The 57,671-nt window shown below is 35.2% G+C and carries 52 protein-coding genes (1 of these 52 running past the window's edge); 46 read left to right on the top strand and 6 right to left on the bottom strand.

Annotated features, from left to right (window positions below):
* The 3 genes from AB8B65_RS02265 to AB8B65_RS02255 all read left to right on the top strand — a co-directional run.
* Positions 1–1,394 carry the 3' portion of a LysM peptidoglycan-binding domain-containing protein gene (locus AB8B65_RS02265; RefSeq protein WP_405299182.1) on the top strand. It extends 250 nt beyond the left edge of the window, so only the last 1,394 of its 1,644 coding nucleotides appear in the window; its start codon lies off the left edge, out of view; its stop codon occupies positions 1,392–1,394.
* Positions 1,395–1,420: 26 nt separating this feature from the next.
* On the top strand, positions 1,421–2,407 hold the full coding sequence (locus AB8B65_RS02260) for a DUF4837 family protein (protein ID WP_405299180.1): 987 nt from the start codon (positions 1,421–1,423) through the stop codon (positions 2,405–2,407).
* A gap of 1,507 nt (positions 2,408–3,914) precedes the next feature.
* On the top strand, positions 3,915–6,041 hold the full coding sequence (locus AB8B65_RS02255) for a Tex family protein (RefSeq protein WP_405299179.1): 2,127 nt from the start codon (positions 3,915–3,917) through the stop codon (positions 6,039–6,041).
* On the opposite strand, the gene AB8B65_RS02250 is transcribed toward AB8B65_RS02255, so the two are convergent.
* The 4 genes from AB8B65_RS02250 to tatA form a co-directional block, all read right to left on the bottom strand.
* Positions 6,038–6,238 carry a hypothetical protein gene (locus AB8B65_RS02250; RefSeq protein ID WP_405299178.1) on the bottom strand — a complete coding sequence of 67 codons (201 nt, stop codon included), beginning with the start codon at positions 6,236–6,238 and terminating at the stop codon, positions 6,038–6,040. The two genes, AB8B65_RS02255 and AB8B65_RS02250, sit on opposite strands and share 4 nt — an antisense overlap.
* A gap of 4 nt (positions 6,239–6,242) precedes the next feature.
* Positions 6,243–6,875 carry a hypothetical protein gene (locus tag AB8B65_RS02245; protein WP_405299177.1) on the bottom strand — a complete coding sequence of 211 codons (633 nt, stop codon included), beginning with the start codon at positions 6,873–6,875 and terminating at the stop codon, positions 6,243–6,245.
* A 124-nt stretch (positions 6,876–6,999) separates the two neighbouring features.
* Positions 7,000–7,653, bottom strand: coding sequence for a hypothetical protein (locus tag AB8B65_RS02240; protein WP_405299176.1), 654 nt, complete (start codon positions 7,651–7,653; stop codon positions 7,000–7,002).
* Between the two features lie 96 nt (positions 7,654–7,749).
* Positions 7,750–7,938, bottom strand: a complete 189-nt coding sequence (gene tatA, locus AB8B65_RS02235) for a twin-arginine translocase TatA/TatE family subunit (RefSeq protein WP_405299175.1) — start codon at positions 7,936–7,938, stop codon at positions 7,750–7,752.
* A gap of 129 nt (positions 7,939–8,067) precedes the next feature.
* On the opposite strand from tatA, the gene AB8B65_RS02230 reads away from it, so the two are divergent.
* The 13 genes from AB8B65_RS02230 (at position 8,068) to wecC (ending at position 22,198) form a co-directional block, all read left to right on the top strand.
* Positions 8,068–8,940 (top strand): M23 family metallopeptidase, encoded by an 873-nt coding sequence (locus tag AB8B65_RS02230; RefSeq protein ID WP_405299174.1) that lies wholly within the window; start codon positions 8,068–8,070, stop codon positions 8,938–8,940.
* Positions 8,941–8,971: 31 nt separating this feature from the next.
* Complete coding sequence (locus AB8B65_RS02225; RefSeq protein WP_405299173.1) at positions 8,972–10,471, top strand: GH3 auxin-responsive promoter family protein; 1,500 nt, start codon at positions 8,972–8,974, stop codon at positions 10,469–10,471.
* A gap of 42 nt (positions 10,472–10,513) precedes the next feature.
* On the top strand, positions 10,514–12,208 hold the full coding sequence (locus tag AB8B65_RS02220) for a DUF6909 family protein (RefSeq protein WP_405299172.1): 1,695 nt from the start codon (positions 10,514–10,516) through the stop codon (positions 12,206–12,208).
* A gap of 10 nt (positions 12,209–12,218) precedes the next feature.
* Complete coding sequence (locus tag AB8B65_RS02215) at positions 12,219–13,307, top strand: hypothetical protein (RefSeq protein ID WP_405299171.1); 1,089 nt, start codon at positions 12,219–12,221, stop codon at positions 13,305–13,307.
* On the top strand, positions 13,300–14,319 hold the full coding sequence (rfbB, locus tag AB8B65_RS02210; protein WP_405299170.1) for a dTDP-glucose 4,6-dehydratase: 1,020 nt from the start codon (positions 13,300–13,302) through the stop codon (positions 14,317–14,319). The genes AB8B65_RS02215 and rfbB overlap by 8 nt, the downstream gene beginning before the upstream one ends.
* Positions 14,320–14,420: 101 nt before the next feature.
* Positions 14,421–15,278 (top strand): glucose-1-phosphate thymidylyltransferase RfbA, encoded by an 858-nt coding sequence (gene rfbA, locus AB8B65_RS02205; RefSeq protein ID WP_405299169.1) that lies wholly within the window; start codon positions 14,421–14,423, stop codon positions 15,276–15,278.
* A gap of 10 nt (positions 15,279–15,288) precedes the next feature.
* On the top strand, positions 15,289–15,822 hold the full coding sequence (gene rfbC / locus AB8B65_RS02200; protein WP_405299168.1) for a dTDP-4-dehydrorhamnose 3,5-epimerase: 534 nt from the start codon (positions 15,289–15,291) through the stop codon (positions 15,820–15,822).
* Positions 15,819–16,673, top strand: coding sequence for a dTDP-4-dehydrorhamnose reductase (rfbD, locus tag AB8B65_RS02195; RefSeq protein ID WP_405299167.1), 855 nt, complete (start codon positions 15,819–15,821; stop codon positions 16,671–16,673). The genes rfbC and rfbD overlap by 4 nt, the downstream gene beginning before the upstream one ends.
* 4 nt (positions 16,674–16,677) lie before the next feature.
* The gene (gene cysQ, locus AB8B65_RS02190; protein ID WP_405299166.1) at positions 16,678–17,475 is read left to right on the top strand and encodes a 3'(2'),5'-bisphosphate nucleotidase CysQ; all 798 of its coding nucleotides are present in this window, start codon (positions 16,678–16,680) and stop codon (positions 17,473–17,475) included.
* 105 nt (positions 17,476–17,580) lie between these two features.
* Positions 17,581–18,576 carry an SDR family oxidoreductase gene (locus AB8B65_RS02185; protein ID WP_405299165.1) on the top strand — a complete coding sequence of 332 codons (996 nt, stop codon included), beginning with the start codon at positions 17,581–17,583 and terminating at the stop codon, positions 18,574–18,576.
* Positions 18,566–19,825, top strand: coding sequence for a nucleotide sugar dehydrogenase (locus AB8B65_RS02180; RefSeq protein ID WP_405299164.1), 1,260 nt, complete (start codon positions 18,566–18,568; stop codon positions 19,823–19,825). The genes AB8B65_RS02185 and AB8B65_RS02180 overlap by 11 nt, the downstream gene beginning before the upstream one ends.
* A 36-nt stretch (positions 19,826–19,861) precedes the next feature.
* A complete protein-coding gene (wecB, locus tag AB8B65_RS02175; RefSeq protein WP_405299163.1) occupies positions 19,862–20,986 on the top strand; it encodes a non-hydrolyzing UDP-N-acetylglucosamine 2-epimerase in 1,125 nt (374 codons plus the stop codon).
* Between the two features lie 9 nt (positions 20,987–20,995).
* The gene (gene wecC / locus AB8B65_RS02170; protein ID WP_405299161.1) at positions 20,996–22,198 is read left to right on the top strand and encodes a UDP-N-acetyl-D-mannosamine dehydrogenase; all 1,203 of its coding nucleotides are present in this window, start codon (positions 20,996–20,998) and stop codon (positions 22,196–22,198) included.
* A 182-nt stretch (positions 22,199–22,380) separates the two neighbouring features.
* Here wecC and AB8B65_RS02165 read toward each other — a convergent pair whose 3' ends face one another.
* On the bottom strand, positions 22,381–24,417 hold the full coding sequence (locus AB8B65_RS02165) for a NosD domain-containing protein (protein WP_405299160.1): 2,037 nt from the start codon (positions 24,415–24,417) through the stop codon (positions 22,381–22,383).
* A 337-nt stretch (positions 24,418–24,754) separates the two neighbouring features.
* Here AB8B65_RS02165 and AB8B65_RS02160 point away from each other — a divergent pair, with 337 nt between their 5' ends.
* The 28 genes from AB8B65_RS02160 (at position 24,755) to purD (ending at position 54,434) form a co-directional block, all read left to right on the top strand.
* On the top strand, positions 24,755–25,315 hold the full coding sequence (locus AB8B65_RS02160; protein ID WP_405299159.1) for a hypothetical protein: 561 nt from the start codon (positions 24,755–24,757) through the stop codon (positions 25,313–25,315).
* A gap of 169 nt (positions 25,316–25,484) precedes the next feature.
* The gene (locus AB8B65_RS02155) at positions 25,485–26,564 is read left to right on the top strand and encodes a hypothetical protein (protein ID WP_405299158.1); all 1,080 of its coding nucleotides are present in this window, start codon (positions 25,485–25,487) and stop codon (positions 26,562–26,564) included.
* Between the two features lie 74 nt (positions 26,565–26,638).
* Complete coding sequence (locus AB8B65_RS02150) at positions 26,639–27,889, top strand: O-antigen ligase family protein (protein WP_405299156.1); 1,251 nt, start codon at positions 26,639–26,641, stop codon at positions 27,887–27,889.
* Between the two features lie 18 nt (positions 27,890–27,907).
* Complete coding sequence (locus AB8B65_RS02145; RefSeq protein WP_405299155.1) at positions 27,908–28,453, top strand: acyltransferase; 546 nt, start codon at positions 27,908–27,910, stop codon at positions 28,451–28,453.
* A complete protein-coding gene (locus AB8B65_RS02140) occupies positions 28,446–29,642 on the top strand; it encodes a hypothetical protein (protein ID WP_405299154.1) in 1,197 nt (398 codons plus the stop codon). The genes AB8B65_RS02145 and AB8B65_RS02140 overlap by 8 nt, the downstream gene beginning before the upstream one ends.
* Positions 29,629–30,762: a hypothetical protein gene (locus tag AB8B65_RS02135; protein WP_405299153.1), complete on the top strand. Its 1,134-nt coding sequence runs from the start codon at positions 29,629–29,631 to the stop codon at positions 30,760–30,762. Before AB8B65_RS02140 ends, AB8B65_RS02135 begins: the two co-directional genes overlap by 14 nt.
* Positions 30,740–31,276 carry an acyltransferase gene (locus tag AB8B65_RS02130; RefSeq protein WP_405299152.1) on the top strand — a complete coding sequence of 179 codons (537 nt, stop codon included), beginning with the start codon at positions 30,740–30,742 and terminating at the stop codon, positions 31,274–31,276. Before AB8B65_RS02135 ends, AB8B65_RS02130 begins: the two co-directional genes overlap by 23 nt.
* 9 nt (positions 31,277–31,285) lie before the next feature.
* Positions 31,286–32,635: an O-antigen polymerase gene (locus AB8B65_RS02125; RefSeq protein ID WP_405299151.1), complete on the top strand. Its 1,350-nt coding sequence runs from the start codon at positions 31,286–31,288 to the stop codon at positions 32,633–32,635.
* Entirely contained in the window at positions 32,632–34,758 is a 2,127-nt protein-coding gene (locus AB8B65_RS02120) for a bi-domain-containing oxidoreductase (RefSeq protein WP_405299150.1), read from the top strand. The genes AB8B65_RS02125 and AB8B65_RS02120 overlap by 4 nt, the downstream gene beginning before the upstream one ends.
* A gap of 3 nt (positions 34,759–34,761) precedes the next feature.
* On the top strand, positions 34,762–35,793 hold the full coding sequence (locus tag AB8B65_RS02115) for a hypothetical protein (RefSeq protein ID WP_405299149.1): 1,032 nt from the start codon (positions 34,762–34,764) through the stop codon (positions 35,791–35,793).
* Entirely contained in the window at positions 35,786–36,313 is a 528-nt protein-coding gene (locus AB8B65_RS02110) for a hypothetical protein (protein WP_405299148.1), read from the top strand. The genes AB8B65_RS02115 and AB8B65_RS02110 overlap by 8 nt, the downstream gene beginning before the upstream one ends.
* A gap of 10 nt (positions 36,314–36,323) precedes the next feature.
* Entirely contained in the window at positions 36,324–37,127 is an 804-nt protein-coding gene (locus AB8B65_RS02105) for a formyltransferase family protein (protein WP_405299147.1), read from the top strand.
* Positions 37,128–37,154: 27 nt separating this feature from the next.
* A complete protein-coding gene (locus AB8B65_RS02100; protein WP_405299146.1) occupies positions 37,155–39,035 on the top strand; it encodes an alginate lyase family protein in 1,881 nt (626 codons plus the stop codon).
* Between the two features lie 9 nt (positions 39,036–39,044).
* Positions 39,045–40,292 carry a glycosyltransferase family 4 protein gene (locus AB8B65_RS02095; protein WP_405299145.1) on the top strand — a complete coding sequence of 416 codons (1,248 nt, stop codon included), beginning with the start codon at positions 39,045–39,047 and terminating at the stop codon, positions 40,290–40,292.
* Positions 40,293–40,868: a sugar transferase gene (locus AB8B65_RS02090; protein ID WP_405299144.1), complete on the top strand. Its 576-nt coding sequence runs from the start codon at positions 40,293–40,295 to the stop codon at positions 40,866–40,868.
* A gap of 5 nt (positions 40,869–40,873) precedes the next feature.
* Positions 40,874–41,854 (top strand): methionyl-tRNA formyltransferase, encoded by a 981-nt coding sequence (locus AB8B65_RS02085; protein ID WP_405299143.1) that lies wholly within the window; start codon positions 40,874–40,876, stop codon positions 41,852–41,854.
* A complete protein-coding gene (locus AB8B65_RS02080; RefSeq protein WP_405299142.1) occupies positions 41,851–42,513 on the top strand; it encodes a PIG-L deacetylase family protein in 663 nt (220 codons plus the stop codon). The genes AB8B65_RS02085 and AB8B65_RS02080 overlap by 4 nt, the downstream gene beginning before the upstream one ends.
* An 11-nt stretch (positions 42,514–42,524) precedes the next feature.
* Entirely contained in the window at positions 42,525–43,301 is a 777-nt protein-coding gene (locus AB8B65_RS02075; protein WP_405299141.1) for a TauD/TfdA family dioxygenase, read from the top strand.
* On the top strand, positions 43,289–44,038 hold the full coding sequence (locus tag AB8B65_RS02070) for an aldo/keto reductase (RefSeq protein WP_405299140.1): 750 nt from the start codon (positions 43,289–43,291) through the stop codon (positions 44,036–44,038). Before AB8B65_RS02075 ends, AB8B65_RS02070 begins: the two co-directional genes overlap by 13 nt.
* A 96-nt stretch (positions 44,039–44,134) precedes the next feature.
* Positions 44,135–44,695, top strand: coding sequence for a sugar transferase (locus tag AB8B65_RS02065; protein ID WP_405299139.1), 561 nt, complete (start codon positions 44,135–44,137; stop codon positions 44,693–44,695).
* Between the two features lie 47 nt (positions 44,696–44,742).
* Positions 44,743–45,354, top strand: coding sequence for an acetyltransferase (locus AB8B65_RS02060; RefSeq protein ID WP_405299138.1), 612 nt, complete (start codon positions 44,743–44,745; stop codon positions 45,352–45,354).
* A 2-nt stretch (positions 45,355–45,356) separates the two neighbouring features.
* Positions 45,357–46,490, top strand: a complete 1,134-nt coding sequence (locus AB8B65_RS02055) for a DegT/DnrJ/EryC1/StrS family aminotransferase (protein WP_405299137.1) — start codon at positions 45,357–45,359, stop codon at positions 46,488–46,490.
* A 58-nt stretch (positions 46,491–46,548) separates the two neighbouring features.
* The gene (locus tag AB8B65_RS02050; RefSeq protein ID WP_405299136.1) at positions 46,549–48,582 is read left to right on the top strand and encodes a polysaccharide biosynthesis protein; all 2,034 of its coding nucleotides are present in this window, start codon (positions 46,549–46,551) and stop codon (positions 48,580–48,582) included.
* An 82-nt stretch (positions 48,583–48,664) separates the two neighbouring features.
* Positions 48,665–49,975: a UDP-glucose dehydrogenase family protein gene (locus AB8B65_RS02045; RefSeq protein WP_405299135.1), complete on the top strand. Its 1,311-nt coding sequence runs from the start codon at positions 48,665–48,667 to the stop codon at positions 49,973–49,975.
* Positions 49,976–49,996: 21 nt separating this feature from the next.
* The gene (locus AB8B65_RS02040; protein ID WP_405299134.1) at positions 49,997–50,983 is read left to right on the top strand and encodes a UDP-glucuronic acid decarboxylase family protein; all 987 of its coding nucleotides are present in this window, start codon (positions 49,997–49,999) and stop codon (positions 50,981–50,983) included.
* Positions 50,984–50,986: 3 nt separating this feature from the next.
* Entirely contained in the window at positions 50,987–52,393 is a 1,407-nt protein-coding gene (locus AB8B65_RS02035) for an exopolysaccharide biosynthesis polyprenyl glycosylphosphotransferase (protein ID WP_405299133.1), read from the top strand.
* Positions 52,394–52,395: 2 nt separating this feature from the next.
* The gene (locus AB8B65_RS02030; protein WP_405299132.1) at positions 52,396–53,166 is read left to right on the top strand and encodes a glycosyltransferase family 2 protein; all 771 of its coding nucleotides are present in this window, start codon (positions 52,396–52,398) and stop codon (positions 53,164–53,166) included.
* Complete coding sequence (purD, locus tag AB8B65_RS02025) at positions 53,163–54,434, top strand: phosphoribosylamine--glycine ligase (RefSeq protein WP_405299131.1); 1,272 nt, start codon at positions 53,163–53,165, stop codon at positions 54,432–54,434. The genes AB8B65_RS02030 and purD overlap by 4 nt, the downstream gene beginning before the upstream one ends.
* Here the strand turns inward: purD and AB8B65_RS02020 are convergent.
* On the bottom strand, positions 54,429–54,656 hold the full coding sequence (locus tag AB8B65_RS02020) for a DUF6341 family protein (protein WP_405299130.1): 228 nt from the start codon (positions 54,654–54,656) through the stop codon (positions 54,429–54,431). The genes purD and AB8B65_RS02020 overlap by 6 nt on opposite strands.
* Positions 54,657–54,702: 46 nt before the next feature.
* On the opposite strand from AB8B65_RS02020, the gene AB8B65_RS02015 reads away from it, so the two are divergent.
* Both AB8B65_RS02015 and AB8B65_RS02010 read left to right on the top strand, forming a co-directional pair.
* Entirely contained in the window at positions 54,703–55,623 is a 921-nt protein-coding gene (locus AB8B65_RS02015; protein WP_405299129.1) for a hypothetical protein, read from the top strand.
* Positions 55,624–55,866: 243 nt separating this feature from the next.
* A partial coding sequence (locus tag AB8B65_RS02010) for an SdrD B-like domain-containing protein (RefSeq protein WP_405299128.1) occupies positions 55,867–57,671 on the top strand: 1,805 nt, incomplete at its 3' end.

Raw genomic sequence — 57,671 nt, 5'->3', positions numbered from 1 at the left:
TAAACAAAATAAACGAAAGTTATGAGTTGCTAGACAATAAAAAAGCAGCCGAAATAGACAGTTTGTGGCTTCGTGAACTTGGCGGAGTCGAATTGTTTGATACCATTCACAAAGAAATCTCAGCGTTAAAATATGAGCCAGTTGTTTTTCAAGACTTGCCAACCGATACCTTAAAAGCGCGTTTGGAACGATTAAACGCAAAAACACCGTTTAACATTGAGTACAATCCATCACTAGAAAGTGTCATTAGAAGATTCTTAAAAAGACACAAAAAATCGATGGAACGCTTAATGAAAAAAAGTCAATACTACTTTCCAATGTTTGAGCAAGAATTGGACAATTACAACATTCCACTAGAAGTAAAATACTTAGCAATTGTAGAATCTGCCTTAAATCCAAAAGCACGTTCACGCGTTGGCGCTACAGGTTTATGGCAATTTATGTATCAAACAGGAAAACAATACGATCTTAACGTGAGTTCGTATGTTGATGAACGTAGCGATCCTGAAAAATCAACCAAAGCAGCCTGTCAATACTTAGCAAGCTTATACAAAATATTTGGCGATTGGGATTTAGCCTTAGCCGCTTACAACTCAGGTCCAGGAAACGTTTCAAAAGCCATTAGACGTTCTGGCGGATATGAAAATTACTGGAATATTCGTAAAAACTTACCACGAGAAACGGCCGGATATTTACCCGCATTCTTGGCAACAATGTACATTTTTGAATATGCAGATGAACACGGTTTTCAAGTCGAAAAAATAGAAATTCCACACTTTGCAACGGATACTATTCAAGTAAAGCAATTGTTGACTTTCGATCAAATTTCGGAAGTATTAAACGTAAAAGTAGAAGACTTACAATTTTTCAATCCGTCGTATAAACTAGACATCATTCCTCACATAAAAGGAAGAAACTATACCTTACGATTGCCTGTAAAAGAAGTGGGGAAATTTGTAAACAACGAAGAAGCTATTTACGCATTGGCGAAAAAGGAATTAGCCAAACGCGAAAAACCATTACCACAACTTTTTGAAATGGAAAAACGTACGCGTTACCGTGTACGACAAGGAGATTATTTAGGAAAAATAGCCCGAAAATTTGGTGTGCGTGTAAGTGACTTAAAACGATGGAATGGACTTCGATCTAACCGATTGCGAATAGGACAACGCTTAACCGTATATCCAAGAAAACCTGGTTTTGCCAATAAAAAAGCATCCAAGCAGAAAAAAAACATAAAAAATGCAAAAACCTACGTTGTCAAGTCTGGCGACTCTTTGTGGAGCATTGCGCAAAAATTCCCTGGAATTTCTGTGAAGAATATTAAAAAATGGAACGATATTAGTGGCAACAAACTAAAACCTGGAATGACGTTGCGGGTTTCTAAAAAATAATAAACACTTATAAAAACCGATTACACGTGAAAAAACTATACGCATTCTTATTCGTCCTTGCATTATTTTCTGCATGTGAAGACCCAAAAGATAAAGATGTGGCACAACGATACTTGCCATTATCTTCTGGAAAAATGAACATGATCGTGGTTGTCATAGATAGCGACCAATGGAAAGGAAAAGTTGGTGATAGTATTCGTAGTATTTACGGAGTGCCAACTGATGGTTTGCCAATGGAAGAACCAATCTTCTCATTAAAACAAGTCAGTCCACAAGTATTTAAAAAACAAATCAGAACCTACAGAAGTGTTTTAGTAGTACAACCATCTGACAAAAAACAATTCCAAGTGCGTGAAAACGTATACTCCAAACCGCAAAAAATGGTGTATGTTACTGGAACGGATGATGAAATTATAACACAACTCAAAGAAAACTCAGAAAACTCTATTAGTGATTTCAAACAAAATGAGTTAATTGCCAAGCAACAATATATTCGAGGTTCCATGAATCAAGAAAAAGCGCTGCAAGAAACTTTCGGAATAGCACTCAACATTCCGTCCGTATACAAAATGGTGAAAAATGAAAAAAACTTTGTTTGGTTTGAGCGTAAAGTCAAAACAGGAACCATGAATATCATCGCGTACACATTGCCGTTTGGAAGTATTCCGAAAGACAGTACAACGATTGATGCCATCATAAAAATGCGCGATTCTATCGGAGAAGTATACGTGCCAGGAAGAGATCCTGAAACCATGTATATGATTACAGAAAAAGCATATACGCCCTATTTATACAATGCTACGATTGACAAAAAACCTGCGTTTGAAACCAAAGGAATGTGGGAAGTATATAACTTTCAAATGGCAGGACCATTCCTCAACTATGTTGTCGAAGACAAAGCAAACGATCGTTTGGTGGTTATTGAAGGATTTACCTTTGCGCCATCGGAAGACAAAAGGGATTTTATGTTTGAAATAGAAGCCATCCTAAAATCCTTAAAAATTGAGGAATAAATAACACAAGTATATAAAATACTGAAAGCGCATTGGTTTTTTACTGATGCGTTTTTTTGTACCTAAATTTTTTTCGCTTCCGCGAGAACGTACGCTAGTACGGTTGCTGTTTTTTAAGTTGCCAATTCGTTAATTCGTTAATTTGAAGCTTCTACGCTAGCGCAAGTTTGTAACTGATGCCTACAAACCAGCTAAAAAAAGTATTGAGTATTTAGCTGTTAGTATTCAGATTTTCAAATGAAATTTCAGATATCAAAACACCAACAGGCAAAGCTGATACGAATAGCTAAAATCTTTTTTGTCACGAATGCACGAATTGTTTGTTTGTAGTTCATGTTTGTGCATACTAATTTGTCACGAATTTTGCTTACGGTTATGTGAATTTGCTGATTGTTTTGAAACGTCCTTGCAGGTCGGTTGTGAGTTGGCTAGGTGATTCGTGAAAAACAAGATGGTTGTCGTATAAGCAAAAAGATTCACTTCGTTCGTTATGATGTTTCAAAGCATTTCAATATGCAATACGAATAGCTGAAAAATTTTTTGTCACGAATGCACGAATTGTTTGTTTGTAGTTCATGTTTGTAAATACTGATTTATTACGAATTTTGCTTACGGTTATGTGAATTTGCTGATTGCTTTGAAACGTCCTTGCGAGGAATTTATGACGTGGCAATCTGTTTCTGTAAAAACAACATCGTTATATTATATGCAGATAGCTTCACTTCGTTCGTTATGATGTTTCAAAGCATTTCAATATGCAATACGAATAGCTAAAATCTTTTTTGTCACGAATGCACGAATTGTTTGTTTGTAGTTCATGTTTGTGCATACTGATTTGTCACGAATTTTGCTTATGGTTATGTGGATTTGCTGATTGTTTTGAAACGTCCTTGCGAGGAATTTATGACGTGGCAATCTGTTTCTGTAAAAACAACATCGTTATATTATATGCAGATAGCTTCACTTCGTTCGCAAAGACGTTTCAAACAATTTGACGAATCAAAAAAATAAACACACCAACACACTAAAAATTCGTGTATTCGTGGTAAAAAAATCAAACAACAACCCATTTTTATAGCAACAGATTGCTTCACTTCGTTCGCAAAGACGTTTCAAACAATTTGACGAATCAAACAAATAAACACACCAACAAACTAAAAATTAGTGTATTCGTGGTAAAAAAATCAAACAACAATCTATTTTTATAGCAACAGATTGCTTCACTTTGTTCGCAAAGACGTTTCAAATAATTTGACGAATCAAACAAATAAACACACCAACACACTAAAAATTCGTGTATTCGTGGTAAAAAAAATCAAACAACAATCTATTTTTATAGTAACAGATTGCTTCACTTCGTTCGCAAAGACGTTTCAAATAATTTGACGAATCAAAAAAATAAACACACCAACAAACTAAACGAAGTCTCCAAAAAAAATATTCCTGAATCTGTGGTAAAAAAAGAATTTTAAAGTACTTTTCAATCTTCCAAGAAAAAACGACTTCCATGACCGAACTTCAGTACATACAATCGCACGTTTCAATACCAGAAAAAAGCATTCTCAAAACTATTGAATTACTGAATGAAGATTGTACAATTCCTTTCATATCACGTTATCGAAAAGAAATGACAGGAAACTTAGATGAAGTACAAATTGGTCAAATCGTAAAATTAAAAACGGCTTTTGCAGAACTCGAAAAACGTCGAGAAACCATCTTAAAAGCCATTACGGAACAAGATGCGTTAACGCCACAATTACAGGAAAAAATCGCGCAAGCAAAAACACTCACCGCGCTAGAAGATATCTATTTACCTTACAAGAAAAAACGCAAAACCAAAGCTTCGGTTGCCAAAGAAAACGGATTGGAACCATTGGCAAAAATCATCATGAAACAACAACATGAAGATATAAACCATGCTGCACAACGTTTTGTAAAAGGAGAAGTTGCTTCGGTAGAAAAAGCTATTGAAGGTGCGCGACATATTATGGCAGAGTGGATTAATGAAAACGAATACGTTAGAAACAAAATAAGACGTCTGTATCAGCGAAAAGCTACGATTACAACCAAAGTAGTCAAAGCAAAAATAGCCGACGATACAGCGCAGAAATACAAGCAATATTTTGATTGGAGCGAATCACTTCAAAGAACACCTTCACACAGATTGCTAGCCATGTTACGTGCCGAGAATGAAGGCTTCATCAAACTAAAAGTTGCTGTTGACAAAGAAGAAGCCATCGATTTAATGGACAGAATTATCATTAAAACAGATAAAACATCCTGTACCGATCAAATTTTTACGGCTATCGAAGACGCATACAAACGCTTATTAGCGCCTGCAATTGTCAATGAAGTCTTGAACGATGTAAAAGCAAAAGCAGATGGAACGGCAATTTCGGTATTTGCAGAAAACTTAAAACAATTATTACTTGGCGCACCATTGGGACAAAAACGTGTGTTGGCACTCGATCCAGGTTTTAAATCGGGTTGTAAAGTAGTGTGTTTAGACGAAAAAGGCGATTTATTGCATAATGAAAATATATATCCGCATCCGCCGCAGCGAAAAAATGTAGAAGCAGGAAAAAAAATACGTTCCTTGGTAAATGCCTATAAAATTCAGGCAATTGCAATTGGAAACGGAACAGCTTCGCGTGAAACGGAATTCTTCATCAAAAAAATTCAATTTGATCGCGATTTACAAGTCTTTATTGTCAATGAAGCAGGCGCATCTGTGTATTCTGCATCTAAAATTGCACGTGCCGAATTTCCAAATTACGATGTAACGGTTCGTGGTGCAGTTTCCATCGGAAGACGTTTGAAAGATCCATTGGCTGAATTGGTAAAAATTGATCCGAAAGCCATTGGAGTTGGACAGTATCAGCACGATGTTGATCAAACAAAACTAAAAGATGAACTCGATACAGTTGTCATGAGCTGCGTAAATGCCGTTGGTGTCAACGTAAATACGGCCAGTAGCGCGTTGCTGAGTTATGTATCTGGAATTGGTGCAAATTTGGCGGAAAATGTGGTGAAATTCAGAACTGAAAACGGAAAAATTGATTCACGAAGTAGCTTAAAAAAAGTACCGCGATTGGGTCCAAAAGCGTTTCAGCAAGCCGCAGCATTCTTGCGAATTACAGACGCCAAACATCCGTTAGATAATTCTACAGTACATCCAGAAAGTTATCACATCGTAGAAAAAATGGCAAAAGACGCTAAAATTTCTGTAGATGAGTTAATTGGAAACAAAGCGATTTTAAGCAACATAAAATTGGAGAATTATTGCACAGAAACCATCGGTTTACCAACATTAAACGACATTGTAAAAGAATTGGAAAAACCAGGCGTTGATCCGCGAAAAGCAGCAAAACTCTTTGAATTTGATAAGAATGTAAAGAAAATTTCCGACGTAAAAGTGGGCATGTCTTTGCCAGGAATTGTCAATAATATTACCAATTTTGGTTGTTTTGTCGATATCGGAATCAAAGAAAGTGGCTTGGTACACATTTCAAAATTGGCAAACGAATTTATCAGCGATGTCAATTCGGTTGTAAAACTACACCAACATGTAACCGTTACCGTTGTTGAGGTTGATGAAGCGCGCAAACGAATTCAATTGTCCATGATAGACTAAATACAGTTTGTCATTCCTGTTTTTACATCCTTAAAAATATAATGTGTATTTTCTCTAAAAGGCAAAATAGCATAATCAGACGTTGGTAAAGAAAATGTTTCTATTTTCTCTTTGACTTTAGTTTCAGTTGCTACATTTTTATCTTTACAAGACAAAAAAAACAGAATTGAAATCAAGAATAGGAAATACTTTTTCATCGGTTTACTTTTTAATTTTTTCAGCAATATCCTTATAAATTCCCATCATATAATGCCCGCCAGAAATCATAATATACATTCGGTTTTCTTCTAAAAAAAAATCGTGTGGCGCTTTGCTAATATACATCCACAAACTACCGTGTTTTTGCGATTTTTTCAACATATTAAACGTAGTTTTAGCAATTTCGGGTGTTTTAAAAATGTACTCTTCAATTGTAACTCTCGGATATAAATTTCCGTTTGGTTGCATTGGTTTAGCACCTTTTAAAAATGCAGTTGAAACCTCATGAAGTCCATTTTTAAACATGTCAAGATCAATATCTTTATACACTGTATCTCTCAATCTTATCATACGTTGCAAACCTCCAAAAAGAATGGTTTTTGCGGGAGATACTTTCTCGAAATTCTTAATTTGATACTTATGTTCTAATTTCGATAATCGTTGTACTTTTTCTTCTAACCTAGAAGTGAAATCTATTTCTTTTTTAATTTCACTTTCGTGAGCATTGACTTTTGGCGAAACCGTATCTTTTGAAACTTCTTGTTGCGGTACTTTCTCAGTATTTTTCGATGCTTGCTCCCTACAAGAAACAAAACAGATTAAAACGGTTACAAACAGGATAAAACGTGTTTTCATAGGATGAAGTTATGAAATAAGCGCCACATTTGATCACTTCTTTACAGGAAACCTATGTTTTAAAAAATTAAATACCAACTCAAAATGTTCAAATATGTTTTCGGTAGTTTCGATATAAGATTTTTTATATTTTTTTCTTTCTAAAAAGTAAAATAATATCTGTAATAAAATACGCAGAAACGACTATCATCGTAAATATTGCATATCCGTATTTTTGATTTGGGAAAAAGTGAAAAATACTAGCATACAATGCAAACAAACCAATAGGATAAGTGAAAAGTCTACTAAAAACACCAAAAAATGAACCTTCATTTATGAGTTGTTTGTCAGTCATTTCAATAGCTAATTTCTCAAAAATAGCGTTCCGCATCATACGTTTTTCACCTTCATACACAGCTTTACAAAACACAACATATAGTATCATAAAAATTCCAATAATAGATGCGTACAGCCAAAATCGTTCGTTTTGATACAAAGTGGAAAGTCTCCAAGAAAAAAAGGCAGATAATATGATAAATATTCCCAAGAAAAAGCTTTTTCCATACACATTGAGTTTTGCTTTAATGTCGGTCAAGTGGTTTTCACTATTAAATGTAAAGGTAAAAACAGCGTACAAACTTCCTGTCCAGCTATTATGTTGCCACAATCTAACTTCGTTGTTAGTACTACTTCCGTGTGTTTTTTTGTTTTTAAAAAGAAAACAGATAAAATGCGCTCGAAATGTGTCGGGCTTTTCTATTGTAATTAATTGTGTTACTTCTTTTTGGGTGATTTTCATAAAAAAATACGTCTATCATAATTCTCAAATGTTACTGGATACAAAAAAATCCATACCGTTACAGTATGGATTTTGTATGTTATATAAAATAGGAAACTACTCTTTCTCTACTTTCTTCGTTTCTTCTTCGCCTTTACTTGCTTCCTTAAATTCCTTAATTCCGCTACCTAATCCGCGCATTAATTCTGGAATCTTTCGTCCTCCAAACAAAAGTAATACAACTACTACAATTAAGATGATTGAGTATCCACCCGGAATGGCCAAAAACATATTTAATGACATCATAATGTTTATAATTTAAGTTACAAAGGTAAAAATAAATAGGTATCTAGCGTCAAAGAAGCACAAAAAAAACACTTCAATACAATTTATTCCTAATAATTTTCTTTTAAGTTTGTGATGAATAAAACAATCATGGCAAAAGAAAACCGAAAAAAACGACAACTCAAAAAGAAGCTTTTGCATAAGTATCGTTTGGTTATTCTTAATGAAGATACTTTTGAAGAGCGCATTTCATTTAAACTCACACGTTTAAATGTTTTTGTGTTGGTTGGATTTTCTGCAATTCTGCTCATCGTACTCACCACGTTTTTAATTGCGTTTACTTCCTTACGGGAATATATTCCAGGCTATTCGTCAACAGCATTAAAACAAAAAGCCATTGATTTGAATGAAAAAATTGATTCGTTAGAACAAATTTCACGTAGAGATTCTGTCTACCTTCATTCTATTCGTAATGTCCTTACGGGAGAAATAAAAAGCGAAAGCATCAATAAAGATTCACTATTTAAGTCTTTCGAAATCGATCTTGATGCAACAGATTTAGTGCCAAACAAAGAAGATTCGCTTTTGCGTGAAGAAGTAGCGCAAGAAGACAAATACAATTTGCTTGAAACGGCAACCTCCAAAGTGAAATTTAAACTCTTTCCGCCTGTAAAAGGACAAATTACTCAAAAATACAATCCGAAAGAAAAACACTTTGCAGTGGATGTCGCTGTACTAAAAGATACGCCTGTAAAAGCAACGGCAGACGGAACGGTTATTTTTTCCGAATGGACTGCCGAAACTGGCTATGTCATTATCATTGAACATTCAAACAATTTAATATCGGTGTACAAACACAACGCGTCTTTAACAAAACAACAAGGCGATTTGGTTACCGCAGGCGAAGTTATTGCAACCGCAGGAAATACAGGCGAACTCACCACAGGACCGCATTTACATTTTGAACTTTGGAGCGAAGGCTATTCCATCGATCCCGCATCATTTATTGATTTTAAATTATAGCTGATTTAATCAAGAACTCAAACGCATACAGATGAAATCACTCAAAGCCCTTTTAGCAAAACCATTTGCAAAACGCATTCAAAAAAAAGTGTCAAAATGGGCAAACAATCCAGTGCAAACGCAAGAAAAAGTATTTCAAAAACTTTTAAAAGAAGCGGCGTATACTGAATTTGGAAAAGATCATGATTTTGGAAATATTCAGTCGCATGCCGATTTTGTAAAACGCGTTCCCATTCGCGATTATGAAGCGTTACGATCGTATGTAGATAGAGTAGTAGCAGGCGAAAAAGACATTCTCTGGAAAGGAAAACCGGTATACTTTGCCAAAACTTCAGGAACAACTTCGGGCGCAAAATACATTCCCATCACCAAAGAATCCATGCCAACGCATGTAGAAGCCGCACGAAACGCCATCTTATTATACATTGCTGAAACAGGAAAAACCGATTTTGTAGATGGAAAAATGATCTTTTTGCAAGGAAGTCCAGTATTAAACGAAAAAAACGGTGTAAAACTTGGGCGACTTTCTGGAATTGTAGCACATTATGTACCTGGATATTTACAAAAAAACAGAATGCCAAGTTGGGAAACCAATTGTATTGAAGACTGGGAAACCAAAGTAGAAGCGATTGTTGATGAAACGCTGCACGAAAAAATGGCGATTATCAGCGGAATTCCATCGTGGGTACAAATGTATTTTGAACGAATAGAAGCGCGAACTGGTAAAAAAATAGGCGATGTTTTCCCCGATTTCAACCTGTTTATTTTTGGAGGTGTCAACTTTGAACCGTATCGCAATAAGTTTGAAAATTTAATTGGACGAAAAGTAGATAGTATTGAATTGTATCCGGCAAGTGAAGGATTTTTTGCCTTTCAAGACCAACAAAACGACAAAGGAATGCTGTTGCAGTTGAATTCGGGCATATTTTACGAATTCATCAAAGCGGACGAATTTTTTGACGAAAATCCAACCCGAATCACCATAAAAGATGTGCAACTTGGTGTAAATTACGTAATGATTATCTCTACAAACGCAGGACTTTGGGCATATAACATTGGCGATACAGTCGAATTTACTTCCGTAAAACCATACAAAGTCATTGTTTCGGGGCGTATCAAACACTTTATTTCGGCGTTTGGCGAACATGTCATTGGCAAAGAAGTAGAACAGGCATTAAACGATGCATTGCAACAATCTGGCGCAAGCATAAATGAATTTACGGTAGCGCCACAAATAAATCCAACAGACGATTTACCGTACCACGAATGGTTTATTGAGTTTGAAAAAGCGCCAAAAAACATAGAAACATTCGCAGAAACGATTGATGCTTCTTTACAGCAACAAAACAGTTATTATTTAGATTTGATTGATGGAAAAATTTTAAAACGTTTGCAAGTCACTCAAATTCAGAAAGATGGCTTTCAAAACTATATGAAATCGATCGGAAAATTGGGCGGACAAAATAAAATTCCTAGATTGTCCAATGATAGAAAAATAGCGGAAATGCTAACGAATTACAAAAAAGCTTAGAAATATCAAATTAACTTGTATTTTTGTGCGGAAAAATCATTTATGAGTAACATTAGAATACACGAAAGAACAAGAGCGCAAGAATCATCAGGAGCTATTGAACGTTTGTACATCACCATGAGGCATTTATTTAATCGTGGGTTTTACAAACCAATGGGAGTTTCTGGAGAAACACTGCGTCAATCTTTACTTGTGTTGCGCCCTGAAATATATGGTTCTATTGCTGATCAAAAAGCAGAAATCAATGGACTATTATATGTCATTGATCGTTTGCCAATAGGTATTGAAGAATGCCGTTTTATCAACTTAACTTCAGACGAAGGCTATAAAAATTCACACTTCAAAGCCATCATTCCTCCAAAAAGACGTAGAAACTGCTACCGAATTGATGAGGAACAAATGAACATTGAAATTACACGTGGTCGCTCTGAAATTTATGATATACTAACGCATTTAACGTTTTTATTTATAGAATCGCACAAAATTAGCGATCGTGTTTTAATTGGAGAAGATGGAGAAACAACGCGCGATTGGGAAAAACTAGAAAGCGCAGTTTGTAAAAAGAAAAAACTAACCTTAGCAGAACGTGAAGTTGCTATTACGCATGCTGCCAATATTTTAGGGAGAACTTTTGAAGAAATATTAAGCGCACACAAAACCTTTTCTACAAAAGAAAATCCAGAGCGTTTCTTAAATATTATTTATTGGTTAGGGAAATTAGCCATAAAAGAAGTAACCAAAAGCGAAAAAAGAACCATCACTTTTAGTCCTGTATTACGCGAACGCTTAGGACACCATATTCATGGAGAAATTTGGGCAAATAACATCAAAAAAGTATTAAAAGACAATAAACTATTACACAGACCAATTCATATCATTAGTGCCAATATGCACAGTGTAATGAACTCTATATTTGCACCAAAATTGTTGCAAAAACAACTCAATACGACCGACGAATTTGATGTTTTTGAAGCATTAAGTACTTCAGGAAACAATTCGCTTCGTAATAAAGTTGAAAAAGAAGCGTTGAAAAAAGGAATGATTTACATTGAAGATGAATCAGGTACAAACATCAACGTGCAAATTTTTGACACCGCCAAAATCGACTTTAGTAAAACCACATACACATGTTGTGCGCCAACTGATGACGAAAAGCCGGTGTTATTTGTAATGGATTATGCCTTTGGGGAACAAGCATACGAAACTATTGATGAGTTTTTAAAGCCGTACACAAGCGAAGACAAAACACAAAAAGAATACTTAAATGTGGCTTCAATTTCCATTATGGGAAAAGCAGGAATACTAGAAGGCGGAAAAGGAGACATTATGATTCCGTCGGCACATATTTTTGAAGGAACCGCAGATAATTATCCTGTTAAAAACGAATTGGAAAAAGAAGACTTAGAAGGTCATGGACTTGAAGTATTTGAAGGTTCAATGATTAGTGTTTTAGGAACGTCTTTACAAAACAAAGACATCTTAAAATTCTTCCACGATTCTACTTGGAATGTCATCGGACTCGAAATGGAAGGTGCGCATTACCAAAAAGCCATTCAATCAGCTTCAAAAATTAGAAGAAGTATCTCAGAAGATGTAAAAGTAAGATATGCTTACTATGCTTCAGATAACCCATTAGAAACTGGAAGCACATTAGCTTCTGGTGGATTGGGAACAACAGGTGTAAAACCTACATATTTAATAACAAGAAAAATATTAGAACAACTATTTAACAACTAATAAAAAAAAAATGAGCGATAATAACCAAAATGTGCTGCCTGAAAAACCACAATCTGGCAATGAAATAGACTTAAAAGAGCTGTTCAGAATGATTGGAAGTGCTTTTAGCAAGTTCTTTTTATTCATAAGAAACATACTTTTATTCCTACTAGATCTATTAATAAGAGCCTTAATTATTGTTAGGGTGCATATTGTTAAATTTGTAATTGTAGGGTTTTTAAGTGTTGTTATTGGATGGTTTATAGATTCAAGAAAAGAACCTATATACGGATCAAGCATGTATTTGCAAACAAACTACGGAAGTACACGTCAATTATACTCAAACATTAAATATTACAACGGACTTGTAGAAGAAGGTGATAGTACAAAGCTTGCAGGTATTTTTGATATTCCAAAAGATGTTGCAGGTAGTCTTCGAGCTTTTATAATTGAGCCAGATGTTACTGACAACGGAATGCTAAAAGCTTATAATGAATTTATGAAAACGGCGGATACTACTTTTGTCATGAATGAAATCGATTTTGATAAGTTCAAGCAAAACACCAGTCCGTTAGACTTTTCAGTTCATGAAATTTCTGTGTATTCTGCTGATAAAGAAATGATTCCTTTATTACAGAAGCCAATCATCACAAATAATATTGAAAACTTTCATATTAAGAGACAGAAAGAAATCAACATACAGAATCTTGAAAAACAGTCAAAAGCGCTAGAAAAGCAATTGGTAAAAATTGATACGTTAAGTGAAGTTTACAAAGACTTACTATTACAAGAGCCTAAAGAAAGTACCGGAAAGGCATCCAATACGTACATTCAATTAGCGTCTAATAACGAAAGAAAGACAAAAGAAATTGAGTTATTAGCTGTGAATGAAAAAATTGCCAATAGAATTCTTGAAATCAACAGGAAAAAAGAAATGGAAAGTGAAACAATCAATGTATTGAGTGATTTTTCTCCTGGAGCAAGAATTAGAAATTTTTACGATAGATATTTATACAGAATTCCAATGCTTACGATTTCATTGTTATTAATGTTTATCTTATTGAGAGAATTAAACAAGTACTTAAATACATACGCAGAAAACAAACGACTGAATGCCTAAAAACGCCGTACTTATTACTGGAGGAGCAGGATTTATAGGTGCAAACTATATTCCGTATTTCTTGGAACAACACCAAGACACAACGGTTGTAAATATTGACAAACTCACCTATGCTGGCGATTTGGCAAACTTGGCAGAAATAAGTAATCATCAAAATTATACGTTTGTAGAAGGCGATATTTGTGATAGAAATTTGATAGAAAAGTTGTTTGAAACGTATGACTTTAAAGCGGTAATTCACTTTGCAGCAGAATCACATGTAGACAACTCTATCAAAAATCCTGATGCGTTCATACAAACGAATATCTTTGGAACGTTTAATTTATTGGATGTAGCCAAAAAATCATGGATGCACGGACCAAATCAAGTGAAATCAGGTTATGAAAATTGCCGTTTTCATCACATTTCAACCGATGAGGTTTATGGAACGCTCGGAGAAACAGGTTTGTTTACAGAAGATACATCGTACGCACCAAACAGTCCGTACAGTGCGTCTAAAGCATCGTCCGATTTTATTGTACGCAGTTACTTTCATACCTACGGAATGAATGTAGTAACCACAAACTGTTCAAACAATTACGGGCCAAAACAACATGATGAAAAGTTAATTCCGACCATCATTCGTAAAGCAGTTACAGGAGAAAATATTCCCATCTATGGTGATGGAATGAATATCCGCGATTGGTTATACGTATTAGATCATTGCAAAGGAATTCACTTAGTATACCAAACAGGAAAAGCTGGTGAAACCTACAATATTGGTGGAAGAAACGAACGTACAAATGTGTACATTGCAAACACAATTTGTGAATTGTTAGACAAATTACGTCCAAAAGAAACTTCATACAAAGAACAAATTAGTTTTGTAAAAGACAGACCAGGACACGATTTTCGATATGCAATTGATGCAAATAAAATAGAAAATGAACTCGGTTGGAAAGCTGAAGAAAACTTTGAATCGGGCATTTTAAAAACGATTGAATGGTATTTGGAAAAGTACACAACAAAATAGTAACAAACAGATGGAATAAGTCTTAACGATGGTTGTTATATTAATTTAGTTGTTTACTGACAAATTCCATTTGACAGATTTAATAAAATAGAAATATACAAATGAAAGGAATAGTATTAGCCGGCGGATCAGGAACACGATTGCATCCACTTACGCTTGCAGTAAGTAAGCAATTAATGCCTGTATACGACAAACCGATGATATACTATCCTGTTTCCACTCTGATAAGCGCAGGAATTCGTGAAATACTCATCATTTCAACACCGCAAGATTTGCCATTATTCCAAAAACTATTGGGCGACGGCAAAAAATTTGGTTGCGAATTTCAGTACGAAGTACAAGAAAATCCAAACGGATTGGCAGAAGCGTTTATCATTGGCGAAAAATTCATTGGTGATGACAAAGTTGCCTTAATTTTGGGCGATAATATATTTTACGGTTCAGGTTTGGCAAATTTATTACAAGCAAACAACAATCCTGAAGGTGGAATTATTTATGCATATCACGTACACGATCCAGAACGTTACGGAGTCGTAGAATTTGATGACAATGGCAACGCAATTTCAATAGAAGAAAAACCAGCAAAGCCAAAATCAAATTACGCAGTTCCAGGGATTTATTTTTATGACAATGACGTCGTAGAAATTGCCAAAAACATCAAACCAAGCGGACGTGGCGAACTCGAAATTACCGATGTAAATCGTGTATATTTGGAAAAAGGAAAACTAAGTGTAAGCATTCTCGATAGAGGAACAGCTTGGTTAGACACAGGAACATTCAACTCATTAATGCAAGCTTCACAATTTGTACAAGTTATTGAAGAGCGTCAAGGACTCAAAATTGGAGCCATTGAAGAAGCGGCATATAGAATGGGATTCATTAGCAAAAAACAACTAGATGAATTGGCAAAACCACTCTTAAAAAGCGGTTATGGAAAACATCTATTAGAAATACAATAAAAACAACGTCTTGAACATAACACACACACCATTAGCGGGCTGTTTTGTCATAGAACCTCAAGTATTCGGAGATTCTAGAGGAAGCTTTATGGAAAGCTATAACGAACAAAAATTTCCAGCAAAGGTGCATTTTGTACAAGACAATCAATCCGTTTCGCAAAAAGGTGTGTTGCGCGGTTTGCACTTTCAAAAAGGCGAACATGCACAAGCAAAATTGGTACGTGTCATTCGTGGCGAAGTGCTAGATGTTGCGGTAGACATTCGTCCAGATTCTGAAACGTACGGACAGCATTTTTCCATCATTCTAAATGCCGAAAACAACAAACAACTTTTTGTGCCAAGAGGATTTGCACATGGTTTTGCAGTGTTGCAAGATGATACCATTTTCGCGTATAAATGTGATAATTTTTATAACAAAGAAGCAGAATCGGGAATTATTTACAATGATGCTGATATTGCAATAGATTGGATGTTGAACGAAGATGAAATTATGCTTTCTGATAAAGACAAATTGCTTCCCAACTTGAAATCAGTATCGTTATGAAAACGGTTTTAGTAACTGGCGCAAATGGTCAATTAGGACACTGTATTCAAAAGATACAACACCAACATTCTGACATTCACTTTCACTTTAAATCATCGAAAGAATTAGACATTACTGATACAACTTTGGTGAATGATTACTTTTTAAATCACGAAATTGATTATTGTGTAAATTGTGCTGCATATACGAATGTAGAATTAGCCGAAAGCGAAGAAGACAAAGCGTATTTGGTAAATGCCGAAGCAGCCAAAAATCTCGCGAAAGCATGCGCTGACAATAATGTGACCTTACTACATATTTCTACAGATTATGTATTTGATGGCACAAAAACATCACCATACATAGAAACGGATACAACAAACCCGATAAGTGTATATGGCGCGTCAAAACTTAAAGGCGAACAAAACATTCAAGAAGTATTCGATAATTATTTCATCATTCGTACTTCATGGTTATATGCTGAATTTGGGAATAATTTCTACAAACTCATCTTGCGAAAAGCAGCAGAAAAGGCAAATCTTACGATCACAACCGAACAAAAAGGAACGCCGACAAACGCGAACGATTTGGCTGAATTGATTGTAGAAATCATCAACACAGCAAACAAAAACTACGGAATTTATCACTTTAGCAATGATGGCGAAGCTACTTGGTACGATTTTACGAAAGAAATCATTCAAAATTTGAATCTCGCTGCGGCGGATCAACCTTCTTTAAAATCGGTAGCTACGTATAAAACCAAAGCGGCACGACCAGAAAATAGTGTGCTCGACAAAACGAAAGTTCGCAACATTATTAACACAATTACTTGGCAAGAAAGTTTGCGAAAGCTTATGCAAAATCATTTATAATTTGATGAAACAATATCTATACACTGCCGTAGAAGCTGCTGTAAATGCAGGCATGATCATTATGGATATCTACGAAAATCAAATCGTGGACGTAGAAAGAAAATCGGACGATTCACCTGTAACCATTGCAGATAAAAAAGCTGATATCTACATTCAAAAAGCTTTACAAAGCACAAAAATTCCCGTATTAAGCGAAGAAGGCGAACACGCTAGTTATGAAATTCGCCAAAATTGGCAACAATGCTGGATTGTAGATCCACTTGACGGAACCAAAGAATTCATCAAACGAAATGGCGAGTTTACCGTAAATATAGCGTTGGTAGAAAACGGAAAACCACTCTTAGGTGTCATATATATTCCTGCGGTAAAATCGTTATACTTTGCGATTCCTGCAGAAAAAAAAGCATTCAAAATTGAATTAGACTCACATGCTATTACGCCTGAACTTTTCCAAAACGCCAAAGAAATCTTTGCAGCAAACGAAAATGGCGTCATTACCTTAACTTCAAGTCATTCGTATACAAACCAAAAAGTAATAGACTTTATTGATACGCTTGAAACCGAAGGAAAAGAAGTCAACCTAATCAAAGCAGGAAGTTCGTTAAAGTTCTGTTTAATGGCGGAAGGACAAGCGTCGTATTATCCGCGTTACGCGCCCACAATGGAATGGGACACTGCGGCCGGACATGCTATTTGCAAGGCTGTCGGACTTGAAGTGTATTCGCTAGAAACCAACAAACCACTAAAATACAACAAAGAAAACTTACTAAATCCGTGGTTTCTTGTTAGAAAAATACGATAAAATAAAAGGGGATAAAACCTTTTCTATAAAGGGTATTTCCCCTTAAAACTCATTTATTTCCTAGTATTAAAATTTATAGCTAGTTTTGCAGCGAATAATAGCAACATGTATCAAGAAGCATATCACCACGAACACCTTAGTAATTACAGTTTTTTAATCACAGGTGGCGCAGGATTCATCGGGTCCAATTTAGTAGGATATTTACTAAAACACAACGCCAAAAAAGTACGTGTATTAGACAACTTAGCCACAGGTTTTAAACATAATATTGCCGAATTTGAATCGCATCCGAATTTCGAATTCGTCCTTGGTGATATTCGCGATTTAGAAACATGTACTACGGCTGTTGCCGGAATGGACTTTGTGTTGCACCAAGCAGCCTTAGGTTCTGTACCGCGCTCGTTTAACGATCCTATTTCATCAAATGAAGTAAATATTGCAGGTTTTTTAAACATGTTAGTAGCTTCACGCGATGCAGGCGTAAAACGAATGATCTATGCAGCTTCTTCTAGTACGTATGGCGATAGTAAAGCATTGCCAAAACAAGAAGAAATTATTGGGAAACCGTTATCTCCGTACGCAATTACAAAATATGTAAACGAATTATACGCAGATAATTTTTCTACAAACTTTGACTTTCATTCGGTAGGATTGCGTTATTTCAACGTTTTTGGACCAAAACAAAATGTAAAAGGAGCGTATGCGGCAGTAATTCCGCTATTTTTCAATGCAGGAATACATAACACAAAAGTAACAATCAACGGAGATGGAAATCAAACGAGAGATTTTACATTTGTCGAAAATGTAATTCAGGCAAATATAAAAGCAGTATTTTCAGAAATTACAAAACACGAAGTTTTCAATGTTGCTGTGGGCGATCGAATTAGTGTAAACGATTTGTGGAATAACATCAAAGAAATTACAAAAAGTACTGTTGAAGTTTCTCATGGAGAAAGCCGAATTGGTGACGTGCGCGATTCGTTAGCCGATATTACAAAAGCAAAAACACTATTAGGATACAATCCAAAATATACCGTGCGCGATGGTTTGGCCATTACGTACGACTTTTTTAAAAAGCAAGCGGAAGCAAATGACGAATAAGGTAATTTCCATAATAGGTTTAGGATATGTTGGATTGCCACTTGCGGTTGAATTCAGCAAAAAAGGATATCAAGTCATTGGATTTGATATCAACGAAGCGCGCATTCAAGAATTGCAACAAGGAAACGATCATACGCTTGAAGTTAGCGCAGCAGAATTGCAAGAAGCTTCCACCTTGCAGTATACAAACAAAGCTTCCGACATTGCAAAAGCAACTGTGTACATTGTAACCGTTCCGACACCAATTACCGATCATAAATTTCCAGACTTAAGACCTTTAGAAGCTGCTTCAAACTTGGTAGGTTCAGTTTTAAGGAAGGATGATATTGTCATTTATGAATCGACCGTTTTTCCAGGTTGCACCGAAGAAGTGTGTGTGCCAATTTTAGAAATGCAAAGTGGATTGGTATTTAATACAGATTTTTTCTGCGGATATTCTCCAGAAAGAATCAATCCGGGAGATAAAAAACACAGAGTTAACAACATTGTCAAAGTTACTTCGGGAAGTACGCCTGAAATTGCGGAAACGATTGACGAATTATATAAAAGTATTGTTACCGTAGGAACGTTTAAAGCGTCGTCTATAAAAGTAGCTGAGGCTGCCAAAGTAATTGAAAATTCGCAACGCGATATCAATATTGCGTTTGTAAACGAATTGGCATTGATTTTTGGCAAACTAGGAATTGACACACACGAAGTATTAGAAGCTGCTGGAACAAAGTGGAACTTTTTGCCGTTTACGCCAGGTTTGGTTGGCGGACATTGTATTGGTGTAGATCCGTATTATTTAACGCACAAGGCGAAAAGTGTAGGATACATTCCGCAAGTAATATTAGCAGGAAGAAAAATAAACGATAACATGGGCAAATACATCGCAGAACGCGTGGTAAAACTCATGATAAAACAAGGAAAGTTAATCAAAGGCGCCAAAGTGACTATTTTGGGAATCACATTTAAAGAAAACTGTCCCGATATACGAAACACACGCGTTATTGATATTGTGCATGAACTTTCGGAGTACGGTATTGAAGTTGAGGTATTTGACGACAATGTAAATGCTTCTGAAGTAAAAAAGGAATATAATATTGACTTAGTGTCTACCATTTCAAACGACACGAGGGCGATTATTTTGGCAGTTGCCCATAAAAGTTTCAATAAAATTGACGTAACTCCCTTTTTTAAAGCAGGATGTATTATTTTTGACGCGAAAAATTTCTTCCCTAAACCAATAGTTACAGAGAGATTATAGCCGTAAAAACAATAAATAAAGAACAAAAACAAACTGATGAAAAAAAACCTAATTGTATTTGGTACACGACCAGAAGCCATAAAAATGGCACCATTGGTAAAAGAATTTTTAAAACACCAAGACACTTTTGAAACAAAAGTTTGTATCACGGCACAGCACAGAGAAATGCTGGATCAGGTACTTTCATTTTTTGAAATAACTCCAGATTATGATTTAGACTTAATGAAGCCGAATCAGAATTTATATGGTTTAACTTCAGATATTATCATGAATTTAAAGCCTGTATTGGAAGAATTTCAGCCAGACTATGTATATGTTCATGGAGATACTACAACGACAATGGCAACAAGTATTGCAGCTTTTTATTCAGGAGCTAAAGTATGTCATGTAGAAGCTGGATTGCGTACGTTTAATATGAGATCGCCTTTCCCAGAAGAAATGAACAGATGTGTTACAGGAAGTATTTGTGACTATCATTTTTCTCCAACAGAAACATCAAAACAAAATCTGCTTAACGAAAATGTTGCAGATAAAAACATATTAATTACAGGAAATACTGTGATTGACGCGTTGCACTTTAGCGCAAACAAAGTAAAATCGACAGGATTTGAAGATCAAGAAATTGAAGACTTAAAAGGAGTTTTAGATACTTCTAAACGATTAATATTAGTTACAGGACACCGTAGAGAAAATCACGGACAAGGATTTATCAATATTTGCAGTGCGTTAAAACAAATTGCAACCGATCATCCTGATACACAAATTATTTATCCTGTACACTTAAACCCGAACGTACAAAAACCAGTATACGAATTATTGGCAGATATTGACAATGTGAATTTAATAAAACCATTGTCGTATCCTGCATTTGTATGGTTAATGGACAAATCGAACTTAATAATTACCGATAGTGGCGGCGTGCAAGAAGAAGCACCAAGTTTAGGAAAACCTGTATTGGTTATGCGTGATACTACAGAACGTCCAGAAGCTGTAGACGCAGGAACCGTATTATTGGTTGGAACAAATACCGAAAAAATTATCAGCGAAGCGAATAAATTACTAACAGACGAATCTGCTTATCAAAAAATGAGCAAGCTACACAATCCGTATGGAGATGGAACTGCTTGTGATAAGATCGTTACATACATGTCAAAATTATAATACAGAATCATGGCGAATAAACCGAGTGTTGTTATGGTAGGTCTAGGATATATTGGACTTCCTACCGCAGCGTTAATTGCAAGTAGAGAAATAAAAGTTACAGGAGTTGATATTCATCAACATGTTGTAGATACTATTAACAAAGGAGAAATCCATATTGTTGAACCAGATTTAGATGGTTTGGTACATAAAGTAGTAAAAGATGGTTTTTTAACCGCAAGTACATCACCAGTAGAAGCAGATGTGTATTTAATTGCTGTTCCAACACCATTTAAAGGCGATTACGAGCCAGATATTTCGTATGTAGAATCGGCTACAAGAGCATTATTGCCAACCTTAAAAGAAGGTGCATTAGTCATTGTAGAATCGACAAGTCCTGTAGGAACTACCGATAAAATGCAAGCCGTTATTGAAGCGGAACGTCCTGAATTGATTGGAAAAATATACATGGCATACTGTCCAGAACGTGTATTGCCAGGAAACGTAATTTACGAATTAGAGCATAACGATAGAGCTATTGGTGGAATCGATGCTGAATCTACTGAAAAAGCGGTTGAATTTTACAGACACTTTGTAAAAGGAGAATTGCACAGAACCAACTCTAAAACGGCAGAAATGTGTAAGTTGGTTGAAAACTCATCAAGAGACGTACAAATTGCGTTTGCAAACGAGCTTTCTATGATTTGTGATGAAGCAGGAATCAATGTATGGGAATTAATCAACTTAGCAAACAAACATCCGCGTGTAAATATTTTACAGCCAGGAACTGGTGTTGGTGGACATTGTATTGCGGTAGATCCATGGTTTATAGTTTCTGAATTTCCAGAAAAAGCAAAAATCATTCGTTCTGCAAGAGAAATTAACAATTACAAAACAGAATGGGCAATTGAAAAGGTGAAAAACACCGCTTTACAATTCAAAATTGACAATGGTAAAGATGCTAAAATTGCTTGTATGGGATTGGCTTTTAAACCAAATATTGACGATTTACGCGAATCGCCAGCATTATTAGTTGTAGATACGTTGGTAAATGATGGTTTCAATGTATTAGCGGTGGAGCCAAATATAAAATCGCACAAAAAATTTGATATACATACAGTTGATGCTGCATTAGCACAAGCAGATATTGTTGTATATTTAGTAGCACACAGAGAATTTTCTAGCTTAGAAAAAACAGCAAGTACGCTTGATTTTTGCGGTGTGTTTAAGTAAGATTATACTATAATAGATATAAAAAAGAGGTTGTCTGAAAAGTTTCAAAAGTCGTCATTCTGGACTTGATCCAGAATCTCATAAAGCTGATTTTCAACTCTTATGCGAAACCGAATCAAGTTCGGTTTGACGAAATTATGACTTTTTAGACAGCCTCTTTTGTTTTTATGATACTTTAAAAATTAAATTAAAGGTTCCCAACGTAAAGACACTACTCTTTTTACGATTTTGTTTTCACGTTCAATATCGATAACATCAGGTCTTTCATTTAATCGTATTGAAACATTATCAGGCAAATCATCTTGAAGCGTAATGGTGGCTGTATTTCCATCGACAGTTACAGCACTAATTTTTGTCCAATGTACACTGTAATCATCTAGCATAACACCGATAATGTCGTCTTGTTGTATAGAAGTCAAGTCATCATTAATAATATATTTATAATTACTATTAGTGAGATTTTCATCTAAAAATGATGTTTGATTCCCTGGAATACCAGTTCTAACAGCTACTTCTATAATATTGTTAGGATCATTAATAAGATTAACATCTTTCTTTACAAAAAGTTCTATTCTATGACTTACATACCATTCTTTGGTTGCCGATGTAGAAGCAAAAGTCAAATTATTTCTTAATCGTGCTCCTAATGGATAATCTGCTTTCAGTGGAAAGGTATGTGAACTGTACGTGTCTACAATCTGTGTGGCTTTCATTTTATTATAAACAGTTCCCCAAAAATGTGTACTGGTATGGTTATGTCCTACTTTTACATTGAATGGTGTTTTTTGATATGCACCTTCAATACCAGAAGTATTATCAGCAGATCCACTTTCTCCTGATTGTTGTACTACAACACCATATTGCTGAGTAGGAACTCCAGGTGAGTTATATGGCCTATTTTCATCAATTAGACTATTGACATTGACTAAGGACCTTTGCACACTTGAACTTGTAAAGAAAAAGTTTCCTTCTACCAATACATTAAAACTATCACCTTCTACACGAATACCACCATAAGGGTTAGTTGCGTACAATCCATCTCTTGTCAATTCATTATCACGACAAATATTTCCAATAACATTAACATTTGTAGAGTCAAAAATAGAAATTCCACAAGAGTTGTTTCTATCGGCAGTATTATTAGAAATGATAGCAAAATGGCAACGCTCAATAGCAAAGCCTAAATCTCCTGAATTACGAACTCTGTTGCCTGTACATGTTAACCGTTCCACATCTTTTAAACTATACAAATCTCCTGAACCTCCATCAAAAAAACCATAATCAGGTCCTTCTGCAATATTATTTTCAATGACTACATTTTCATGATGCAATTGTACAGTTTCAGATGCTTTACAGGTGATATTGATAGCGCCATTACCAATTGGTTTACTACCAACATCGTAGCCATTAAAGAAAGCTCTTCCATCTGCTAGTCTTGTAATGACTGAATTTTCAATTTCAGAAGCAGCTCTCCCGATTTCCATGTAGTTGCCTGTAATCCATAAATTTTCAGTACGTTCGCCATTGGCACTGCTTCCAGAAATTCTAATAGGATTGTTATCTAAAGTATTATTGAAAACATTGTCTCGTAGGTATACATTTTTGTTTGAACCACTTACAGATATGCCAAGAGATCCATTAGAAAATTCACAATTTTTAACGGTAAATTCATTCGTGTTTTTAGCTGTAATAAAGGCTGGAGATGATGTTACAGAAGCTTTAAAAGTAACATCTCTAAATTCACAGTTTTGAATAGTTATATTTTCACTAAAAATGCTACCATCTGAATTTTCTCTTATTGCAATTGCCACTTTTGTTCCAACATCTACTGGGTCATTCGGAGGATCAACAATAGTAGTTTCAGTTCCTTCAAATACTAGACCATCGACTGTAACATTTTTTACACCAAAGCATCTAAACATAGTGGAAGCCGTTTCTAAGTCTCTAATAACAGTATTTCCAGCAGATCTTATAGTTAAATTGTCCTTTAAGTCAATAAGACTGTTGATGCCAATAGTTACATTAGGAGGTAAAATTAACGTTCCTCCTCCCAATGTTTCTATTTCATCAAGGATGTCATCTAAACTTGAAGTATCATCTATAATGCCATCTGCAACAATAGTTCTAGTTAAACTAGTTCCATTTCCTGTTGGAACAGTATATTCATAACCAGTAATGACATTATTAGTATCATACTGTATTTCATAATCGAAAACCATAATTTGTTTTGTTTTAAAAAATTAATTAAAAAATGTAGCGTTTCTAGAATGGCTACTTGTAAGAATAGCTTGACCAAAACTATTTTAGAATACAAATTTAGGGAATAAAAACATTAAAAATAACTGATTATCAATGTGTTAACTGCAACTACGGGAGAAAAAAATAAGTAAAAAATGTATGTAATATTTCCAAAATTTAGAAGAATACAAGTATTTTTTTACTTAAAATTATCCGTAAAACCGTGATTACTATTAACTAAGAAAAAAAGAAATTTCCATAAACAAATAATCATTGTATATTTGGAGATTCAAATTCAAAAAATCGAAAATAAATAATATGAAGAAAATAATCTTACTTTTTGCTTTAATGGCTTTCGTTGCGTGTAAAGATGAAAAGAAAACAGGGAAAACAGATCCTGCGAAAGAAACACCAGTTGCAAAAGAAAAAGAAAAAGAGGTAGTTCCTGCGTATCCTGCAATTCAAAAGTTTGATCAGGAATTAAGATTTATCCATGATGAGTTACATGTTTTTGACGAAGAAATTAGTGTAGAAGAAGTTGCTGTTGTACCAGGAAAAGAAAAAGACACGTACAACTTTGTTTTTTACTTTAGTGATGAAACAAACTACGAAAAACTAGAAAACTATTATTTGGCATTAATGCTATATCCAGAAGACCCAAGTACTATTGAGAAAGAGAGCGATAGAAAAAGAGGTTTGACAACTAAAAGTGTAAAATGCGAATTAGTACAAGATGGAAAATCAGTAGCTTTAGTATTGCCAGACTTCAAAATTCTTGGAAAGAAAATGAAAAGCGGAAAAGCATACTTATACAAGCCAGGTGGTGGTATTTTAAACCCAGGAAGACCTAAGTTAATCATCAAAGAGTTTTCTCTTTAATATAGTTACCGCATCGTTACAATGTATGTATTGATGCTACAGATTATATAAAAATCAACGAATGAAAAGCAATACCGCGAAAATTATATCCTCGAATAGTATTTTAATTTTCGCGGTATTGCTTTTCTTTTTGAACTTTGTTTCAAAATTATGCAAAGAAGTATTCGCTATGGATGCTTCGTTTTATCCAAGTACCGTTTTAAAAATTGCAGCAGTTGTATTATTAGGAATCTACTTTGTATTGCATCTGCGGAATACCAAATTGGCAACATACATATACATTCTTGTCGGTATTTTTGTCATCGATTTCATCATCAAAGTATACAACCAAGAAGCTTTTGCAGTACTTACTAGCAGAAGCTATTATTTTTTAAAACTCATTTTCTTCTTTTTATTGTTATTAGCGCTGAAAGACTTTAAAAAAGAACACCTAGAAAAAACGATCAACGCACTTTTTCTCATTGCGCAAATCAATCTCATCTTTATTGTGATTGGTTTTTTATTCAAAATAGATATCTTTAAATCCTATCCGTATACCATTCGCTTTGGGTTTAACGGAATCATTTCCGAGCCAGGAATAAGTAGTTATTTTTACATGCTACTAGCAATTATAGCATACTTGAAATACGTATACAAAAAAGGCAGTCTTGTAAACTTATTATTCATGTGTATTGGTGTCTTTTTTCTTGGCACAAAATCTGGATTGTTATTTCTTGCCATCATAGCATTTATTCACATTCTCATCCTTTTAAAAAAGAATGTATATCGAATTTCGTTTGTCGCAGCATTAATCATCTCATTTGTTGTTTTAAAAGATAAAATCATTTCGCTTGCTATCAATTCGTTCAGTTTTGGACCGTATATCTACGAAAAACATGGACTTATTACATTTATTACCTCCAAAAGAGATTTACTCCTAGAAGACGCCATCGTCTACATGAAACAAAATTGGAATGTGGGAAACTATCTTATTGGCGGAATGGATTTAAAAGCACACAGAGTAGAATTTGAATTTGTAGACATTTTCATGTTTCTAGGAATCATAGGACTGTTTGTACATATTTTGATGCTAAAAAAAGTATTCTTCCACAAAAAACAAGACTGGTTATATACCGTGTTTTTTATAACAATATTATTAATTAGTAGCTTAGGAGGAAATTTATTCTTCTCTATCACCAACGCCTTCTGTTTTGCAGTCGTTTTTTCATATCTCAAAGGAATCAATACAACTAAAGAAGTGCTTCAATAATAAACAAGACTTAACTCATTGTGTATTTTTACGCATGATGACAGCATAAAAACGAGTCTGAAAAATAGTAATTTATGAACATAGCAATTACAAACTCATTAAAAGAAAAATCAATAAACCAGTACATAATTTACATTGCCTGTGCTTTTGTATTTTGTATCAATGTGAGTGAAAAAATATCGACAATCTTACTCATTCTGTTTTTTGCAGGAAGCTTGGTGAATATCAAGAAATTTTCGCTGGCGCAATTCAAAAAAGTAAGCGTCATCTTTGTGCTATTCTTTGTGTTTTTAATTATAAATCTCTTTGTTGAAGAAGACTTTCTATTCAAAACCATTGAAAAAAAGCTCTCACTACTCATACTGCCCATTGCTTTTGCCATTGTATATGTTGATAAAAAAGCGCTCTATCAAGTCTGTTTGTGGTTCATATACGGCGTCATTTTTGCCTGTTTGCTAAACTTACTAGAACCTTTTGTAAACGATTTTAATTGGACAACCTTTGAATTTGCTGAGGTAAAACAAAAAGTATTCTTCAAAAATCATAATTGGCTCAATCACTTTTACTCGCTACACTTTCCAAATTTCTTAGATAGATCCTATTATTCCATCTACCTAAACTTTGCCATTGCCGTAGTTTGGTATTTACTAGATTGGAAAATGAAGCACAAAATAGCAGCCATACTATTCTTCTTAATTCACATCTTCTTATCAAACAGTTTAATCGGTCTTTTAGGCTTAGGTGTCCTTTTTGTAGTATTTGTAGTGAGTCTTCGTAAAACATACTTACTTCTATTAATCCCTGTACTAATTGGAGTTGTATTGCTATTTTCACCAAGACTTCGTGAATATATTGCTGAATTTTGGCTTTACCTTACGGAACCGGATAAAATCCCTGGAGATTTCCTTGGAAACCGTTGGAGAATGTGGACATCATCCATAGAACTCATCAAAGAAGCGCCATGGTTTGGTTACGGAAAAGAAGGCTTTGACGTGGCTTTTAACGACGTATTACACAAAAACGTAGGTTGGAGTCGTTACTTGCTTACCCAAGTAGGATTCAATGCGCACAACCAATACATGCAGTTTTGGGGCGAAATAGGAATACTAGGAGTTATCATCTATATCATAGCATTCATCCGTTTCATTGTGCAAGCAATAAAAAATAAATTGAACGTTAAATTCCTAAAACTGACTTTCATATTACTAATAATTCTGTTTTCTTTTTCTGAAACTGTGATTAATAGATACATAGGAATTTCCTTTTTTACATTTTTTTACTGTTTTTTTCAAGTGAATTCGAGCTTGGATACAGAAAATTGTTAATTTTGTCAAAAATCTAAAATGTTAAAAAATAACATTCTCCTAAAAATAGGAATCCTAGTAATGAAAAACATGGACATATTCCAAGTTCCAGTATTACGGGATATTCGATGGTTTTATTATAGAAAATATTACGGAGCTCCAAAACTATATGTAGATAGTGGCGTGGACATTTCATCAGCACACAGAAATGAAAATGCTTCTTTTGAAGGAACCGGTAAAATAAACCTCGGAAAAGGAGTATACATTGACTATTCTGGCGGTGTAAAAATTGGACATGCAGTAGCAGTATCTGCCGGCGCAAAAATTTTTACACACAACCATGATATCAATGGCAAATTTAAAAACTGGCAAAAAAACGGAATCACATATTCTAGTATTGTCATCGAAGACTATGCATGGATTGGTGCAAATGCACTCATCATGCCTTCTGTAAAAACAATTGGAGAAGGAAGTATCATTGGTTCGGGAGCAGTCGTAACCAAAAGTACAGAGCCGTACGGAATATATGTTGGAAATCCAGCAAAAAAAATAGCAGATAGAAAGGTAAGCGAATTAAATGAATAGAATAATAGCTATTTTGCCTTCATTGGGATTGTATGGATTAGGATTGGCAAGTTTTTTTTTCTTGGATATCTACATCTCTACAAACTATGATTCAGACTTTATAAGTCAATGGGCATTTTATAAATCAAGTATATTTATCCTTGGTGGATTTTGTATTTTAGGATTCGATCAAGTAATGGTACGCGTTCCGCAACTACATTACTTCATCAAAAAGAAATTCTTCTTCCAATCACTCTTAATAAGCATCATTGGAACCTCGTTAGTTTGGTTTTTCTATCCACTAAAAAACGTAGTACTATTTTTTATCACCTTGAATCTATTTTCGATGGTGATTTTCCTTTCGGGAATTTTTAGAGCAAATCAAAAATTTACCATTGCACAACTGGCAACAAACGGTTGGAAAATAGTCATCACAGCGGCATTTTTTATCGTAGTCGAAAAAAGTATGCTCAACCTATTGGCAATGAGTTTAGGACTCATATTCATCATTCTCATATTTCTTTACTATCAGAACTATAAAAAAGCACCTTCTGGTGATGCAGTACTAAAATACGACGATCACAGAAAAACAGGAATTGCATTCTTTTTGCACAACATGACTTTAACGAGTGCCGTTTATGGAGAGCAATTCATCATCAACCTGTACGGAAACGAATACATTTCGTCCGAGTTGTTTATGTATTTCGCCTACTTCAGTCCAATCATACTAAGTGCCAACGGATTCATAGGTTTTATCATTGGTCCCAAACTAAGAGCTAAAAAAACAGTCACTACTGCCGATTACAGATCGCTTCAACTAAAACTAGTATTATATGCCATTGTCATGGCGATCATATCTTTTGTAGCGGGCGTATTTTTACTATACAAATTCAAAGGAACATCGTTTGATGAGGTAAACATCGTACTGGCAATAATTGTATTGTCTTGTTGTATGATTCGAACCGTATATACAGCATCTTCACTATACTTAGGTGTCTTCGGAAGCAACTCGTTCTTATACAAAACAGCAGGGTTAAACTGGGCTGTGCTCATAACATACATTACACTCATACTCATAGGATTAATAAGTAAAATAGAAGTAGATACACTAATCATAGTAATTGCTATCTTCACAACATTGCATTGGCTGGCAAGACTAATCATATCGCATAGCTACGCAGTAAACGTTTTTAAAGATGAAAAACATTAAAATAGTTGCACCACTTTCGTCACTATCTGAAAGAACTAGACTATACAAACTAACACTTTTTTTGCACGACACGTTAGGATATAAAAATATCAAACATGTTGGTTGGGAAAGAATACCAGGAGAAAGCGAAGAAAAAAGATTCGACTTTAAAATAGAAAAGAAAATCATCCTAAAAGGTGGTGGTTACGGAACCAGAAAAGTAAAAGGACTTTATTTTTTATGGCTGATAAAAACATTCTTCTACTGTTTTAAATTTGGGAAGAATGATATCGTTTGGGCATTAGGTTTTGAAAGTGCTTTTCCAGCAATGCTAGCGTCCAAAATAAAAGGCTTCAAAGTAGTGTTTGATGATGCAGATCGCTTCTCAATGATCTTCAAATTTCCTTCACTTATAGAAAAAATAATACGCTTTCTTGAAAAGCGAACATCACGAAATGTTCACTTTCATGTAGTACCAGGATCTGAACGGTATAATTTTGAATCTAAAAAATTCTACGTACTAAAAAATACGCCGAGTGAAAGCCAAATAGAAAAAGCCAAAGAAATCAGTAAGAATTTAGAAAAACCTGCTAACTTTGTCATCAATATAAACGGATGGTTAGGTGCTGGTAGAGGAATGAATGAGGCACTACAATTGGTAAATAGTTTAGACAACGACGATATAAAAATACTCCTCATTGGAAAGTTAGATTGTGATGCCGCTGATGAATTAGCAAAACACAAAAACGTACTATACAGAGGAAAATTGTCGAATGCGGAAACATTAGCAAATTACTTCCTATCTGACTTAGTATTAACTTATTACGATCCAAAATTGGAAATAAACCAATATGCGGAATCAAACAAATGGGGAGATGCTATAAAAACGGGAATAGGAATTATTGTAAATGAAGAGGTGAAATCTGCAAAATTTATCAAAGAAAATAACCTCGGAGTTATAGTGCCATACAATGATATTGATGCATTAGTAAAAGAAATAAAAAATCTATTTGCAAATCCATCTAAACTATCAGAATTAAAAGAAAACGCAAGGCAATATTCGAATATTATGCCATTTTATGAAGATCAGTTGATACAACTCTTTAAAAAAATAAACAATGAAGAAGAAGAAGCCAGGTAAAATAGAAAAAGCATATACTTTTTTATTAGTAAAATTAATAGGGAATTTTAGACCCAGAAGAGCAACCAATATGCAATACAAGTTCTTCAAAAAATATGGAATGAAATTCAACGGAAAGCCAAACTATATTTCTTCTAAAATTTGGTTTGATGGTACCGACTATTCATTAATCTCTATCGGAAAAGAAGTAACAATGTCTAGTTACATTCGCGTGTTAACACACGATTGGTCTCCACACACCATAGCAAAAGCATTTGACATTCCACAAGAAAAACCATTAGGAATCTTAAGTACTATTGAAATTGGCGACTTTTCATTCGTAGGAACAGGAACCATACTTATGCCAGGTTGCAAAATTGGAAAAGGATGCATCATTGGTGCAGGAACTGTAGTACGAGGAAACATTCCTGACTTTAGCATATACATCGGAAGTCCAGGAAAAATAGTAGGTGATTCAAGAAAATATTTAAAATCTAAATTTCCAGAAGTAGACGTACCTGGATTTAACGAGTAGAGACACAGCGTGATTATACTATTAGCAATATTATTAATCTTTGTCTTAGGCTTTACCGCCTATTTCATTATCCAAAGAGGGGTTGGAGCCATTTACTCAAATCCACTCGTTTTGGCTACACTTTTCTTTGCTATAATTCACCTCTTGTTACCGTTAATGCAGATAAATGCTGATTACTACAGGTATCAAGAAGAATACAGTACAATTACCATATTAATATCCATCATACTTGTTGTCGTTGGGCAATTAATATACATGGTCTTTTTCTCAAGATTCAAATTAGATTACTATCAAGTATTTAAAGACGTAAAAGGAAGAAACAGAGAGCTCAACAGAATTATCAATATCAACATCTTGATCTTTTTAGTAGGAGCATACTTTGCATACAACAACCTATCTGGAATTTTATCTATTGGTGTTACCGAATACCTAAGAGATCGTATCAGTCACGGGCAAGGAAAAGGAATACAAATACTATTTGCACACTGGACCTACCTTTCTGCGTTTATATTCATCTTCTGTTACTTCTTGTCAACTAAGAAAAAAATAAAACGAAAAGCACTTTTCTTTACCATCATATCTACCGCGCTAAGTATTACATATTACACCTTAAACAGTAACAGAAACTCAATATTTACCATGTTACTTATTATTGGTGGTGCTTGGATTATCAATAATAGAATGTTGAATACCAAGCTTAGCAAAAAGCAAGCAAAAATAATAGGTTCCATCTTTTTGGCGCTTATCTTTGCCTTTACATTATTTTTTAATATCGGAAAAGAACGATATGCTTTGTACGCATCACGACACAAAGAATTTGAATACTCCTTAGTAAAATCGCTAAACGGAGCCTTCGGAAATCACGAAAACATTTTGTGGCTTCTTGAAAACAAGCATGAAAAACTATGGGGACAAACCTATGTGGCAGGATTTACAAATCCTATTCCAAGAAGTTTGTGGCCCAATAAACCGCTTGGAGCTGGACCAAAACTAAAAAATATGATTGATCCAGGTAGTTATGTAATAGGTGGCGAAAGAAACTCATCACTAACTACAGGATATTTTACTGAGTTGCAAATGAATTATGGCGTGGTTGGAATGATTATCTTTCCAGTAGCCATTGCAATTTTTGTAGGATTCTTGCTGCGGAGACTAAACCGATCAAAATATATCATTGTAAGAATAACATCGTTCTTTACGGCAATTATGTTTGCTACAATGTTTTACTATGCTGAATTTCTTGGGTTTTACTCAAGATTCTTTATATCATTAATACCGTTTTTACTCATATACTTCTTAACGAGTATACGACTAAAACTAAAAAAAACGAATACTAAATTAAATACAATATCTTCATGAAACAAATATTACAGTCTTTTAAAACTGGAGTTACTGACTTAGCAGAATTACCCGCTCCAAAGGTAAAAGCAGGCCAAGTACTCATTCAAACGACTAGAAGTTTAGTTTCACTTGGAACTGAGCGAATGCTAGTTGAATTTGGTAAAGCTTCCCTAATCCAAAAGGCAAGACAACAACCAGACAAAGTGAAAATGGTATTGGATAAAATTAAATCAGAAGGTTTAATGCCAACACTAGAAGCTGTTTTTAGCAAACTAGAACAACCATTACCACTTGGATATTGTAATGTAGGTAAAGTAATAGAAGTTGGTGCTGGAGTTGATGACTTTAAAGTAGGCGACCGAGTTGTTTCTAACGGACAACATGCCGAATTTGTTTCAATCCCTAAAAATTTAGTAGCACATATTCCAGACAATATCAGTGACGAAGAAGCTGTATTTACAGTAATTGGAGCCATTGGATTGCAAGGAATTCGTTTAGTAAAACCAACACTAGGAGAAACAATTGTAGTCATTGGTTTAGGATTGGTAGGTTTACTAACAGCAGAAATGTTAGTAGCAAACGGTTGTAATGTAATTGGGTACGATCTTGATGATAACAAAGTAGCCATTGCAAACAGCAAAGGAATCCAAGCTTTCAATCCTGCAAAAGGAAACAATCCTGTAAATGTAGTGATGAATGCTACCAACCAAGTTGGAGCAGATGCAGTAATTATTACCGCTTCAGCTAAAACAAATGCAATCATCAAAGATGCGGCAAACATGAGCCGTAAAAGAGGTAGAATTGTATTGGTAGGAATCATAGGACTTAACATTGCACGTCCAGACTTCTACGAAAAAGAATTAAGTTTCCAAGTATCTTGTTCGTACGGACCAGGTAGATATGACGATGAATACGAAATAAATGGTACCGATTATCCATTGCCATTTGTACGTTGGACAGAAAAACGAAACTTTGAAGCTGTATTAAAACTCATCTCTACAGGAAAACTACAAGTAGAAGAATTAATATCAGAAGTAGTCGATTTAGAAGACTTTGACAAAATCTATGGCGACATAGGAAGTTCAAAATCTATTGCATCGATCATAAAATACAAAGAAGGAGAAAAGTCATTATCAAGAAAAGTAAAAGTTCACGAAAAATCATTCGCAGCTTCTAAAAGTACCGTTGGAATTATTGGCGCTGGAAACTTTGCAAAAATGACATTACTTCCTGCACTTAAAGGTTCTGCCGCTGATCTTAAATACATTTCATCTTCTGGTGGTGTAAACGGAACAGAACTCGCTAAAAAACACAACATCGCATACAGCGTTACAGAAAACAAAGAAATGTTGACAGATGATGAGGTAAACATGGTAATGATTACCACGCGTCCAAATCATCACGTACCAATGGTGTTAGAAACACTAAAACACAACAAGCATGTATTTGTTGAAAAACCATTGGCAATCAATCCAGAAGGACTACAAGCCGTAATGGATGCGTACTATGCAAAAGACAATAAAAACTCGATTACAGTTGGGTTCAATAGACGTTTTTCGCCACACATTGAAAAAATGAAAAGCTTGGTAGGGAACAATGTATTAAACGTTGTGGCTACCATGAACGCAGGACACATTCCGTACGAAATGTGGTTTCACGATATGGATGTAAACGGTGGGCGAATCATTGCAGAAGGTGTACATTACATTGATTTAATCTCGTACCTAACGGGAAGCAAAGTAAAATCGGTAATGATGAACGCTATGGGAGAAAATCCAGCTGAAAACACTGACAACGCTAGTATTCTATTAAAATATGAAAACGGTTCTACAGGTGTCGTAAACTATTTCTCTAACGGAGCAAAAAGCTACTCTAAAGAACGTTTAGAAGTATACTTCAACGAAAGTACACTTATCATGGATAACTTCAGGCAAACCAAAGGATACAACATCAAAGGGTTTAAAAAGATGAAGACGAAGCTAAACAAGGGACACAAAAATCAATTCAACAAACTAATGACGTTCTTAAAAGAAGGTGGAGATCCAATCATGCCTTTTGAAGATGTAGTAAACGCTACCAAAGCTAGTTTTGCAGCAATAGAAAGTTTAAAAACAAAGCAGTGGGTCGATGTGACTGAATAAGCCATGAATCTTGAAAAAATAAACAAAATACCAAGCACGGAAGTTGTACATTATTACAGTGGAAGTGATATCATTTCGAGTAAATTTAACAAAGTAAAAGTTAAATACAACGGCTATAACTGTACGGTAAAATTACCTTCAGGTTTGGTCGATAACGTATTTGGACTTTTTCGCTTGTCAAGACGTGCATTACGATTAGATAAATGCAATGTGTTTACCGCAGGAAAATTTCTAGTACTCATCAGAAAGTACAAAGTGTATAGCTACAATTTGGAAACAAATGAATTAAAAGAAACGCTCACACTAAAAAACTGTAGAAACATATTGCATCAATCCATGTGTACCAACAAGCAAGGAGAAATGTTTTTTGGTGAATACGGAAACAATGGCGAACGCAAACCCGTAAATGTCTACAAAAGTTCAGACAATGGGCAATCGTGGGAAGTCATTTACCAATTCCCAGCAGGAGAAATAAAACACATTCACGGTTGCTATTACGATACATACGAAGACAAAATATGGACGCTTACGGGCGATTTTGAAAACGAAAATATCGTGATGAAATCAGATGCCAATTTTACCAACAATGAAAAAATTGGCGATGGAAGTCAAACCTATCGTACGGTAAGTATCATCTTTCAAAAAAACTCGGTACATTGGATTATGGATTCGCCGATTGAAAGAAGCTACCATTACGAAATGGACAGAAAAACGTATAAAATCACTAAAAAAGAAGCATTTCCAGGACCTGTTTGGTATGTAAAAGAACTCACAGATGGGTATTACATGGCGGCTTCAAGTGTAGAAATAGGTGATGGTGTCATTGATAACTATGCACATTTGCTCGTTACCAAAGATTTAGAAACTTGGACAGAGCTTGCAAAATTTAAAAAAGATAGGCTACCAATGCGCTACTTCAAATGGGGCGTTATTGCCTTTGCCGATGGCGAACAAAGCAGTGATAGCTTTCCGTTATTCTTTGAAGCACTTACGAAAGTAGATGGTAAATCGTATACATACAAAATCAATGACTGATACATTATTCTCAAAAATTGAAGCGCATCAAGCAAATCTGAAAAAAAATCAGGCGCAGCTAGTTTATTGTAACGAAGCATTCCATAAAAAAATTGGCATGCAGGACAGTGCCTGTAAAAATAATGCCTCAATTGATGCTACATTACCAAAATACAAATACTTCAAAACCATTAAAACAGATGACATTATAGCACTAAGAGCCAATCTTGATGCTGCCAATGAAAATCATCAATTTTGGTGCAAAAAAATATACCGCTTTCTTGAATTCAGACTCAGCAGTGTAGAAGAACGCATTCAAAAAAACTATACCAACAAAGAACAAAGAGTTACGTTTATACAAAACATAATTACTTTACTATTAGAATATTACACGGTTACAAATGACAGTCGTTATTTAAGCGTTGCACTAAAGCTGTTGCGAAAAAAAGCATTATCAAAACAAGGTTTTCTAAACAGTACATTCAACGTGCAATACTCGTACAATATCATTGCAGTACACAACCTAATCAAGAATTTATAAAACGATTAAGATGCAAAAAAAAGTTGCGATCATTTCTCCAAATCCAGCAAGTTTATATTCTACATCAGTGAGTGAATTATTGATGCGGAACGATATAAAAATTGAGGTGGTTTTTGTAAAAAAGTTCACACTATCAAGATTTAAGGACGAATTCTCCAGAGATGGTGTACGTCTCCTAAAAAAAATCTGGAAAAAACTCGTACTCAAAAATAAAGCGTATGATGCTTTCGCGAATATTGAAACAATCGTGGACTATCGCAAAAAAGAAAACATCACACTAAAAAATGTAAAAGAGCTGGAAGCAAAAGGTGTAGAAGTGTGTTTTGTGGACGATTTAAACACGAAATTTGTTGAAGACAAACTCAAAGAAAAACAAGTAGATGCAACTGTATTTACCGGTGGCGGATTGATCCGAAAAAACATCTTAGACAATGCAGGCGCAGGCGTATTTAACTGTCACATGGGAAAACTTCCTGAATACAGAGGAATGGACGTGGTAGAATGGCCTATATTCAAAAAAGACTTCGATAATATTGGTTTTACCGTGCATTTTATGGACAAAGGTGTAGACACAGGCGATATCTTAAAAGTATTTGATGTAAAACTTATTGAGAACGAAAACATAAAATCGTTGCGTGCTCGTTTTGAACCGATTATGACCAAAAACTTTGTAGAAACCATTGTTGGGTTTTTAAATGGTGACATACAACGCAAGCCGCAAGCGGAAGCCGATGGAAGACAATACTACATTATAGACAAACATCTTAATGAAATTGGCGACCAATACTTACAGCAGCAAACACAATCGAAATAGAGACATAAAAAAATAAATACATACCAAATGATTCAAAAAGTAAAAAAGATAGCCAACTTTATCTCAAACATGGGCGCACGCTATCTTTTTTTTAGAATCTTTTATACAGTCAAATCAAAACTTGGCTGGCAAAAAAAAGTATTTCCAACCAATCCGACAGAAAAAAAATTCACAACACTAGAAGATTGGAAAAACAACTTACCGCCATTCTTTTTCTACGGAAAAGACATTTCAAAGTTGCCAAAACAACCTACGGAATCACTCAAAGAAACGTATGAAGAAATTCAAAAAGGCGTATTTACCTTTTTCAACAAATCAAAACTCGATCTTGGCAAAGACTACAGTTGGATTGTAAATCCTTCCACGGGACATCAATACGACATCAACAAACATTGGTCGGAAATTGAAGACTTATCCAAAGAAGCAGGCGATATCAAATACGTTTGGGAAAAAGCGCGATTCTCCTACTTATACGACATCATTCGGTACGATTATCACTTTGAGGAAGATCAGTCAAAATTTGTATTCAGCGAAATAGAAGACTTCATCGAAAAAAATCCAATCAATCAAGGGCCAAACTACAAATGCAGTCAAGAAGCAAGTTTGCGTATCATGAATTGGATGTTTGCGTTGTATTATTACAAAGATTCACCAAACCTAACCGAAGCATTATTCCAAAAAATAATGCACAACGTCTATTGGAAACTCCATCACGTATACCATAACATTAACTTTTCTCGTATTACGGTGCGAAACAATCACGCCATTACAGAAACCTTAATGTTATACCTTTCGGCGAAACTTTTTCCATTCATGCCAGATGTTGACAAATGGAGCAAGCACGGTAAAAAATGGTTTGAGCAAGAAGTGGCGTATCAAGTATATGAAGATGGTACTTTCTTACAATTTTCAATGAACTATCACCGAGTAGTAGTGCAATTATTAACGTGGGGAATTCAACTTTCCAGACTCAACAATGAAAAATTTGATCCGAAAGTATACGACAGAGCGCAAAAATCACTCAATTTCTTAGATGCTTCGCTCGATCCTGTAAGCGGAAAATTACCAAATTACGGTTCCAATGATGGCGCGCTATTCTTTAAACTCACCAATGACGATTACAGAATATATACGTCGCAGCTAGATGATTTAAGAGCTGTGCTAAACGGCTATACCTACAACAAATCAGAAAGTGCGCATTGGTACGGCATACAACCCGAACTTAAACCATACAAAGCGTCCAATACGTTAAATCCATTTGAAAAAGGTGGCTATTACATCATTCAAGACGAAACTACAAAAACGTTTATCCGATGTGGAAAACACAAAGACCGACCTTTTCAGTCCGATAACTTACACATTGATATTTGGGCAAACGGAATCAACTATTTACGCGATAGCGGATCGTACAAATACAACACCACAAAAGAAGAACTTGCTTATTTCAATGGTTGCGAAGGACACAATACGGTAAGTGTTGGCAAAGCTGACCAAATGCTAAAAGGAAGCCGATTTATTTGGTTTTACTGGGTAAAAAAAGCTGCTGCAAAGCTTCAAAAAAAGGAAAACGCGTATGAATTTGACGGAAACATCAAAGCATTTGCACAGCTAGGAAACAACATTACACACCATAGAAAAGTAACCAAAACAGCGAGCAAAAATCGTTGGGATATTCAAGATACGGTTCAAAACAAAAAAGACCATTCCATATATCAATATTGGCATGTACATCCCGATTATTTTGACAAAGTGAACATCATCACCAAAGACGATCAAGGAAACATATTAGAACCGCTAGTAGAAGAAAAATGGTTTTCTGGTTACTATGGAATCAAAGAAAAATCGCTTCGAATCACATTCAAAACGAATCGAAGTAGCCTAAACACCTCAATTGAGATAAACATATAAGCATACCTGATGAAAATATTACTAATACACCAAGCATTTCTAGAAAAAGATGAAGGCGGCGGATCGCGCTTCAACGAGATGACAAAAATGTGGTCAGAGCAAGGACATGAAATTACCGTCTTGGCAGGAATGGTACACTATACAACAGGAAAAAAGAATCCAAAATACAAAGGTAAATACACGTTTAAAGATAAAGGTTTCTATGATGGCGTGGATGTCATTCGTTGTCACGTATCTGAAAGTTACAACGTCAGCTTCTTAGGAAGACTTTGGGCATACTTTTCGTTTGTATTTTCAAGTATTTATGCAGGTTTATTCAAAACCAGGGGAAAAAAGTTTGATGCCATTCTAGTAACGTCGCCACCACTATTTGTGGGAATTACGGCGTATGTACTCTATCTATTCAAGCGAATTCCGTTTGTATTTGAAATTAGAGATTTGTGGCCAGAATCAGCTATTGACACAGGTGTATTAAAAAACAAAATCATCATCAAATTTGCCTATTGGTTTGAAAAATTCATGTACAAACGAGCGCGACTCATCAATGTATTAACACCTGCATTTAGAGACAAACTCATCAAGGACAAAAACGTACCTGCAGAAAAAATCATCTTCATTCCAAATGCAGCCGATTTTACCTTGGCGGAAGAAATACAAAAAGACTTTGATGCACCTGCTTTCAAAAAAGAACTAGGATTGCAAGACAAATTTGTCATTACCTATGTTGGTGCGCACGGAGTTGCAAATCATCTAATTCAATTGGTAGATGCTGCCGAACACTTACGAGAAACCAATGTGGTATTTCAACTCATAGGTTCGGGAATGCAAAAAGAAATGCTGCAAAGTGAAGTAGCAAAAAGAAACCTACAAGCACAAGTCATCTTCCGAGATCCAGTATCCAAAAGAGAAGTATTCAAATACATACTCTCGTCAGACATGGGCGCATCGGTACTAAAACGGATTGATACATTCAAAACAATCTATTCCAACAAAACATTTGACTACATGTCATGCAAAAAACCAATTCTATTAGCAATTGAAGGAATATCAAAAGATTTAATAGAAGAAGCTAAATGCGGAATATGTGTAGAACCAGAAAACGCTAAAGATATAGCAGCCAAAATAATAGAAGCGATCAATTCAGACAATATGTTTGACAAAATGGGCGATAATGGCTACTTTTACGCCAAAGAAAATTTTGATAGAAATAGGCTGGCAGATACCTATATTTCTGAAATAGAAAAGAATTTTAAATAAATGTATAAAAGATATTTTAAAAGAATCCTAGACGTATTTGTTGGAGTTGTTACTCTAATAATACTATTCCCTTTATTCTTAATTGTCGGCATATTAATATATACTTCAAGTAAAGGATCTATATTCTATTCGCAAGAACGTATTGGGAAAAACGGAGAACTATTCAGGTTGCATAAATTCAGATCTATGTATGTAAACAAAGGTTTCTCGGTAAACAAACAGGTGTTTAAAAATGATAAAAATGTGACTACTATTGGAAAATTCATCAGAAGATTCAAAATTGACGAACTCGCGCAAATCATAAATGTCATCAACGGCGATATGTCTATTGTAGGACCAAGACCTGTATTACCGGCTGTAGAAGAACACTTTGATGAAAATGCGCAACACAGACTTACAGTACGACCTGGTTTAACAGGACTTTCGCAAGTAAACGGAAACATTCACTTAGCGTGGAAAGAAAGATGGGTTTTTGATAGAAAATATGTTGAAAATATCAGTTTCATCAACGATATTAAAATCATTTTTAAGACTTTTGCAGTCGTACTTCTAGGAGAAGAAAAATTTAAAAAATAAAACCGATGAGAATTGTAATTGCAGGCGCAGTATCTTCCACACTCACAACGCTAAAAAAGCTTGTAGCCCATCAAATGGATATTGTTGGTGTATTAGGATACGAACCCGCTTCTCTCAAAAATGTAAGCGCATACACATTACTAAAACCCGTTGCGCTCGAAAATGATTTAGATTACAAACCATTTGTAAAAATAAATGACGAAACCATTGTTGCACAAGTAAAAAGCTGGAAACCAGATTTACTATTTGTAGTAGGACTTTCACAGCTTATTGGTGACGATCTCATCAATAGTGCCACACACGGAGTTGTTGGGTTTCATCCAACGAGTTTGCCAAGAGGAAGAGGAAGAGCGCCAATAGCTTGGTCTATCTTAAATGAAAAACAGGCTGGAGCTAATTTTTTTCTTATTGATGATGGAGTAGACAGTGGTCCAATCCTAGCACAACAATTATTTGACATTGGCAAAGACGACTATGCGGAAGACTTTGAACTAAAAATGATTGATGCCATCAACAAAGCATTAGACAATTGGTTGCCACAACTAAAAGAAGGAACCATAAAAGCTGTGCCGCAAAATGACAACATAGCAAACTATTACGGCAGAAGAGCGCCAAATGATGGTTGTATCAGTTGGGAAACACCTGCCATAGAAATATACAAACTCATCAGAGCTTCTTCAAGGCCGCATCCAGGCGCATTTTCGTTCAAAGAAAACATACGCGTACTTATTTGGAAAGCCAGACCCGAAAAAAATCTAAAAATTACGGGAGTTACAGGAAGAATTTTAGATGTAAATGAACATGGCGATGCCTTAGTGCAAACAGGCGACGGATTATTGTGGCTAACCGAATACGAATTATTTGATTTTAAAGGAAATCAATTAGAAGAAAAACTAAAAGTCGGACAAAAACTAGGATACTACATAGACTTAGAACTTTTCAAACTAAAAAAGGAAATACAACAATTAAAAAATAAATTAAAATGAAAATTCTAGTAATAGCACCTCATGCAGATGATGAAATATTAGGATGTGGAGGAGTCATAGCTAAACACATAGCAAATGGTGATGAGGTGAGAGTATTAGTAGTCACAAAAGGTGCCGAAGAACTATACTCAGCAGCAGACGTACAAGTAATACGTACCGAAGCCAAAGTAGCACACGAATTCTTAGGAGTCTCAGAAACTATATTCTTTGACTTTCCTGCACCCATACTAGACCAAACGCCTTCGTATAAAATATCGAATGCGGTTTCGGAAATTGTAAAAACATACCAACCAGAAACGGTATATTTGCCACACAGAGGAGATCTTCACAAAGACCACAGAATGGTATTTGAATCTTCTTTAGTAGCTATAAAACCAGTAAACAATTGTTCCGTACAAAATATTTACTGTTATGAAACCTTATCAGAGACAGAATGGGGCGCACCTTTCGGTGATGATGCCTTTATCCCAAATGTTTTTGAAGATATCTCAAATTATATTGAGCTAAAAATAGAGGCAATGCGTAAATTTGAAAGCCAGTTAAAAGAATTTCCTCATTCTCGATCGGTAGTTGCCATTGATGCACTAGCCAAATTTAGAGGAGCAACAGTAGGGAAACACGCCGCTGAAGCTTTCATGTTAATTAGAAGTATAAATTAAATCAAAAAATTATGGAGTTTATAACTGATGTTAAATTAAGAACAAATGATCCTGTTGAAGCTGCAAAAACAGTAAAGGAAGTTTTAAAAAACAACAAAGTTGTGAAAGTAGTTCCTGAATGGTATTTAGGTGACCTTCGTGCATTTTATGAAGTCCTTACTGATGAAATAGGAATTCCTATCAATATTGGAGAAGACTTCAAAAATGAAGGCGCACAAACACACGAAAAATGGTTGGAAATTCGCTATGATGCCGATATTCCAGATCTTTCTGCATACCGACACAGTAAAAATGCACAACCATTACACACGGACGAATCATACATTGAAGATCCTGCGGATATCATGTTATTCTATAGCATCAATAAAGCTGTAAAAGGTGGCGCAACTACATTTATTGATGGTGATGTACTTATAGAATACATGGAGGAAAACGCTCCTGAATTACTTGCAAAACTAAAATCAACGCCAGTTCGTTACAAAAAAGCAGGTGAAGAACGTACCGAAAAAATCATCGACATCAAAGAAGATGGACTCATTCACTTTAACTTCAACTTTTACTGTGTAGACAAAGAAGAAACTGAGGAAAACAAAGCGTTAAACAAAGATTTTTTCGACTTTTTACAAAACTACGTGGCGCATTCGCACATGATTGAGCAAGTAACACTTAACCCAGGAGAAGCTGTATTATGGTGGGATGAACTCGTTTTACATGGACGAACTTCATACGACGTAAGAAAGACAGACGACCGTTTTATCTGGAAAACAGGATTTAAGTGGAAAGAATAAAACAAACCCTAAACCTAAGCAAACTTACGCTTGGTACGATGCGATTTCATGACAAACAATTGACAGTAAATCAAGTTGTCAATATCATCAATGAAGGGCACGAAATAGGAATACACACACACCATTCATCTTTTGAATATAGTTCGTATGAGCTATATTCAAAAGCATTGGAAAAATCTGGAAAAGGAAAACATGTCAAGCACATTGTAAAACTATCTTCTCCACATTTTGAAGACGATGCGTTTTCCGCTAAAATATTAGAAGAACGCGTAGACAAGCAACTAAAAACATTGCAAACAGATTGTATAGATGTATTGCAATGGTTGGTGCGATCAAAACCTATAAACGATGCAGATCGCTTGCAAACCTTAGTAGATCAGCAAGAAGAAATTACAAGTAGTATAGAAGACTTAAAAAAGAAAGGTAAAATAAAAACCTCCTTCAGCTTCCCATACTCTGTAAACTTTGCCAAAAAAGTACTAGAATTAAATCAGGTAGATGGTTTAGTAACGTATTTAAACAAAGGAGAATTGGAATACCAAGAATTCGCCGATTCCGTTCCTTTCATTGCAATACGACCTTTATTTGCCGGGAAACTCATTGAAAACGCAACAGACATTGATGCGGAAATCATCAGTAGTTTACAATTTGTAGAAAACCATAAAACGGTGCTATCAACCATCGTTGGTATCAACAGTACAAAACAACTCCAAACCTATAAAAAATACCTGCAATAGCACTATGTTTTATCATGGTGTAATTATTGGCGTTCAAAAGGTGAAAAGTTATATCGCGCAAAGCATTCCAAAAAATAAAACTCCAAAAGACACGTAATGATCGGAAAACGTATTTTTGATATTATTCTTTCCTTTACATTACTTGTCGTATTGCTTGTGCCAATGTTTTTATTGTGGATAGTTACAACAGTAACGTTGCAGTCCAACGGTTTATTTTTACAAACCAGAATAGGGCAACACGGCAAATCGTTTACGATGTTCAAATACAAATCGTTATTTGCTAATGGAAAAAAAACCTCAAAATGGGGCATATTTCTTAGAAAAACAAAACTTGACGAATTGCCGCAACTACTCAACATACTCATCGGCGAAATGAGTTTTGTAGGACCGCGACCCGATTTGCCTGGATATTACGATTTGCTCGAAGGCGAAAACAGAAAAATTCTAACACTAAAATCAGGAATGACTTCCGAAGCCGCCTTAAAATACATAAACGAAGAACAATTATTGGCGTCCAAAAAAGACCCAAAACAATACAACGACGAAGTAATTTACCCCGATAAAATTAAAATGAATCTACACTACTACCACACTAGAAGTTTTTTAGTAGATTTGAAAATAATATTGCAAACCATACAAAAAATTGTAAGTAGCTGAAAATCAAAACAAAAAAGTAAGCGACAGCAATAATAAAACGATAATAAATGAGTAAAATTTGTCTATTTGGCGCTAGCGGACACGGAAAAGTGGTCAAAGATGTAGCAACAAGCACAAACATTGTGGTTGAAGCGTTCATTGACGATCAACCGAAAAGCGAATTTCTACAGGGAATTCCGGTCGTGACGTCAGTAGAAATGGCAAAATATACTGATAACAAATTCCTAATCAGCATAGGAAACAATAAAATTCGTAAAATCATCAGCCAAAAACTAACAAATGACTTTGCAATACTCATTCACAAAACAGCAACCATTTCATCTTCAGCAACCATAGCAGAAGGAACGGTTGTTATGAACGGAACCAACATCAACGCAGCTGCCAACATTGGCAAACATGTCATCATCAATACAGCAGCAATCATTGAACACGATTGCACTATTGGCGACTTTGCACACATATCACCAAACGCAACCATTACAGGAAATGTAAGCGTTGGAGAAGGAACACATATTGGCGCAGGTGCGATTGTAATTCCAAATGTAAAAATTGGCAAATGGGCAACTATTGGCGCGGGCGCAGTCATCATAAAAGACGTTCCCGATTTTGCTGTAGTCGTAGGAAACCCAGGAAAAATAAAAAAGTACAACAACGAATAACTATGAACTCAAGAATTTGGCTTTCATCTCCGCACATGGGCGGAAACGAACAATCCTACATAAAGGAAGCATTTGACACGAATTGGATCGCTCCACTTGGACCAAATGTAACAGGATTTGAAAACGATTTAAAGCAGTTTCTAAACACCGAAAAAGAAGTAGGTGCGCTAGGCTCAGGAACGGCTGCCATTCACTTAGGACTAATCTTAGCTGGAGTAACCGCTGGCGATGAAGTACTTTGTCAAAGTATGACGTTTTCAGCTTCCGCGAATCCAATTCTATACCAAGGAGCAACACCTGTATTTATTGACAGCGAAGCCGATACATGGAACATGTGCCCAATTCATTTAGAAGCGGCAATCAAAGACAGAATCGCAAAAGGAAAAAAGCCAAAAGCAATCATTCCTGTTCACTTATATGGAATGCCTGCAAAAATTGACGAAATAGTGGCAATTGCCAACACATATGAAATTGCAATCATTGAAGATGCCGCCGAATCATTAGGTTCAACCTACAAAGGAAAAAGTTGTGGAACCTTTGGTGAATATGCTGCTTTATCGTTCAACGGAAACAAAATCATCACAACATCTGGTGGCGGTGCTATTGTTTGTAATGACGAAGAAGCCAAAAAGAAAGCCATTTTCTTAGCAACACAAGCTAGAGACGATGCACCACATTACCAACATTCCGAAGTTGGATACAATTACCGCATGAGCAACATTGTAGCCGGAATTGGTAGAGGACAAATGGAAGTCTTAAACGATCACATTGCATTGCGTAGAAGCATGCAAGCATTTTACAAAAACATCTTCAAAGATGTGGCAGGAGTTACCGTATTTGAAGAGCCAAACGACGACTATTTCTCAAACCATTGGTTAAGTTGTATCACCGTTGATGAAAGTGTAGCAGGTTTTTCTCGTGAAGACTTACGCCTTTTCTTGTGGGAAGACAACATAGAATCAAGACCGCTTTGGAAACCAATGCACTTGCAGCCAATATTTGAAAAATATCCGTATTACGGAACAAATGTTTGTGAAAATTTGTTCAATATAGGATTGTGTTTACCATCAGGATCAAACCTAACTACACAAGAAAAAGAGCGTATTGCACAAGTTATAGGCGCTTTTCTAGCATAGAAACAAATAAATTAAGTAATTTGTAACGTTAAACAAAACGAATCTGTTTTTTTGAGAAATGAAGGTATCGAATTCAAGAGACATAAAAGAGGCAATAAAACAAGTCTTTAAATCAAGCAAAAAACGCATTGATTTTAAGAACATAGGATATTTACCAAGATGGCTTATCTTATGTTTTGACATGTTTATTTGTTGTGTAGCGGTGATTGTGACAAGCGTCATTGTCAACAATATCAACATTACAGATCTTAGTTTATCTTCAGAATCATTCTTTGGAATTTCTCCAAACTCTGGATTAATTCTAATCACAAACCTGTTATTCTTTATATTCTTTAGAACGTATGCAGGATTAATTCGTCACTCAACATTCATTGATGCAATTAAATTTTTCCTAGCTTCGTTAGCCACTTTAATCACATTACTCATCGTAAACTCTTCACACTTAATGTTTAGAGGGAACAATCTATTCTTAATTCCTAGACTGTTCATATACTTTGTAATGTCGTTTTCTTTTCTATTGTTATTCAGAGTATTAGTAAAGCAAGTATTTGAAGCATATTTTGATCATGCAGCCAAAGACGATCAAATAAACGTGATGATTTACGGAATTGATTCCAACGCGATTGCCATTTCAAACGCACTCAAAGTAGAACGTCCAATTCGATATAAACTCATTGGCTTCATTGACAAAAAAGGAAAAAACCGAAGTAAAGAAATCTTAGGATTACCTATCATTCATTACAAAAGAAAACTCTCTGTAATATTGCGTGCGCATGGTGCAAATGCGATCATTTTAGCAGACAAATCAATGACGCAAGAAGAACGTATCAAAATTGTAGATGAATGTTTAGAACATAACTTTAAAGTATTTAGAGCGCCAATTGTTTCCGATATGGAAGATAAGGAAAACGTAAACCTAGCGCAACAAATACAAAATGTACAAATTGAAGACTTACTCGAAAGAGAGCCAATAGTCTTAAACAATAAGCTTATCGCGAAAGAATTGTACGACCGAAGAATTTTAGTCACAGGTGGCGCCGGTTCAATTGGTAGTGAAATTGCGCGACAAGTTGCAAATTACAATCCGCAAAAACTAATCATTGTTGATCAAGCGGAAACACCATTGTATCAAATACAAATGGAAATTAGAGCAAACTTTCCAGACTTGGACTTTGAAGCCGTTATTGCAGATGTGCGCGACAAAGAAAAGCTAGAAAACATATTTGAACTCTACAAGCCACAAGTAGTCTATCACGCGGCAGCGTACAAACACGTACCGTTGATGGAAGACAATCCTTCACAAGCAATCTTTGTCAATGTGATGGGAACTAAAAACGTGGCAGATACGGCTTTAAAATTTCAAACAGACAAATTTGTATTGGTCTCTACGGACAAAGCGGTAAACCCAAGTAATGTGATGGGAGCTTCCAAGCGAATTGCAGAAATATATGTGCAAACCTTGCAAGAAGCATTCAAAAATGACAATCGCTATGTAACCAATTACGTAACGACGCGTTTTGGAAATGTATTAGGTTCAAACGGTTCAGTAGTACCATTATTCAAGCGTCAAATTACAGAAGGTGGTCCACTAACCATTACGCATCCAGATATCATTCGATACTTTATGACCATTCCAGAAGCGTGTCAATTAGTACTAGAAGCTGGAGCCATGGGGAATGGTGGAGAAATCTACATATTTGACATGGGAGAAGCGGTAAAAATCATTGACTTGGCGAAGAAAATCATCAAACTAGCAGGATTTATACCTTACAAAGACATCGATATAAAAATCATTGGGTTGCGTCCAGGTGAAAAATTATATGAAGAATTACTAAACGACAAATCAACCACATTGCCAACATATAACGAAAAAATTATGATTGCACGTGGTGAAATGTATGATTACGAAGAAATAAATACAAACATTGCTGAGTTGATCGATTCTGCTTCATTATTTGACAAACTAGCAGTTGTAAAACGCATGAAAGCATTGGTTCCTGAATATAAAAGTATGAACTCTTCTTATGAAGAATTAGACAAAAAAGAAAAAGATACCAAGGTCAAAAAATTATCAGACAAAAAAGTATCCTAAGGAACGATTAAGAAATAAAATATCAAATAAAGAGTCTTAATTTTACTAGAAATTAAAGCTTAAAAGAAATAAAAAATAACGCATGAAAATAACTGTTGTTGGAACAGGATATGTAGGACTAGTTACAGGAACGTGCCTAGCTGAAACTGGAAATGATGTACTTTGTGTTGATATTGATAAAAACAAAGTAACCCGAATGCAAAATGGTGAAGTTCCTATCTACGAACCTCATTTAGATATACTTTTTGATAGAAACATAAACGCAGGTCGTTTAAAATTTACCACTTCACTCGAAGATGGATTAGCACACGGACAAATTATATTTTTAGCATTGCCAACGCCAGAAGATGAAGATGGTTCTGCCGATTTATCGTACGTGCTTGGTGTTGCCAAAAACATTGGTAAACTGATGACGGAATACCGCGTTATTGTGGACAAAAGTACCGTACCCGTTGGAACTGCCGAAAAAGTGACTGCTGTCATTGCCGAACACGCCAAAGTTGAATTTGACGTAGTATCAAATCCAGAGTTTTTACGCGAAGGTTTTGCCGTAGACGATTTTATGAAACCAGAACGTATTGTTATTGGTTCAAGTTCAGAACGTGCTACAAAACTCATGCAGCGTTTATACAAACCGTTTGTACGCTCGGGGAATCCGATTTTAATCATGGATGAAAAATCGGCAGAGCTTACAAAATATGCTGCTAATTCGTTCTTAGCGGCTAAAATTACCTTTATGAACGAGATTGCGAACTTCTGCGAAAAAGTAGGCGCAGACGTTGACAAGGTTCGTATCGGTATGGGAACAGATTCACGTATTGGAAAACGTTTCTTATTTCCAGGAATTGGCTATGGCGGATCGTGTTTTCCGAAAGATGTAAAAGCATTGCACAAATCAGGAAAAGACAACCATTACAATTTTCAAATATTAGACGCCGTTATCAATGTAAATAATAAGCAAAAAACAGCGTTAATTCCGAAAGTATTACAACACTTAGGAGACGACTTAACAGGAAAAACAATTGCACTTTGGGGATTGGCATTTAAGCCAGAAACTGATGACATTCGCGAAGCGCCATCATTATATATCATTGACGAATTACTAGCGAAAGGCGCAAAACTGAAAGTTTTTGATCCTGAAGCCATGGAAAACGTTCAAAAGAAATTAGGGGATAAATTAATATATGCAGACAGCATGTACGGCGCTATTGAAAATACAGATGCGTTAATTATTTGTACCGAATGGAGCATATTTAGAACGCCAAATTTCAAAAAACTAAGAGAAAACCTAAACCAACCGATCATTTTTGACGGTAGAAATTTATATGACGTAGCCGACATGGAAAGAGAAGGATTTACCTATTTTTCTATTGGACGTAAAGACGTATTATAAAACCCTAAACCAACCAATGCTATGCAACGAATTCTAATTACGGGAGCCGCAGGATTCTTAGGTTCACACTTATGTGATCGCTTCATTAATGAAGGATATCACGTTATTGGTATGGACAACCTTATTACGGGAGATATTCGTAACATAGAACACTTATTTCATCTTAAAGAATTTCAGTTTTACCATCACGATGTTACTAAATTTGTACACGTACCTGGAAAACTAGACTATATTTTACACTTTGCTTCACCGGCAAGTCCGATAGATTATTTGAAAATTCCAATTCAAACCTTAAAAGTAGGTTCGCTCGGAACACATAATTTATTAGGCTTGGCAAAAGAAAAAAATGCACGTATTTTAATTGCTTCTACTTCCGAAGTATATGGCGATCCGTTAGTGCATCCGCAACACGAAGAATATTACGGAAACGTAAATACCATTGGACCACGCGGTGTGTATGACGAAGCCAAACGTTTTCAAGAATCCATTACAATGGCATATCACCGCTTTCACGGATTGGAAACGCGTATTGTGCGTATTTTTAATACCTACGGACCACGAATGCGATTGAACGACGGACGTGTAATTCCAGCATTTATTGGACAAGCATTACGCGGCGAAGATTTAACCGTTTTTGGTGATGGAACGCAAACACGATCATTCTGTTACATAACCGATCAAGTAGAAGGAATTTTTAGGTTATTAATGAGTGATTATGTAGAACCTATAAACATTGGAAACCCGCATGAAATCACTATTGGTGAGTTTGCTGAAGAAATTATTAGTTTGACAGGAACTGAGCAAAAAGTAATTTACAAAGAATTACCTGTAGACGATCCGCTAAAGCGAAAACCAGATATCCGTAAAGCAAAAGAAATCCTTAATTGGGAACCAAAAGTAGACCGAAAAGAAGGAATGCGACGCACGTACGAATATTTTAAATCGTTGCCAGAAAGCGAATTATTCAAAAAAGAACACAAAGATTTTTCAACCTATACAAGAATGTAAACCATGCATGTAAAAGGAAGATATTCATGGCTCCTGCGACCATTTTTTATGGTGTTCGACTTGTGCGTCATCAATATTCTTGTCTTTTTCTTTTTTGACTTTAACGATCAAGATTTATACTTTTTTGAATCGAGTTTTTGGAATAATAAGCACTTATTATTCATCATATACACCATTATTTTTTGGCCGTTATCTTCTTTCTTTTTAAGATTTTATAGTGTGTATCGATTCTCGTCGGTGCCACATATTTTATCCTTAGTCATCAAACAATTATTTGCGTATACGCTGATTATGTATGCATTTATCGGTATTTTTAGAAGTATCAATGTTTCAGCATTTGTCACGTTTAAATACTTAATGCTGAGTTTTGGAATTATCGGTTTGGGTAAAATAATTGGGTATTACGGACTTAAAAAATACCGCTCTGTTTTAGATGGAAACATTCGCAGAGTCATTATTATTGGTTTTAATGCCGGTGCGCAAGAATTGGAGCGCTTGTTTAGAAACAACAAAGACCTTGGTTATAAATTGTTAGGTATTTTTAGCGATACAAAAAATGAACTCATTAAAGGGACGATTGAAGAGAGTTTTGAATTTATAGAACAAGAAACTGGAATCGACGAAATTTACTGCGCTATTGATGAACTTTCGGAAAAACACGTAAATGATTATGTAAAATATGCGAGTTTGAATATGATCAATATTAAGTTCATTCCAAACACAAAAAAACTGATTACCAAGCGATTAAAAACTGATTATTACAATTATTTGCCAGTATTATCAATTCAAGAAACGGCTTTAAATAATAATATCAACCGATTTATTAAACGCGGATTTGATATTGCGTTTTCTCTAATTATCATTATCTGCGTGCTTTCTTGGTTAATTCCGCTCATGGCAATTTTGATTAAATTAGAATCAAAAGGACCTGTTTTTTACCGACATGTGCGAAACGGAATCAATTACAAAGAATTTAATTGTTACAAATTTAGATCGCTTGCCAATAACAACGATTCTAACTACGAACATGTAACGGAGCAAGATTCGCGCGTGACTAAAATTGGACGATTTATCCGAAAAACGAGTATTGACGAATTGCCACAGTTTTTTAATGTACTCAAAGGCGACATGTCTGTCATAGGACCAAGACCACATATGATTCCGTACACAAAAGAATACGCCAAAAAAATTGACAAATACAACTTTGTATTCCGCCACAGCGTAAAACCTGGAATTTCTGGTTTGGCACAAGTAAAAGGATATCGCGGCGAAATAAAAAATGATGAAGACATCATTAATCGTATCAAATACGATATATTTTATATTGAAAATTGGTCGTTGTTCTTAGACATAAAAATTATCTTTGAAACCATTGCCAACATCGTTAAAGGAGAAAAAAAGGCATACTAATTATGCATCAACCGTTAGTTTCTGTCATTACGCCAACTTACAATACCGAAGCCTTTATTTCGGAAACCATTGCATCTGTCCGTGCGCAAACCTATACCAATTGGGAACTAGTGATTGTGGACGATGCTTCCTCAGATACAACTGTAGCCATTTTACAAAAGTATGCCGCTTTAGACGATCGTATCAAAATTCATGTATTGGAAACCAATTCTGGTGCCGCTATCGCACGAAATACTGCCATAGAAAACGCTACAGGAACGTATATTGCATTTTTAGACGCAGACGATTTGTGGAAGCCAGAAAAGCTCACAAAACAAATCGCATTCATGCAAAAAAAAGACATTGCCGTGAGTTTTACGAGTTACGAATTGATGGACGAGCAAGGAAAATCGCTTGGAAAAATGATCAAAGCATTGCCAAAAGTAGATTTCTCAAAAATGCTTAAAAGCAATTATATTGGCAACCTTACGGGAATTTATAATGCGGAAAAACTCGGTAAAGTATACATGCCAAACATTCGGAAACGTCAAGATTGGGCATTGTGGCTTGCATTACTTAAAAAAGTAGATTTTGCCTATAGTTTGGAAGCTCCTTTAGCAAGATATCGTGTGCGTGAAAATTCGATTTCGTCCAATAAACTAAATTTATTAAAATACAACTATGCTATTTACAGAAAGGCGCTTAAATTTGGGGCTTTCAAATCGGGTTTTTATTTAATTCGATTTTTAATAGAACATTTCTTTATAAAACCACAACAAACAACACAACTATGAACATTCTTGTTTTAGGATCAGGAGGAAGAGAACACACATTTGCATGGAAATTGGCACAAAGTCCAAAATTAGGCAAACTATATGTTGCGCCAGGAAATGCAGGAACAGCGGCAATTGCTGAAAATGTAGCGATGCATGTGAACGATTTTGATGCGATTGGGAAATTTTCGATTGAAAACAATATTGAAATGGTTGTGGTAGGCCCAGAAGATCCGCTCGTAAACGGAATTCACGATTATTTTTTGAATGACGATGCCTTAAAAGGAATTCACGTTATTGGTCCGCAACAAGCAGCTGCCGAATTGGAAGGAAGTAAAGAATTTGCTAAAAAATTTATGATGCGTCACAACATTCCAACGGCTGCATATGAAAGTTTTACCAAAGATACTGTAGAAGCTGGTTGCGAATTTTTGACCACGTTACAATCGCCGTATGTATTAAAAGCAGATGGTTTGGCTGCCGGAAAAGGCGTGTTGATCATTAAGGATTTACAAGAAGCACAAGACGCATTACGCGAAATGTTGGTCGATGCCAAATTTGGTAACGCAAGTACGAAAGTTGTCATTGAAGAATTCTTAGATGGAATTGAACTCAGTTGTTTTGTCATTACAGATGGAAAAAACTATGTGACGCTTCCAACGGCAAAAGACTACAAACGAATTGGCGAAGGTGATACAGGATTAAATACTGGCGGAATGGGCGCAATATCGCCAGTACCATTTGCAGATGCGGAGTTTATGAAAAAAATTGAAACACGCATCATCAAACCGACAGTGGAAGGTTTTCAAAAAGATAACTTACCGTACAAAGGCTTTGTGTTTATCGGATTGATCAAAGTTGGAAATGATCCGTTTGTGATAGAATATAATGTGCGCATGGGCGATCCGGAGACAGAAGTTGTTATTCCACGATTGGAAAATGATTTACTTGACGTATTGGAAGCAGTTGGTACACAATCTTTAGATCAGATCGATATCAATATAAAACCAGCAGCTGCTACAACAATTATGGTGGTTTCTGGCGGATATCCGGAAGCGTATGAAAAAGGAAAAGAAATTACAGGAGCGGAAACAATTGAAGGATCTATTGTATTTCACGCAGGCACAAAACTAGAAGGAGAAAAAGTATTGACCAATGGCGGAAGAGTGATTGCTATTACGTCGCACGCGCCAACGTATGGAGAAGCCATAAAAAAATCTTATCAAAACATAAAAAAGTTACATTTTGATAAGATGTATTATAGAAAAGATATTGGTTTCGACTTATAAATAAGAGTGCGAAGTTACATCTTTACGTTCGTTGTCGTTTTTATCAAATTTTTTCAATTGCTTCACCCAATAAATCATTGCGGCAGCAGCAATTAACATAAAAATCCAATTTAATCCGTTGGCTAATGTCCAACTCTCTAATTCTAATGCGCGCAATGCGTTAAATGGTAGAAATAAAATTTCTTCAAATAAGTATGCAATTCCTTCAAATAGACTGTTCATCGATAAATCATATTATATTTACACTACAAAAATATAAAAACCTCAAATGATAACAAGCGTTTTTGGCAAATCAAAACCAATAAATTTTATTCTCTGCACAGGAATTTTGCTTGTGTATTTTGTAATACACTTATTTTCAAGTGATAAGGTGTTTGAGCATGCTTTGTTATTATTAGAAATTCCGGTATTAATTTTATTGTTATTTTCTTTATTGATGACCAATTTCATTGTAAAGAAGAACGATTTGACGCAGAAAAACGATTTTGCGCTTTTTTTGGCAACTATTTTTTTGGGATTATTTCCTTCTATTTTCGACAATATAAAGATTGTTTGTATATACTTATTGTTGCTTTTTGCTTTTAGACGGATTATTACATTGGGATCGTTACGAAGTGTAAAACAGAAAATATTTGATGCATCCTTATATATAAGTGTAGCACTTTTGTTTGATTCGTGGATTGTAGTATATTTTGTTGTTTTGTACGTTGGAATTTTGATGTATGTATCGGGCGATTATAAAAATTGGCTTGTTCCTTTTATTGGTGTAGTTGTGGTCATTGGTTTATATATTGTATACCTATGTAGTATGGAGCAAAGCGTTCTTATAAACCCATTATTTCAGTTTGATATAAAAATTAACTATTCAGCGACAAGTTATAGACGAATTGCGCTACATTTATTCATTACCATGCTTTTTAGCATAATTTTTGTAATATTTTTTCTAAAATACAAAACGTATTCTTCTCAAAAAAAGATTTCTTTTTTACTAACTAAAGCACTGTTTTTTATAGGGATTACATACGTGTTATTTGCTAAAAATGTGACTCAAAATACGGAACTTTTATTGCTATTTCCATTAGCCGTTTTTATGGCAAATTTGCTAGAAAATATGGAAAACAAAAGGATTGCCGATACTTTACTACTTTTGCTAATGATTGTTAGTTTTATCTTCAATATTTATCCATAATAAACACAGAAACCGTAACACCAATAAGGTAAATACCTACATTAACGTAAGTTATGGACTACATAAAATGCTTTTTCTCGATTTTAATGACGTTTTATCTAAAAGAAAAACCTGTTGTCTGTTTATTAGAAGAATTCCAAATATTTTTGTCTTCGAGAATTAAGCCGCTCACCCCAAACTTATTTTAAACAAAACCTATTAGTGTACGATGGTACATATAATAGTTAACTAAACAGCAAATCAATGAAGACTAAAATTACTCTTTTGGTCCTAACAGCCTTATTAGGACTGACGAATGTTTTCGCAAATTCAATGCCCACAAGCGAAAATGTTGTCGAGAATGAAATGATGACCACAAATGATAACTCGGTTATCATCTCTGCGGGAAAAAGAATTTACGCCCTCGACATGAACACGTACCACGCTACGTTGTTGGCAACATCACCTTATGTAAACGAAATTAACTCTATCGCTAGTGATCAGGCTACGGGATGGGTTCTTTACGTTTCTAACCATATCTCTAGTTACAACTGGACAATTTATGGTTACAATGTGTACACAAATACACATAAAAACTTTGGATCAGTAAGACACTTTTTTACAGGTACTGGTCACGCGTATTCTTCTAGAGGTCTCGCTTCTGGTGGAGGAACTTTTTATAACGGGAAATTATATTTCGCAATGGAATATCCTGTGTATTGCTACTACTACAGAGATGGAAGAAGAACTTCTGGTAACTCAAATCCTAAAGATGAGTTAAGTGACAACCAAAGAGCGGCAGGAACAGTGTCGACAGGTATGTTTACTACTAGAGGAACGAGCACTCCAGTGGCTATGGCAACTGAAGAGGATAACGGAGGAAGAGACGGAAACGGAGAGAATCCTGAAGATTTCGCTATTATCGAAGCTGAAGAAGCAAACGAATTGAATGACAATGTAAACGATTACATTCCAGAAGTAGAATTACCAGAAGACCCTAATGCTACAGGTAATGACGGTGAATTACAACAAAGAGGTACTAACTCAACTGCGCAAACTTATTCGGACGGTTATACACAAAGTTATTCTCACAGTACATACAACAACTACATGTACTTATTAGAGATTTGTTTCAATGGATTATCTGATGCTTCTGGACAAACAACATCTGTAGCAAACGGAAGACCAGTTTATGACAACTGGTGGTACTCTAGTTTCCTTTACAGAGGAGAACTTGGAGATATCGTTGTTGGTGATAACGGTCAAATGTACGCAGCTACTTCTTACCAAGTACAGGCATATAACTTCAATAGCAACAGATATGACTGGGCTAACAACGAAGATGTTTATGCTCAAATGGCTAAAGATAAGCACAGCAATCTACAGTTATTAAAAAACAAAAGAACATACACTACATATTACTACCATGGTTGTCCTCAAAACGTTTATCAGACAAAAAGTTTTGTACAAAAGTATACGGCGCCATCTAGTTTAAGAACTTTTAACAGCATTCAGTTAGGATCATTAAATGAGATTTCTGGATTAAATTCTGAAGATGTTGGTAGAATTACTGATGCATCTGATTATATCAACTTAACGCCACCTGTATCTTACAAGATTGAAGGTTTCGTATTTGATGATAATAACGAGAACGGAAGCTTTAATAGTGGACAAGGAGAAACTCAAACTTCAGGAATTACAGTAACATTATATGCTGATAACAATAATGATAATGTTTTAGATTCTGGAGATACAGTAATTGATTCTCAAGTTACAGGTTCAAACGGTTCTTATATATTTAACAATGTTGAGGTAGCTGAAACATTAGTTTCTGTAACTGTACCAAACAATACACCAACTACAACTTACACATCTACAACTCCAGAAGTTGTTGACGTAACAGGTTCTACAAATGATGTACATGTTAATTTTGGAATCAATGAAGCATTAATTCCTGTAAACTATGATGTTTTCGGAACTGTTTATGATGACAACAACGAAGACGCTATCTTAGATAACGGAGAAGCTGGATTAGCAAATGTTACATTAACATTATATGCTGATAACAA

The organism is Kordia sp. (assembly GCF_045105435.1).
Classification (GTDB): Bacteria; Bacteroidota; Bacteroidia; order Flavobacteriales; family Flavobacteriaceae; genus Kordia.
Note: the sequence above shows the minus strand (reverse complement) of the source record. Positions and strands in the feature narration are given on the sequence as shown.

What these genes read in the sequence shown, in the direction of transcription:
- AB8B65_RS02255 (WP_405299179.1), top strand. Translation starts at nt 3,915, where the DNA reads ATGACCGAACTTCAGTACATACAATCGCACGTTTCAATACCAGAAAAA.
- AB8B65_RS02250 (WP_405299178.1), bottom strand. Translation starts at nt 6,238, where the DNA reads ATGAAAAAGTATTTCCTATTCTTGATTTCAATTCTGTTTTTTTTGTCT.
- AB8B65_RS02245 (WP_405299177.1), bottom strand. Translation starts at nt 6,875, where the DNA reads ATGAAAACACGTTTTATCCTGTTTGTAACCGTTTTAATCTGTTTTGTT.
- AB8B65_RS02240 (WP_405299176.1), bottom strand. Translation starts at nt 7,653, where the DNA reads ATGAAAATCACCCAAAAAGAAGTAACACAATTAATTACAATAGAAAAG.
- tatA (WP_405299175.1), bottom strand. Translation starts at nt 7,938, where the DNA reads ATGATGTCATTAAATATGTTTTTGGCCATTCCGGGTGGATACTCAATC.
- AB8B65_RS02230 (WP_405299174.1), top strand. Translation starts at nt 8,068, where the DNA reads ATGGCAAAAGAAAACCGAAAAAAACGACAACTCAAAAAGAAGCTTTTG.
- AB8B65_RS02225 (WP_405299173.1), top strand. Translation starts at nt 8,972, where the DNA reads ATGAAATCACTCAAAGCCCTTTTAGCAAAACCATTTGCAAAACGCATT.
- AB8B65_RS02220 (WP_405299172.1), top strand. Translation starts at nt 10,514, where the DNA reads ATGAGTAACATTAGAATACACGAAAGAACAAGAGCGCAAGAATCATCA.
- AB8B65_RS02215 (WP_405299171.1), top strand. Translation starts at nt 12,219, where the DNA reads ATGAGCGATAATAACCAAAATGTGCTGCCTGAAAAACCACAATCTGGC.
- rfbB (WP_405299170.1), top strand. Translation starts at nt 13,300, where the DNA reads ATGCCTAAAAACGCCGTACTTATTACTGGAGGAGCAGGATTTATAGGT.
- rfbA (WP_405299169.1), top strand. Translation starts at nt 14,421, where the DNA reads ATGAAAGGAATAGTATTAGCCGGCGGATCAGGAACACGATTGCATCCA.
- rfbD (WP_405299167.1), top strand. Translation starts at nt 15,819, where the DNA reads ATGAAAACGGTTTTAGTAACTGGCGCAAATGGTCAATTAGGACACTGT.
- cysQ (WP_405299166.1), top strand. Translation starts at nt 16,678, where the DNA reads ATGAAACAATATCTATACACTGCCGTAGAAGCTGCTGTAAATGCAGGC.
- AB8B65_RS02185 (WP_405299165.1), top strand. Translation starts at nt 17,581, where the DNA reads ATGTATCAAGAAGCATATCACCACGAACACCTTAGTAATTACAGTTTT.
- AB8B65_RS02180 (WP_405299164.1), top strand. Translation starts at nt 18,566, where the DNA reads ATGACGAATAAGGTAATTTCCATAATAGGTTTAGGATATGTTGGATTG.
- wecB (WP_405299163.1), top strand. Translation starts at nt 19,862, where the DNA reads ATGAAAAAAAACCTAATTGTATTTGGTACACGACCAGAAGCCATAAAA.
- wecC (WP_405299161.1), top strand. Translation starts at nt 20,996, where the DNA reads ATGGCGAATAAACCGAGTGTTGTTATGGTAGGTCTAGGATATATTGGA.
- AB8B65_RS02165 (WP_405299160.1), bottom strand. Translation starts at nt 24,417, where the DNA reads ATGGTTTTCGATTATGAAATACAGTATGATACTAATAATGTCATTACT.
- AB8B65_RS02160 (WP_405299159.1), top strand. Translation starts at nt 24,755, where the DNA reads ATGAAGAAAATAATCTTACTTTTTGCTTTAATGGCTTTCGTTGCGTGT.
- AB8B65_RS02155 (WP_405299158.1), top strand. Translation starts at nt 25,485, where the DNA reads ATGGATGCTTCGTTTTATCCAAGTACCGTTTTAAAAATTGCAGCAGTT.
- AB8B65_RS02150 (WP_405299156.1), top strand. Translation starts at nt 26,639, where the DNA reads ATGAACATAGCAATTACAAACTCATTAAAAGAAAAATCAATAAACCAG.
- AB8B65_RS02145 (WP_405299155.1), top strand. Translation starts at nt 27,908, where the DNA reads ATGTTAAAAAATAACATTCTCCTAAAAATAGGAATCCTAGTAATGAAA.
- AB8B65_RS02140 (WP_405299154.1), top strand. Translation starts at nt 28,446, where the DNA reads ATGAATAGAATAATAGCTATTTTGCCTTCATTGGGATTGTATGGATTA.
- AB8B65_RS02135 (WP_405299153.1), top strand. Translation starts at nt 29,629, where the DNA reads ATGAAAAACATTAAAATAGTTGCACCACTTTCGTCACTATCTGAAAGA.
- AB8B65_RS02130 (WP_405299152.1), top strand. Translation starts at nt 30,740, where the DNA reads ATGAAGAAGAAGAAGCCAGGTAAAATAGAAAAAGCATATACTTTTTTA.
- AB8B65_RS02120 (WP_405299150.1), top strand. Translation starts at nt 32,632, where the DNA reads ATGAAACAAATATTACAGTCTTTTAAAACTGGAGTTACTGACTTAGCA.
- AB8B65_RS02115 (WP_405299149.1), top strand. Translation starts at nt 34,762, where the DNA reads ATGAATCTTGAAAAAATAAACAAAATACCAAGCACGGAAGTTGTACAT.
- AB8B65_RS02110 (WP_405299148.1), top strand. Translation starts at nt 35,786, where the DNA reads ATGACTGATACATTATTCTCAAAAATTGAAGCGCATCAAGCAAATCTG.
- AB8B65_RS02105 (WP_405299147.1), top strand. Translation starts at nt 36,324, where the DNA reads ATGCAAAAAAAAGTTGCGATCATTTCTCCAAATCCAGCAAGTTTATAT.
- AB8B65_RS02100 (WP_405299146.1), top strand. Translation starts at nt 37,155, where the DNA reads ATGATTCAAAAAGTAAAAAAGATAGCCAACTTTATCTCAAACATGGGC.
- AB8B65_RS02095 (WP_405299145.1), top strand. Translation starts at nt 39,045, where the DNA reads ATGAAAATATTACTAATACACCAAGCATTTCTAGAAAAAGATGAAGGC.
- AB8B65_RS02090 (WP_405299144.1), top strand. Translation starts at nt 40,293, where the DNA reads ATGTATAAAAGATATTTTAAAAGAATCCTAGACGTATTTGTTGGAGTT.
- AB8B65_RS02085 (WP_405299143.1), top strand. Translation starts at nt 40,874, where the DNA reads ATGAGAATTGTAATTGCAGGCGCAGTATCTTCCACACTCACAACGCTA.
- AB8B65_RS02080 (WP_405299142.1), top strand. Translation starts at nt 41,851, where the DNA reads ATGAAAATTCTAGTAATAGCACCTCATGCAGATGATGAAATATTAGGA.
- AB8B65_RS02075 (WP_405299141.1), top strand. Translation starts at nt 42,525, where the DNA reads ATGGAGTTTATAACTGATGTTAAATTAAGAACAAATGATCCTGTTGAA.
- AB8B65_RS02065 (WP_405299139.1), top strand. Translation starts at nt 44,135, where the DNA reads ATGATCGGAAAACGTATTTTTGATATTATTCTTTCCTTTACATTACTT.
- AB8B65_RS02060 (WP_405299138.1), top strand. Translation starts at nt 44,743, where the DNA reads ATGAGTAAAATTTGTCTATTTGGCGCTAGCGGACACGGAAAAGTGGTC.
- AB8B65_RS02055 (WP_405299137.1), top strand. Translation starts at nt 45,357, where the DNA reads ATGAACTCAAGAATTTGGCTTTCATCTCCGCACATGGGCGGAAACGAA.
- AB8B65_RS02050 (WP_405299136.1), top strand. Translation starts at nt 46,549, where the DNA reads ATGAAGGTATCGAATTCAAGAGACATAAAAGAGGCAATAAAACAAGTC.
- AB8B65_RS02045 (WP_405299135.1), top strand. Translation starts at nt 48,665, where the DNA reads ATGAAAATAACTGTTGTTGGAACAGGATATGTAGGACTAGTTACAGGA.
- AB8B65_RS02040 (WP_405299134.1), top strand. Translation starts at nt 49,997, where the DNA reads ATGCAACGAATTCTAATTACGGGAGCCGCAGGATTCTTAGGTTCACAC.
- AB8B65_RS02035 (WP_405299133.1), top strand. Translation starts at nt 50,987, where the DNA reads ATGCATGTAAAAGGAAGATATTCATGGCTCCTGCGACCATTTTTTATG.
- AB8B65_RS02030 (WP_405299132.1), top strand. Translation starts at nt 52,396, where the DNA reads ATGCATCAACCGTTAGTTTCTGTCATTACGCCAACTTACAATACCGAA.
- purD (WP_405299131.1), top strand. Translation starts at nt 53,163, where the DNA reads ATGAACATTCTTGTTTTAGGATCAGGAGGAAGAGAACACACATTTGCA.
- AB8B65_RS02020 (WP_405299130.1), bottom strand. Translation starts at nt 54,656, where the DNA reads ATGAACAGTCTATTTGAAGGAATTGCATACTTATTTGAAGAAATTTTA.
- AB8B65_RS02015 (WP_405299129.1), top strand. Translation starts at nt 54,703, where the DNA reads ATGATAACAAGCGTTTTTGGCAAATCAAAACCAATAAATTTTATTCTC.